Here is a 57,671-nt window from a genome sequence, read left to right as displayed (position 1 = left end):
CTGCGGACGGTCCCCCTCCCCGTACCGGGGAGGAACTGTTGTGATCAAATCCCTCCTCATCGCCAATCGTGGCGAGATCGCCTGTCGCATCATCCGCACTGCCCGGGCGATGGGCATCCGCACCGTCGCGGTCTATTCCGATGCCGACGCCAAGGCGCTGCACGTCCGCCAGGCCGATGAGGCCGTGCATATCGGCCCGTCACCCGCGCGTGAATCCTATCTCGTCGGCGAGAAGATCATCGCTGCCGCGAAAGCCACGGGCGCCGAGGCGATCCATCCCGGCTATGGCTTCCTCTCGGAAAATGCCGGCTTCGCGCAGGCCGTCATCGACGCCGGCCTCATCTGGGTCGGCCCCAGACCCGCGAGCATCACCGCAATGGGCCTGAAGGACGCCGCCAAGAAACTGATGTCCGACGCGGGCGTGCCCGTCACACCCGGCTATCTGGGCGAGAATCAGGAGCCCGATCTCCTCAAATTCGAAGCCGACGCGATCGGCTATCCCGTGCTCATCAAGGCGGTCGCGGGCGGCGGCGGCAAAGGCATGCGCCGCGTCGACGCCAGTGCGGATTTCGCCGACGCGCTCCTCTCGTGCAAGCGCGAGGCAGCTTCCTCCTTCGGCGACGACCGCGTGCTGATCGAGAAATACATCCTGTCGCCCCGCCATATCGAGGTGCAGGTCTTCGGCGACACCCACGGCAACATCGTCCACCTCTTCGAGCGGGACTGCTCGCTCCAGCGCCGCCACCAGAAGGTGATCGAGGAAGCCCCCGCGCCCGGCATGGATGAAGCCACGCGCGAGGCGATCTGTGCCGCCGCCGTCCGCGCCGCCAAGGCGGTTGACTATGTCGGCGCGGGCACGATCGAGTTCATCGCCGACGCTTCGGAAGGGCTCCGCGCCGACCGCATCTGGTTCATGGAAATGAACACCCGCCTCCAGGTCGAGCATCCCGTGACCGAGGAGATCACGGGGCAGGACCTCGTCGAATGGCAGCTCCGCGTGGCGTCGGGCGAGCCGCTGCCCAGGACGCAGGAAGAACTCAGCATCAACGGCTGGGCGATGGAAGCGCGGCTTTATGCCGAGGATCCGGTCAGGGGCTTCCTGCCCAGCATCGGCCGGCTCGATCTCTTCCAGCTCGGCGAAGGGCTCGGCGGCCGCATCGACACGGGTGTGTACGAAGGCGCGGAGGTCTCGCCCTTCTACGACCCGATGATTGCCAAGCTCATCGCGCGTGGCGACACCCGCGACGAGGCGCTCGAACTGCTGTCTGAAATGCTCAACGACAGCGCGATCTGGCCCGTTCGTACCAATGCCGCCTTCCTGATCAACGCGCTCGCCCATGCCGATTTCGTCGCGGGCACGGTCGATACCGGCCTGATCGCGCGCGATGGCGATGCGATGACCGCGGCGACCGCGCCCTCCGGCAAGGCGCTCACGCAGGCGGCTATGGCAATGGTGCCACGCTCGCTGTTCGCGGGCTTTCGTCTCAATGCGCCCGGCCGGAAAGACGCGCCCTTCCTGCTTGATGGCCAGACGATCGAGGTCACGTTGCATGGTCCTGGCGCCGAAGCGCCCGCGCCATCGATGCTTCTCGCCGAAGGCGGCATGGTGTGGAAGTTGGAGCCATTTCGCGTCGATGGCGGTCATTCTGGCGGCGCAGCCGACGGCGCGATCCTTTCCCCCATGCCTGGCCGCATCATCGCGGTCGATGTCGCCGCGGGCGCCAGCGTTGCCAAGGGCCAGAAGCTCGTGACGCTCGAGGCGATGAAGATGGAGCACAGCCTCGTCGCGCCCTTTGACGGCACCGTCGCCGAGCTCAATGCCGAGGCGGGCGGGCAGGTGTCCGAGGGCACGTTGCTGGTCAGGATCGAAAAAGCCGGCGAATAGAACGCAGCCTCTGTCCTACAGGCGCCTACCCATGTCATGCTGGTCGCAGGCGCGCTCCCTGCCGCCGCGCGGGGAGAGGCCGAATCAACATGCGCGTTTGTGAGAAGTTTGCGAAGCTAAGTGAAGTTACGGCGTCGAATTTAGCTCAAAGCCGCTCATCCTGAGGAGCCGTTGAGCTTGTCGAAACGGTGTCTCGAAGGACGGTTCGGTGCAGGCCCTTCGAGATAGGCCTTCGCCAAGCTCAGTCCTTCCTCAGGATGAGCGGTTATAAGGTCCCATTTTCGGGTCTGGCTCTAGGGTTTTGCCGTGGCGCGTTTAAAGACAGGAGAGGGCAGTCATGACGATGCCGATATTCGATTTCTCGGGGAAGAAAGTGTTCGTCTTCGGCGGCACCAGCGGGATCAATCTTGGCATTGCGCACGCCTTTGCGCGCGCGGGCGCCAGGCTCACGGTCGCGAGCCGCAACCCCGAAAAGGTAGAGGCCGCCCGCGCCGCGCTGTCGCACACGCACGACGCGCTCGGCTATGCGCTCGACGTCCGCGATTTCGATGCGGTGAAGGCCGCGGTCGACGATCATAAGGCGAAGCGTGGCCAGATCGACGTGCTGATCTCGGGCGCCGCGGGCAATTTTCCTGCGCTCGCTTCCTCGCTCAGCCCCAACGGCTTCAAGTCGGTGATCGATATCGACTGCATCGGCACCTTCCACGTCATGCGCGCGGCCTATGACGCGCTCGCAAAGCCGGGCGCGGCCGTGATCAACATTTCCGCCCCGCAGGCTTTCATCCCGATGGCACTGCAGGCGCATGTCTGCGCGGCCAAGGCGGGGGTGGACATGATCACCAAAACGCTCGCGATCGAGTGGGGGCCGGAAGGCGTGCGCGTCAATTCGGTCTCGCCCGGCCCGATCGAGGGCACCGAGGGAATGGAACGTCTCGCGCCCACGCCCGAGGCCAAGAAGCGCTCGGCCGAGAGCGTGCCGTTGAAGCGGATGGGCACGGTCGACGATGTCGCCGATGTCTGCCTGTTTCTTGCGTCGGATGCGGCGCGTTATGTATCGGGCGTGGTGCTTCCGGCCGATGGCGGCTGGACCGCGGGGCGGGGTTTTGGAGGACTTGGTTGAGCATCGTTGTGCTGAACGGGCGCAGGACAGGCTCGTTTGGTGGCTGCTCCGTTCGGACAGGCGGCCCCTTCCGTCATGCTGAACTTGTTTCAGCATCCCGGCTTGAGCCGCGCGCATTCAGCAAGCGGCACCATGGACCCTGAAACAAGTTCAGGGTGACGCCGGAGGGAGCGATATGCTCCAAACACGTTCAGCATGACGAATTGGATAGGAAACAATGGCAGGAAAATTTTTCGATGAATGGTGCGTCGGCGACGCAATCGTGCACGAACTGCGGCGGACGGTCACTGAGACCGACAACCTCCTCTTCACGACGATGACGCACAATCCGCAGCCGCTCCACCTTGATGTCGAGGCCGCGAAAGCGAGCGAATTTGGCCAGATCCTCTTCAACGGCACCTTCACCTTCGCGCTGTTGATCGGTCTCTCGGTGGGAGACACCACGCTCGGGACGCTCGTCGCCAATCTCGGTTATGACAAGGTGGTGATGCCCAAACCCGTCTTCATCGGCGATACGCTGCGCGCCGAGACCGAGGTGATGGACCTGCGCGAAAGCCGATCGCGGCCCGATGCGGGTGTCGTCACCTTTCGTCACGCCATGCTCAACCAGCGGAACGAAGAGGTCTGCTCGTGCCTCCGCATGGCGCTTCTGAAGAAGAAGCCTGCATGAGGCTGCGCTCGCTGCTCTTCGTGCCTGGCGACAGGCCCGACCGCATGGAAAAGGCGGCCGTGGCGAGCGGCGCCGATGCGCTGATCCTCGACCTCGAGGATGCCGTGGCGCTGACGCAGAAGGATGTGGCGCGCACCGAAATAGGTAAATTCCTGCAACGTGATAGGCAATTGCCTGTCTTCGTTCGCGTCAATCCACTCGACAGCGGCATGACCGATGAAGACCTCGCCGCCGTACTGCCGGGCAAACCCGACGGGATCGTGTTGCCAAAGGCCGAAGGGCGTACATCGCTCAAGGATCTCGATTCGAAACTCGACTGGGCCGGCGCGCAGGATGTCGTGATCCTGCCGATCGCCACCGAGACGGCGGCCGCGATGTTCCAGCTCGGCAGCTATGGCGGCGTCACCAACCGGCTGATCGGCCTGACCTGGGGCGCCGAGGATCTGCCAGCCGCGATCGGCGCGGTCACCTCGCGCGAGGATGATGGCAGCTATACCGCGCCCTATCAGGTCGCGCGGTCGCTGACGCTCTTCGGCGCGCATGCAGCGGGGGTGCAGGCGATCGAGACGGTCTACCCGGCCTTCAAGGATCTGGACGGGCTTGCAGTCTATGCCGCGCGCGGACGACGCGACGGCTTTACCGGCATGATGGCGATCCATCCGACGCAGGTGCCCGTGATCAACGCGGCCTTCACCCCGAGCGAGGCCGAGATCGAACATGCGCGCTCTGTGATTGCTGCCTTTGCGGCCAATCCGCAAGCGGGCGCGCTTTCGCTCGACGGCAGGATGATCGACCGGCCGCATGTGAAACAGGCCGAACGCATTCTGGCGGCCGCCGGTGAATGAAGCGCTGTTGCCGCTTGCCGGAGCGGTGGCGGGCGCGATCTTCGGAAGCTTCATCGCCAATCTCGTGATCCGCTGGCCGCGCGGTGAACAGGTCATGGTAGGGCGCTCGCGCTGCGAGGCATGCGGCAAGCCGCTCGTCGCTGCCGAACTCGTGCCGATTGTCAGCCACCTGATCCAGCGCGGCCGGTGTCGCGGCTGCGGCGCGGCGATCGACCGGAAACATCTCGCCATCGAGATCGGCGCCGCGCTGATCGGCGCGAGCGCGTTGTTCGCGTCGCCCGATTTGAACGGCGTGGCGGGGGCGATCTTCGGCTGGTTCCTGCTCGCGCTCGCCGCGCTTGATGCGGAGCATTTCTGGCTGCCAGACCGACTGACATTGCCATTGGGCGTGCTGGGACTTGCAGTGGGAGCGACGGGATTGGGTGTGCCCCTGATTGACCGCGTGATCGGCGCGGCAGCGGGCTTCGGCGCGCTCGCGGCGATTGCGCTTGCCTATCGCGCGCTGCGTGGTCGCGAGGGGCTGGGGTGGGGCGACCCCAAGCTGCTTGGCGCGATCGGCGCCTGGCTGGGCTGGCAGATGCTGCCCCTGGTGCTGCTGTTCGCCAGCATTCTGGGGCTATTGGCGGTTCTGGCGCAACGCGCGAGAGGGGAGGCCGTGTCCGCCACCACGCGCGTGCCGCTTGGTGCGCTGATGGCGGTGGCGGCCTGGCCGCTCTGGCTGCTGCTTGCGTCGGGTATCGCGGGTTTCGTTTTGCTTTGAGTCGACAAAGTCCCGCACACGCGGAATAAGTCGCAATATGAAACGATAATTGGAGAGGCGGTGATGGCGGACGTACAGGACATGCGATCGGTTCTGGAGACACAGCGCACGGCGTTCACTGCCGAACTGCCCGTCAGCCTTTCAATCCGCAAGGATCGGCTGAAGCGCGCGATCGCGATGATGGTTGCGCATGGCGAGGATTTCGCGACCGCATTGTCCGAGGACTTTGGTCATCGCAGCCGCGAGCAATCGTTGATGACCGATATTGTCGCGTCGATCCGTACGTTGAAGCACGCGATCAAGAATCTCGATCGTTGGGCGCGTCCTGAACGGCGCAAGCTCGATTTTCCTCTGGGACTGCTCGGCGCGAAGGCCTGGGTGGAATATCAGCCCAAGGGCGTCGTGGGGGTGATCGCGCCCTGGAACTTTCCGGTCCAATTGACGATGGGGCCGATCGCGGGCGCGTTCGCCGCGGGCAATCGCGTGATGGTCAAATCCTCCGAATACACGCCCGGCGTATCGGCCTTGTTCGAACAAGTCGCACCGAAATATTTCGACCGCACCGAACTGGCCTGCTTCAGCGGCGGTCCCGATGTCGGCAAGGCGTTTTCCGAATTGCCCTTCGATCATCTGATCTTCACCGGCGCGACGCCGATCGGCCGGCACATCCTGCACGCCGCAGCGGACAGCCTGACTCCGGTGACGCTCGAACTGGGCGGCAAATCGCCCACCATAATCGGGCGCAGCGCGGATATTGAACAGGCTTCCGAACGGATCGCGCTGGGGAAGATGCTCAATGCAGGGCAGATCTGCCTGGCGCCCGACTATCTGCTCGTGCCCGAGGAGAAGGAGAGCGCGGTGGTCGACGGGATCAGCCGCGCAGCCTCCGCGCTCTATCCGTCGCTGATCGCCAATCCTGACTATAGTTCGGTCGTGAACGACCGTCATGTCGACCGCCTCGATCACTATGTCGAGGATGCGCGCGCCAAGGGCGCCGAGGTGATCGAGGTCAATCCCGCGGGCGAGGATTTCGGCGCCTATAACGGGCGCAAGATGCCGCTGCGAATCCTGACCAACGTCAATGACGACATGAAGGTGATGCAGGAGGAGATCTTCGGGCCCATCCTGCCCGTCATGCGCTATAAGGCGATCGACGAGGCGATCGACTATGTGAACCGCCACGATCGACCGCTTGGGCTCTATTATTTCGGGCAGGACGCAGCCGAGCAGCGCACCGTGCTCGACCGGACCATTTCGGGCGGCGTCACCGTCAACGACGTCGTCTTCCATGTTTCGATGGAGGATCTGCCCTTTGGCGGGATCGGGCCGTCGGGGATGGGGAGCTATCACGGCCAGGACGGCTTCAGGACCTTCAGCCACGCCAAGGCGGTCTATCGCCAGCCTCGGATCGACGTCGCGAAGCTTGCGGGCTTCAAGCCGCCCTATGGCGCGGGCACGCGGAAGGCGATCGCGCGCGACCTGAAGGGTTGAGCGCGATCGGGCATGGTCGTGCGTCGTCGCGGCTCAGATCGCGTGACACTGGCGCAAAGCCCCGGTAGTCAGGAGCTATGGCGACGAGGCGTACCGATCAGGAGGAAGTTTCGCGGGCAGGGCCCGTGGCGACGAACGATCGTCTGACCGTCACGCCCGAGCTTCATCCGCACCGCGAGCATCATCACCGTGTCGACTGGCACCGCGATCGGCTGCTCGCCGCGCTGACGTTGATTGCGGGCGTGGGGCTCCTGCTCGGGCTGCCCTTTGCCCTGCGCGCGGGTGCAGAATTCTTCCTGCCCGTCACCGCCGCCATCGTGATCGCGATCGCGATGGTGCCCTGGCTCGAATGGCTCCAGCGTCGCCGCGTGCCTGCGGCAATGGCAGCGTTCCTGTGCGTGCTGCTGTTCCTCGTCGTGATGAACATCGTGCTCGTCTCGATCGTCGTGCCCGCTGCCGAATGGTTCCGCGTGCTGCCCGAGCGCATCGGACTCATTCAGGCCAATCTCGCGCCCGTCATCGATTTTTATTCGAACCTCCAGCGCTTTATCGACCAGAGTATCGCGATGCTGGCGACAGGCCCCGTGGCCGCTGCGCGCGCTGAAGCGGTGTCGGCGCCGAGCTCGCTCATCGATCTCGTCGCGACCTCGGCGCCTTATGCGCTGATCCAGATGTTCTTCGCGCTGCTGCTGATCTTCTTCTTTCTCGCGGGGTGGACGCGGCTGAGGGAGCGGACGATCACCAGTCGCGGCAGTTTCGATGGCGCGATGGCGACCGCGCGCGTCATTCAGAACGTGGTCGACGCGACCTCGGCCTATCTCGGCACAATCACGTTGATCAACCTGGGCCTCGGGCTTGCAATGGCGCTGGCGCTGTACGTCATCGGCATGCCTTCGCCGCTGATGTGGGGGGGGATCGTCGCGATCCTCAATTATATCCCCTATCTGGGGCCGATCCTCGCGGCGCTGCTGCTCGCGATGGGCGGGTTGATGACCTTTTCCGATATCTGGTGGGCGCTGTTGCCCGCTGCGATCCAGATCCTCTTTCACACGCTCGAAGCGAATTTCGTCACGCCGCTGGTGGTCGGCCGCAAGCTCACGGTCAATCCGCTGCTGATTCTCATCTCGCTGAGCTTCTGGGGGTGGGTCTGGGGCACACCCGGCGCATTGCTTGCGGTACCTCTGCTCATCATCATCCGTACCGTAATCGGAGCCGCGGGAACCCCGGATATCGCAGGTTTCCTGTTCGAGGAGGGGACGCTCACGCACCCCGATGACGAGGATTTCGACGAAGATGAAAAATCATCCTCAGCCACCGCTTGACAGTCTCCCGGCCCTCGCCTAGTTGGCCCCCCTCACCGCAGTACGCGGGTGTAGCTCAGTTGGTTAGAGCGCCGGCCTGTCACGCCGGAGGTCGCGGGTTCGAGCCCCGTCACTCGCGCCACTTTCCTGTTTCCATGCGGAGCAGAGGTGGCTTTCAGCGGGGAAATCCAGATCGTCGGATCGAACGTCATCTGCGCCGCTGTCGCAGAGGCTCTATCCGTGTCGAACGCGGGTGTAGCTCAGTTGGTTAGAGCGCCGGCCTGTCACGCCGGAGGTCGCGGGTTCGAGCCCCGTCACTCGCGCCATTTCATACGCGCCATTTTCCTGTCTCCATCCAGAGCAGCAGCGGCTTCAGCGGCACGATCCAGATAACGCCAGCCACCAGATAGATGACGGCCTGTACCAGCGTCGGCAGCGCTCCGATCCACGGCGACAGGCTGGCGATCAGCACCGCCCAGACGGTGATCAGCGTCAGGATCAGGAACATTCCTGCGGGTTTGCGCCAGCTTGGCGTCATCGGGGCATTTCCTCGTTCACTAGACCTTGATCGTTCCAGGCCGAATCAGCCTGAAACGTGAATCAAGGTCTCAACCATTAAAATAGAGCCTGATTCACGCTTTCGGCGGAAGCGCAAAGCGCTTCCTCCTCAAACGATCAGGCTCTATCCATTCGCGTTCGGTCCAGATCGCGTGGAGCGGCACATCCCACGAATCGGCAGGCACCGCATCCACTTCCTGTACCGACCAGGCAAGCCCCACGCGGCGTGCGGTCGGAAGCCCTGCAAAGGCGCGGTCGTAGAATCCCGCGCCATAGCCGAGGCGGTGGCAGCGCCGGTCGAAGCCGAGCAATGGCGTGATTATAAGATCGGGCGCGGCGCCGGGCGCGCCGGCGTCGGGCTGCAGCAACCCCATCGGACCGGGATGAAGCGGATCGCCCGGGCGCCACAGCAGGAAGCGCATCGGCGCGTCCGGGCGCGTGACATGCGGCAGCGCGGTCATGTGCCCCATTTCGCGCGCGTGCAGCAGCAACGGCAGTGGATCGGCTTCGGATCCGATCGGAACATAGGCCGAGACGCAGCTTGCCCGCTCGATCCAGTCACGGAGCGTGTCGGGAAGATCGGTGAAATGCGGTGCGCCGCGCCGCGTAGCGGCAAAGCCGTCGCGGCGCTCCTTCAACCTCTGTCGCAAAAGCGCCTTGGGCATTGCCACCATTTCAAATCAGGCGGCGGTGACGGGACCGCCATGGCCGTTTGCCGGAATATCCTCTGACGCCGATACGTCAGGTGGGGACCATGTGTGCCGGACCAGAGCCCGACCAGGGACAGCCCCCTAGGATGATGAAAGCCTCAGGGATGTTCTCAAAAGCTCGTACCGGGCAGTACCCGTCGCCGCCAATCTAGGCGTTCGATGCGTCAGCCTCAAGCCTTTGGGCAAGGCTTTCGACACGTTCGGCCAGTTTTTCCAGAATCGGCGCGAAATCGGGCTGAAGTGCGGCGGGCGGAGCGGGTGCAGCCGGCGGCGCTGGATCAGGCTTGGTGAGTGTACCACCGTTGCGGCGGGCTTCGTGCACCTCGTCCGCAAGGAGCAGCGCGGCGAGCAACAGGTGGCGCGTCTCGTTGATGCCCCCGACCGCGCGCTGCGCGTCGCGCGCCTTTGCGTCGAGCAACCCCGCGATCTCACGCAGATGCGCTTCCTCACCATCGCGGCAATTGACCTGATAGTCACGCCCGCCGATTTCGATCGAGACTTCTGCCATGCGCGTCAGCCCTTCGCGATCAACTGGTCGAGCGCGCCGATCGCGGATTCGACCTGTCGCTTCAACTTGTCATGGCGTTCGGAGAGCGATTGCAGCGCGGCTTCGCTTTCATCACCACGGCTCTGCTCCGCCGGTCTGGCCGCCGCAGCCTCGACCCGCGAAAGCGCCCGTTCCAGTCGCCCGATGGCGAGGATAAGCCGGTCTTCTGACATTCTGTGTGAAATAGCATGGCTGGCGCTGGGGGCAAGTGTGAAGCAGGCGTGACGGTCCCCAAGGTTGACGGTTTGTCCCCCAGACGACAAAGGAACGCGCGCGACGGCGACTCGCCGAGCACTCGCCCATACGTGCCGCTCTTTCGGGGACCTACATGACCGTTTCGCCCAATGATCTCGCCAACGCCATCCGGGCGCTGTCGATGGATGCCGTGCAGGCGGCGAATTCGGGGCACCCCGGCATGCCGATGGGCATGGCCGATGTCGCGACGGTGCTCTTCACGCAATATCTGAAGTACGATGCCGCGGCGCCCAAATGGCATGACCGCGATCGCTTCGTGCTGTCGGCGGGGCACGGCTCGATGCTGATCTACGCCGCGCTCAACCTCACCGGCTATGCGCGTCCGACGATCGAGGACATCCGCAACTTCCGCCAGCTCGGCAGCCCTTGCGCCGGCCACCCCGAGAATTTCGAACTGGCGGGCGTCGAAACGACCACCGGGCCGCTGGGGCAGGGCTTCGCCGCCGCAGTCGGCATGGCGATCGCCGAGCGGCACCTGAACGCGGTGTTCGGCGACGACCTCGTCGATCACAAGACCTGGGTGATCGCGGGCGACGGCTGCCTGATGGAAGGCATCAACCATGAGGCGGTGGGCCTCGCGGGACATCTTGGCCTTGGCCGCCTGATCGTGCTGTGGGACGACAACAAGATCACCATCGACGGTTCGACCGACCTGTCGACCAGCGAGGACATCCCCGCGCGCTACCGCGCATCCAACTGGCATGTCGTTGCGTGCGACGGCCATGACCCCGTCGACATCGCGCGCGCCTTCGACGAGGCGCTTACCGATCCGCGGCCCTCGCTCGTCCAGTGCCGCACGATCATCGGCAAGGGCGCGCCCAACAAGCAGGGCACCTCTGCCACGCACGGCAGCCCGCTTGGCGCCGACGAGGTCGCCGCTGCGCGCACGACGCTCGGCTGGAATCATGCGCCGTTCGAGATTCCCGCGGACATCCGTGCGGAATGGGAAAAGGCCGGCAGCCGTGGCGCCGAAGCGCATGCCGCGTGGAACAAGCGCGTTACGACGAGCGATCTGGGCGCCGAACTCGTCCGTCGCATGGACGGCGAACTGCCCGGCGATTTCTCGCTTGCCGCGTACAAGACCGATCTGATCGCCAACCCGCAAAAGGTCGCGACGCGCAAGGCGTCCGAAATGGTGCTGGGTCCGATCAACGAGCAACTGCCCGAGACGATCGGCGGCTCCGCCGATCTTACCGGCTCGAACAACACCAAGACCAAGGCGACCGGCCCGCTGACGCGCGACGACTATTCGGGACGCTATGTCTATTATGGCATCCGCGAGTTCGGCATGGCCGCGGCGATGAACGGCATGGCGCTGCACGGCGGCGTCATTCCCTATGGCGGCACCTTCCTCGTCTTCTCCGATTATTGCCGTCCGGCGATCCGTCTTTCGGCGCTTCAGCAAACGCGCGCCATCTATGTGATGACGCACGATTCGATCGGCCTGGGCGAAGATGGTCCGACGCACCAGCCGGTCGAGCATATCATGTCGCTCCGCGCCATGCCCAATCTCGACGTGCTGCGCCCCGCCGACGTCATTGAGACCGCCGAGTGCTGGGAACTCGCGCTGGAACGCAAGGACGGGCCGTCGCTGCTCGCGCTGACCCGCCAGAACCTGCCGCAGCTTCGCACGGACGCGTCCGAGAATCTCTCTGCCAAGGGCGCCTATCGCCTGCGCGCAGCCAAGGGCGATCGCAAGGTCGTGCTGATCGCGACGGGTTCGGAGGTCGAGATCGCTGTCGGCGTTGCCGATATGCTGGAGGCTGAGGGCGTTGGCGCCGATGTCGTCTCAATGCCGAGCTGGGAACGCTTCGCCGAGCAGGACGCCAGCTATCGCGCTGCGCTGATCCCGGAAGATGCACTGCGCGTCTCGATCGAGGCAGGCACGACCTTTGGCTGGGAGCGCCATACGGGTAGCCGCGGCCTGCGCTTCGGTATCGACAGCTTCGGCGCGTCGGCTCCCGCCGGCGACCTTTATGAGCATTTCGGACTTACCCCCGCGAAGATCGCGCCCCAGGTTCTGGCGGCGCTCAACTCCATCTGAAGGAGACAGGAATATGGCAGTCAAAGTCGCGATCAACGGTTTCGGGCGCATCGGCCGCCTGGTGGCGCGCGCGATCCTCGAGCGTGCTGACAGCGGTCTCGAACTGGTCGCGATCAACGATCTCGCGGATGCCAAGTTCAATGCGATGCTCTTCAAGCGCGATTCGGTCCACGGTGCCTATCCCGGCACCGTCGAAGTCGACGGCAACGACATCCTTGTGGACGGCAAGCGGATCCGCGTGACCGCCGAGCGTGATCCGGCGAACCTGCCGCACAAGGATCTGGGCGTCGATATCGCGCTCGAATGCACCGGCTTCTTCACCGACCGCGAGAGCGCGCAAAAGCATCTCGACGCGGGCGCCAAGCGCGTGCTGATCTCGGCGCCGGCCAAGGGCGTCGACCTCACCGTCGTCTACGGCGTCAACCACGACAAGCTGACCGCCGAGCACGTGATCGTCTCCAACGCGTCGTGCACCACCAACTGCCTCGCACCCGTCGCCAAGGTCATGAACGACACGATCGGGATCGAACGCGGTCTGATGACCACGGTGCACGCCTATACCAACGACCAGAAGATCCTTGACCAGATCCACAGCGATCCGCGCCGCGCGCGCGCCGCAGCGATGTCGATCATCCCGACGACCACGGGCGCTGCCCGCGCGGTGGGCGAGGTGCTGCCCGAGCTGAAGGGCAAGCTCGACGGTTCGGCGATCCGCGTGCCGACGCCGAACGTCTCGCTCGTCGACCTGACCTTCACGCCCAAGCGCGACACGACGAAGGACGAGGTCAATTCGATCCTCAAGGCCGCCTCGGAAGGCGCGCTCAAGGGCGTGCTCGCCTACACCGACGAGCCGCTGGTCTCGATCGACCTCAACCACAACCCCGCTTCGTCGACGGTCGACAGCCTCGAGACCTCGGTGCTCGAAGGCAAGCTCGTCCGTGTCGTATCGTGGTACGACAATGAATGGGGTTTCTCGAACCGCATGGTCGACACGGCTGGCGCGATCGGCAAGCTGATCTGATCATGCGCAACGGCCGCCTGATCGGGATGGCCCGCCGCTCCGGCCCGAGGGCCCCGATGGAAACGCTCGAAAGCGGGCGGATCGGGGTCGATTTCGGGCTGGAGGGCGATCATCGCGGTCGGGTGAGGCCGGGCAAGATGCCGAAGCGCCAAGTGACGATCCTGGCGCGTGAGGACTGGGATGCGGCATGCGCGGACCTTGGCAAACACGTGCCCTGGACCGCGCGCCGCGCCAATCTCTTCATCGAGGGGCTGACGTTGCCCCGCCGCGCGGGCGACATCGTCGCGATCGGCGACGTGCGGCTCGAAATCATGCTGGAAACCGACCCATGCCAGCGCATGGATGAAGCCGAGCCGGGGCTTCAGGAAGCGCTGCGGCCCGACTGGCGCGGCGGCGTCTGTTGCCGCGTGCTCGAGGGTGGCGATATCGCGCTGGGCGACACGATCAGGATTGAGGAAAAGCCGTGAGGAAATTCAAGACGCTCGACGACACGGGCAATATCGCCGGCAAGCGCGTGCTTGTCCGTGAAGACCTGAATGTGCCGATGGCCGATGGCAAAGTGAGCGACGACACGCGGCTGCGCGCCACGCTCGCCACCGTCACCGAACTGGCCGACAAGGGCGCCATCGTGCTGATCCTTGCGCATTTCGGGCGTCCCAAGGGCAAGATCGATCCGCAGATGTCGCTTGCGCTCATCACACGCCCCTATCAGGCGGTGCTGGGTCGTGAAGTGCAGTTCATCCCGGATTGCCAGGGTGAAACGGCGGAGGCCGCGGTAACCGCGCTCAATCCGGGCGATGTCGCGATCCTCGAGAACACGCGTTTCCACGCGGGCGAGGAAAAGAACGATCCGGCGCTCGCTGACGCGATGGCCAAACTCGGCGATCTCTATGTCAACGATGCCTTTTCGGCCGCGCATCGCGCGCATGTCTCGACCGAAGGGCTCGCGCACCGGCTGCCCTCCTTCGCCGGCCGTGCGATGGAGGCCGAACTCGACGCGCTCGACAAGGCGCTGGGCAATCCGGAGCACCCCGTCGCGGCCGTTGTCGGCGGCGCCAAGGTCTCGACCAAGCTCGATGTGCTCAAGCAGATGGTGACCAAGGTCGATCACCTGATCATCGGCGGCGGCATGGCCAACACTTTTCTCGCGGCGCGCGGTGTCGACGTCGGAAAGTCGCTGTGTGAGCATGATCTGACCGATACCGCCGAGGCCATTCTCGACGCCGCCGAAAAGGCCGATTGCACCGTGCATCTTCCCTATGACGTGGTGGTGGCGAAGGAATTCGCGGCCAATCCGCCTACGCGCACGGTCAACGTCCACGAGGTTGCGGCCGACGAGATGATCCTCGATGTCGGCCCCGCAGCGACCGAGGCGCTGGGCGATGTGCTGAAGACCTGCCGCACGCTGGTGTGGAACGGTCCGATGGGCGCGTTCGAGATTGCGCCGTTCGACGCCGCCACCGTGGCGCTCGCGCAGACCGCGGCGGCGCTGACCAAGGAGGGCTCGCTCGTTTCGGTTGCGGGCGGCGGCGATACCGTTGCCGCGCTCAACCATGCCGGCGTCGCCGCCGATTTCACTTTCGTTTCCACCGCCGGGGGCGCATTCCTCGAATGGATGGAGGGCAAGGAATTACCCGGTGTGAAGGCGCTGGAGGCCTGAAATGATCACGATCCGGGACATCGATCACGTCGTGTTCCGGGTCCATGATCTGGAGACGATGGCGCGCTTCTACACAGACGTGCTCGGCGCGCGTTTCGAGAAATATCAGGAGCATGTCGATCTCTATCAGCTCCGCGTCGGCAATGCGCTGATCGACCTGATTCCCGCGGACGGCAAGCTTGGAAAGCTGGGTGGCCCGCCGCCGGGACGCGACGGGCACAATGTCGATCATGTCTGCTTTCGGGTTGATCCATGGGACGAGGCCGCGATCCGGGCGCATCTCGCGCATCATGGCATAACCGATGTCGAGGTCGTGTCACGCTATGGCGCGGACGGGGAGGGGCCGAGCATCTACCTGACCGATCCCGAGGGCAATCATCTGGAGCTGAAAGGGCCGCCCTGGCCGCCAACCAAGGGTGATTGATATAAGATTGCCGCTATTTTTACGTTTCTGAGTTGTTAAATTATTCTGTTTATTGAATTTTGTTCATGGGCCGCACAGCTTGTGCACTGCAGTCTGTGCCGTACTCCAGCTGTGAACGAGGAACGGCATGATCGGAAGGCTTCACCTGTTTACGGCCACGGTAATGTCGATGGCACTACCGGCCACATTGGCTGCAGCCACATTGGACACACGTTGGACCGAGAAGGCGCTGATACGTCATGACGCGTTGGTGAAGGCGAAAAAGGAGCAGTACGAGCTTCCTGAAGTGCGCGTCTATGATGCGCGCGGACGTTTGCTCCTGCGCAAAAAGGGTGGCGGAAAGTCGGGGGCGATGGTCCCGCTCGTAGAGAATGCAATCCGCGCCGGCAAGGTTGTCTCGGGGCCATCGCTGGCCCAGAGTATGGCTGAACTGGAGACGCGAGATGGAAAGCCTGCCACCGGGCCCGCGGTCGGAAAGGCTCGCTATGTCGTGGTCGACTATTGGGCCGACTGGTGCTTGCCCTGCAAGGTGGTCAGCAAGGAACTGACCGCCTGGGCCGCCCGTCAGCCGGCGGGCAAGGTTTTGCTCGTGCGCGCCGAAACCGATCTGACCATCGTCGCCCGCAGATCCGGACAAGCCGTCAAGCATCGCTATATCGGGCTCGATGGCAAGGAAATCACCCCGCCAAAGCAGTGATGACGACTGAGCCATTCGCGCGGCACTCGAAATGTTGTTGACGGTAGAGGCGTTGCGTGGGTTCATCCCGGCTTTCCCGTCGTCAGTCGTTTCACGCCTTCTGTCCAACGCTGCCATAGTTGCCGATGCGGGAGGCCTCGCCTAACAGCGCACGGGAACACGATCATCCGGTTGGAGGAAAAATGGCGGACGGCAAGATGGCGGAACAGATGGGCAAGGGCGCGGGCTTTATCGCCGCGCTCGACCAGAGCGGCGGCTCGACGCCCAAGGCGCTCAAGGGTTATGGCATCGAAGAAGGCGCCTGGTCGAACGACGAGGAGATGTTCGGCCTCATCCACCAGATGCGCAGCCGCATCATCACTTCGCCGGCGTTCACCGGTGAGAAGGTGATCGGCGCGATCCTGTTCGAGCGCACGATGGACGGCCAGGTCGATGGCAAGCCCACCCCGCAGGCGCTGATCGACAAGGGTGTCGTGCCCTTCATCAAGATCGACAAGGGGCTTGAGGACGAGGCCAATGGCGTCCAACTGATGAAGCCGATGCCCGAGCTTGATGCGTTGCTGGCGCGTGCCAAGGGACTTGGCGTGTTCGGCACCAAGGAGCGCTCGGTGATCAACCTCGCCAATCGCGAGGGCATTGCCGCCATCGTGAAGCAGCAGTTCGAAGTGGCGCAGCAGGTTATTGCCGGCGGCCTCATTCCGATGATCGAGCCCGAGATCAACATCAAGAGCCCCGAGCGCGCGGAAGCTGATCAGATCCTGCTCGAAGAGACACTCAAGGCGCTCGATGCGATGCCGGGTAATGACAAGGTCATGCTCAAGCTTTCGATCCCCGCAAAGCCCGACCTGTTCAAGCCGTTGGTCGATCACCCGCGCGTGCTGCGCGTCGTCGCGCTGTCAGGCGGCTTCTCGCGCGCCGAGGCGTGCACCGAGCTTGCCAAGAACCAGGGCATGATCGCGAGCTTCTCGCGCGCGCTGCTGTCGGATCTTCGCCATGGCATGAGTGAAGCGGAGTTCGACGGTGTGCTGGGTGGCGCGATCGACGAAATCCATCAGGCTTCGACCGTCAAGGGCTGAACGAATGCGTACTACGCCAAAGTGTCTTATCCGCTTTCGCGGACGCGACACTTTGGCTAGTGCGGCGAAATGACCGACGAAGACGACGACCTCCAGCTCGACCCCAATTTCGCCGACCGCTTCGAGCGCGATCCGCGTCGGCCGAAGTGCCAGCTTTACCTGATTTCGCCGCCGACGATCGGTGACGATTTCGCGGGCACTCTCGCGGCAGCGCTTGAGGCGGGGCCGGTGGCGGCGTTCCAGCTTCGGCTGAAGGGGCTGGACGATCACGCCATCGCGCGGCTTGCCGAACCGCTGCAGAAGATCTGCGCGGACCGCGACGTCGCCTTCATCATCAATGACAGCATTGCGCTGGCCAAGCGCCTTGGCGCCGACGGCGTCCATCTTGGCCAGGAGGATGGCGACGCGCGCGAGGCGCGCCAGATCCTCGGACCCTCGGTGCAGATCGGCGTCACCTGCCATGACAGCCGCCATCTTGCGATGGAAGCGGGCGAGGCCGGGGCTGACTATGTCGCCTTTGGTGCTTTCTACCCGACCCAGACCAAGGAAACGCACCATCAGCCTGATCCGTCGATCCTGAGCTGGTGGACGACCGTCTTTGAACTGCCCTGTGTGGCGATTGGCGGCATAACCCCCCAAAATGCGAAGCCGCTGATCAATGCCGGTGCGGACTTCCTCGCGGTGAGCGGCGCGGTCTGGAACGATCCCGATGGCGCCGCTGCGGCGGTCAGGAAGTTCGCGGCGCTGCTTTGACGGGCTGTCCGTCGCCATAATCCACCACGCAGAAGCGGGCGGCATAGCGCTCCCAGTCGGAAGGCTCGCCCTCCGGATGTTGGCGCGAGGCGCCGTCATAACTTTCGGGCGCGCGCGCCAGGCCGAAGCAACCTGCCGCGGGCGCCTGACTCCGATGCTGTTCGCGTTCGACTATCATCATCCCGTCCATCGTTGCCCACCCGCACCCGCCGACCGATTTTGATTCGAAATTACGCTCCTTGAGCATCGGCGTCTTGCACGGATTCGACGTCGCTTCTGTCACCCGGCTTGCCTCGCGCGCGGCATCGCTATAGAGGCCGCGTGCAAATTTCTTTGACATGCGAGAGCACCCATGAAGATCAGCGGCGTGGACATCCGTCCCGGCAATATCATCGAATATGAAGGCGGCATCTGGCGCGCCGTGAAGATTCAGCACACCCAGCCGGGCAAGGGCGGGGCGTTCATGCAGGTCGAGATGAAGAATCTCATCGACGGCCGCAAGAACAATGTCCGCTTCCGCTCGGCCGAGACGGTGGAGCGCGTGCGCCTCGACACCAAGGACTTCCAGTTCCTTTTCGCCGACGGCGAAACGCTGACTTTCATGGACAAGGACACCTACGACCAGATCACGCTCCCGCGCGACCTGCTCGGCGATGCCGCCGCGTTCCTGCAGGACGGCATGGACGTGGTGATGGAACTCTATGACGAGAAGCCGATCTCGGTGCAGTTGCCCGATCAGATCGAGGCGACGATCGTCGAGGCCGATGCGGTGGTGAAGGGGCAGACGGCGTCATCGTCGTACAAGCCCGCGATCCTCGACAACGGCGTCCGCATCATGGTTCCGCCGCATATTGCTTCGGGCACGCGCATCATCGTCGATGTCTATGCCCAGGAATATGTGAAGCGCGCGGATTGATGCTTTTGAACCCCTCCCTTTCAAGGGAGGGGCAGGGGTGGGTGGCGAGCGAAGCGAGCCTTCTATCTTGTCACTCCCCCACCCCAACCCAGTTCGGGGGCAGTTCTGTCCCCCGGACAGAACCATGAGCCCGAACTCCTGAAGGGGAGGGGCTTAAGGAGCTTAACATGGTTTCCCATTCCGGCCTTCTGACGGTCATGGAGCGCGCGGCGCGCAAGGCGGCGCCGCGGCTTCGGCGCGACTTCAACGAGGTTCAGCACCTTCAGGTCTCCAGAAAGGGCCCGGCTGACTTTGTCTCGATGGCCGATCAGCGCGCTGAACGCACGCTATACGACGAGCTGCTAAAGGCCCGGCCGGACTGGGGCTTCCTAATGGAGGAAGCCGGCGAAATTCCGGGCAATCCGGAAAAGCCGCGCTGGATCATCGATCCGCTCGATGGCACGTCGAACTTCCTCCACGGCATCCCGCATTTCGCGATCTCGATCGCGGTCGAGGAGCCGCGGCCCAATGGCAGTCGCGAGATCACGAGCGCGCTCGTCTATCAGCCGCTGACCGACGAGAGCTTCTGGGCCGAAAAGGGCAGGGGCGCCTGGCTTCAGGACCAGCGACTGCGCGTGTCTTCGCGTCGCCACCTCGACGAGGCGCTGGTTGCGACGGGTATTCCGTATATGGGCCACGGCGATTTCGCGCAGTGGACGCGGATCTTCGGTGCGATCGCGCCCGAAGTCGCCGGCATCCGCCGCCTCGGGTCGGCCGCGCTAGACCTCGCCTGGGTTGCGGCGGGCCGCTATGACGGCTTTTGGGAAAGCGATCTTCAGCCCTGGGACGTTGCGGCGGGCATGCTGCTAGTGCGCGAAGCGGGTGGCTTCGTCACCGACTTCCGCGGCGGCGACCGTGCGATGGAGCGCAAAGAGTTCCTGGCTGCCAATGATGCGTTGCATTCAAGGCTGCACAAGCTGCTGGCGGGCGCGCTGCGATAAGCGCGCCGCGACCGCTCATTGACCGAGAAAGGCGCGAAATTTGGGGATCGAGGCGATGAAGATCTCGAGATTGGCGTAAAAATTCTCGCGCGGAATTCCGTCGAAATCCATGTCGACGTCCATCTCGATCACCGGATCGCCATCCTTGTCGACATAGGCGCGCGCAAAACGGCGTGAACTGTTCCATTCATTGATCCGCTCGAGCGGAACGGCGCCGACGCCCTTGAAGCCAGTATAGAACTGGATCGTGGTGCAGCCCGACTTGCCCCCGCTCTCGCAGTTGAGGAAGAAGATCGTGATGGGCACGCCGGAATCGGCGCTGCGGATATAGTTGCCGTCAGATCCCTCGATCATTTCAGCCTTATAGCCCTTGTCGCGCAACAGGGTCAGGAACTTGCCCTGATCCTTGGGCGAGATCATTTCGGCTTGTGCCGGCGCGGTCGCCGAGATGACGAGCAGCAGCGGCAATGCGATGTGCCTGAGCGCCATAATTCCCCCTTTGCCGTGACGTGCCCGAGAGTCGGCTGTCCGACGATCGCTGTCAACGGCACGCGATAGTGCGTAAAGCCGCACAAATCCGTCAAATTGCGAATCATTCTCAGGGGCGCCGAGCCTTGCTTCGCGGGTGCAGCAGTCCTAAAGCCGCCCCAGAAAACTCTGAGCGTAACGAGAGTCCCTTGGTCGACCTGTCGCAATATCTGCCGATCCTGCTCTTCCTGGGCGTGGCGTTGGTGCTTTCGAGCGTATTCGTCTTTGCGCCGATGGCGGTCTCCCGCCTGACCGGTGCGCACAAGCCCGATCCCGAGAAGCTGTCTGAATATGAATGCGGCTTTCCTGCGTTCGAGGATTCGCGCAGCCAGTTCGATGTGCGGTTCTACCTCGTCGCGATCCTCTTCATCATCTTCGACCTCGAGGCCGCGTTCCTGTTTCCGTGGGCGGTTTCGCTCGATGAGATCGGTTGGACCGGCTGGGCGGCTATGATGATCTTTCTGGGCGAGCTGGTGCTCGGCCTTGTCTATGCGTGGAAGAAGGGAGCGCTGGAATGGGAGTAGAACTCAGCCCGACGGTTCCCGGCATGCCGGCGCCCGGCACCCAGCCCGATCAGGCGTTCTTCACCGACCTGAATGGCGAGCTGACCGACAAGGGTTTTCTGGTCACGTCGACCGAAGAGCTGTTCCAGTGGGCACGCACGGGCTCGCTCTGGTGGATGACCTTCGGCCTCGCCTGCTGCGCGGTCGAGATGATCCATGTGAACATGCCGCGTTACGACATGGAGCGTTTTGGCGCTGCGCCGCGCGCTAGCCCGCGCCAGTCGGACGTGATGATCGTCGCTGGCACGCTCTGCAACAAGATGGCGCCCGCGCTGCGCAAGGTCTACGACCAGATGTCGGAGCCCAAATACGTCATCTCGATGGGTAGCTGCGCCAATGGCGGCGGCTATTATCACTACAGCTATTCGGTGGTGCGTGGTTGCGACCGCATCGTGCCCGTGGACATCTATGTCCCCGGCTGTCCGCCGACTGCTGAGGCGCTGCTGTACGGAATCATGCAGCTTCAGCGGAAGATTCGCCGTTCAGGCACGATAGAGCGCTGATATGGGAAGTCCTGCACCCAAATACGCCACCAACGAGGGCGTGATCGACGCCGTCCGCGCGGCTATCGGCGGGGCGTTCGTCGATGGCGTCGAAGCCGTTGGTGAAGTCGCGGTCACGGTGAAGCGCGAGGCGCTGGTCGCGGTCATGACCGCGCTGCGCGACAAGCTCGCCTATCAGCAGCTCATGGAGATCGCGGGCGTCGACTGGCCCGAGAATCCCGAACGCTTTGAGGTCGTCTATTGCCTCCTCTCGGTCACGAAGAACCACCGTATCCGCGTCCATGTCTGGACCGACGAGGAAAAGCCGGTGCCGAGCGTCACGGGCATATGGCCGGTCGCTGGCTGGCTCGAACGCGAAGTGTACGACATGTACGGCGTGCTGTTTTCGGGCAATCCTGACCTGCGCCGCATCCTCACCGATTATGGCTTTCGCGGCCATCCGCAGCGCAAGGACTTCCCGCTGACCGGCTTTGTCGAGCTGCGTTATTCGGAAGAGGCGAAGCGCGTCGTCTATGAGCCCGTTCAGCTCGCGCAGGATTTCCGCAGCTTCGATTTCATGAGCCCCTGGGAAGGCGCGGAATATGTGCTTCCCGGCGACGAAAAGGCGAAGCTGCCCGAAGCCAAGGGGGCGCCGACGCCGCTCAAGGCCGATGAGATCAAGAAGGCTGACGCGCCCAAAACCGAAGCCAAGGCCCCGCCGCCGACGCCCAAGGTGACCGAAAAGAAGGAAGATACCGGCGCGGGCGAACCTGCCAACAAGGAAGCCGCGAAGAAATCGGCTGGCGCGAAAAAGGCGCCGCCCAAGGCAAAGACGGCGTCGACGGCCAGCAAGCCTGCGACGAAGAAGCCCGGCGCGACGCCGCGAGGTAAGAAATAATGGTCGATCATCTGCAGGAACTCGAAGCGCGCGTCGATGCGCAGAACCCCACGCCGGGCGATGTCGAGATCCAGAACTACACGATCAACTTCGGACCGCAGCATCCCGCGGCGCACGGCGTGCTACGCATGGTCATGGAATTGGACGGTGAGATCGTCGAGCGCGTCGATCCGCACGTCGGCCTGCTCCACCGCGGCACCGAGAAGCTGATCGAGTACAAGACCTATCTGCAGGCGCTGCCCTATTTCGATCGGCTCGATTACTGCTCACCGCTCGGCATGGAGTACAGCTACGTCCTCGCGATCGAGAAGCTTCTTGACCTCGAGGTGCCGCTGCGCGCGCAATATCTGCGCGTGTTCTTCGCCGAGTTGACGCGCATCTGCAATCACATGCTGAACCTTGGTTCGCACGTGATGGACGTCGGTGCAATGACGCCCAACCTCTGGCTGTTCGAGGTTCGCGAGGACTGCCTCAACTTCTTCGAGCGCGCATCGGGCGCGCGCATGCACATGGCCTGGTATCGACCCGGCGGCGTGCATCAGGACGTGCCGCTGAAGCTGCTCACCGATATCGGCGAGTGGCTCGACACGCGGCTGCCGCGCCTGTTCGAGGATGCGATCAGCCTTGTCGCCGACAACCGCATCTTCAAGCAGCGCAATGTCGATATCGGCGTCGTCAGCAAGCAGGATGCGCTGGCATGGGGTTTCTCGGGGCCGATGATCCGCGCCGCGGGGATTCCCTGGGATATCCGCCGCGCGCAGCCCTATGACGTCTATGACCGGATGCAGTTCGACATCCCCGTCGGCACCAAGGGCGATTGCTATGATCGCTTCATGGTCCGCGTCGAGGAGGTTCGCCAGTCGGCGCGCATCATGAAGCAGTGCCTTGCCGATATGCCCGAAGGGCCGATCGCGAGCCTCGATCGCAAGGTGGTCCCGCCCAAGCGCGGCGAGATGAAGCGCTCGATGGAGGCGCTCATCCATCACTTCAAGCTTTATACCGAGGGCTTCCACGTCCCCGAAGGCTCGGTCTATGTGGCGACCGAGAGCCCCAAGGGCGAGTTCGGCGTCTATCTGGTGTCGGACGGCTCCAACAAGCCCTATCGCTGCAAGATCCGTCCGACCGCTTTCAGCCACCTTCAGGCGATGGACTTCATGATGAAGGGCCATATGCTTGCCGATACGACTGCGGTGCTTTCGGCGATCGACGTGGTGTTCGGGGAGTGCGATCGTTGAGTGCGCCCGCGATCGTCAACCTCGCCGAGAAGCTCGCCAGCTTCTCCGATCATTGGAATCCCCGGATCATTGGCCGCTACAACGGCAACGAGATCCGCGTGGCGAAGATCGAGGGTGAGTTCACCTGGCACAGCCATGCCGAGACCGATGAGCTCTTCATGGTTGTCTCGGGCGAACTCGGCATCGAATTTCGCGACGGCATCCGTCGCTTCGGCCCCGGTGAGTTCGTGGTCGTGCCCAGGGGCACCGAGCACAAGCCCTTTGCCGAGACCGAATGCCACATCCTGATGCTGGATCGCGAAGGCGAACCCAATACCGGCGTCAATCCGTCCGACTACACCCGTGAAAAGCTTGAGACTATCTGATCAATGAACGCACTTCCGACCCTTACCCGGCTCGTCCAGCTCGCAGTGCTGGTCGTGGGCGGCTATATCGCGATCCGGTTCCTTTCGGCCGCCTTCGCCGGCACCGAGCTGTCATTTGATCGCGAGGATCTGATGCCCTTTGGCGCGATGATGATCGGCGTTGCGGTCTTCGGCCTCATCCGTTCGGGCAAGCGGTTGTATGATGACCGGTAATACGCTCGCCCTCGAAAAGACCGATCGTCTGGCGATCGTCGAGCGGCTGATGGAACGCTACAACGCCCATGACGCCGACGGCTATGCCGACATGTTCGCAGAGCATGGCAGCGAGGCCATGTACCGTGGTGATGTTCTGCGCGAAGGGCGCGAGGGCGTTCGCGAAGGGCTGCGCGCCATGTTCGCGGAATTTCCGCGGAACCATGCCGAGGTTCGCGCGCAATATGTGGTTGGGAACAATGTGGTGCTGCACGAGGTGGTGCGAAGGGCGCCCGAGGTTGAACCGTTTGAAGTCGTCTCGATCTACAGCTTTTCGGGCGGCGACATCGAACGGGTGGAGTTTGTTCGATAATGGCTGAAAAACCCCAAATCCCCGATGAGGCCGAGGTCCGCGCGCGCTGGGGCGATTTCAACTGGATTCCCGCCAACGCCATCAAGGTGAAGGAAATCATCGCGCGCTATCCCGAGGGGCGGCAGCAATCGGCGGTGATGCCGCTGCTCGATCTCGCGCAGCGTCAGGTCGGCTTCGAGACCAATACGCAGGGGTGGCTGCCTGTGCCCGTGATGGAGTTCATCGCGAACCAGCTCGGCATGGCCTATATCCGCGTCTACGAAGTCGCGACCTTCTACACCATGTACAATCTCGCGCCCGTCGGCCGCTATCATGTGCAGCTCTGCGGGACGACGCCCTGCATGCTGCGCGGCTCGGATGACGTGATGGCGGCGTGCAAGGCGAAGGGGCTCTCCAAAGGCCACACCACCGCCGACGGCCTGTTCACGCTGACCGAGGTCGAGTGCCTTGGCGCCTGCGCCAACGCGCCGATGGTGCAGATCAACGACGACAATTTCGAAGACCTGACTTTCGAGAGCATGACCGCTGTGCTTGAGGCGCTGGTGAAGGGCGAGAGCCCCAAGGCAGGCCCGCAGATCGATCGCCAGACGAGCTGCCCCGAGGGCGGCCCGACATCGCTCAAGGAAATGGTCTCGGCGAACCACGATTACCGGGGGGAGTGGAAATGATCCTCCCCGTCATTCCCGCGAAGGCGGGAATCCATGAACTCGGAGCAGATCGAGTGAACATAGTGTTCCTGGATCCCCGCCTTCGCGGGGATGACGTTGAGGGAGTCAGCGCATGAGCGCCATCATCCCCCTTGCGGACAAGGACCGCATCTTCACCAATGTCTACGGCTTCCAGCCGTGGAACCTGGCGGCAGCGCAGAAGCGCGGCGACTGGGACAATACCAAGAAGCTGATGGAAGTCGGCCAGGACGCGATCATCGAGGCGATCAAGGCCTCGGCGCTGCGCGGCCGTGGTGGTGCTGGCTTCCCCACCGGCATGAAGTGGAGCTTCATGCCCAAGGAAAGCCGCGACGGACGCCCCAATTTCCTCGTCATCAACGCCGACGAATCCGAGCCCGGTTCGTGCAAGGACCGCGAGATCATCCGCCACGATCCGCACAAGCTGATCGAGGGCGCGCTGATCGCGGGCTATGCGATGCGCGCGCGCGCCGCATATATCTATATCCGCGGCGAATTCATCCGCGAGGCGGAGACGCTCTTCGCCGCGGTCCAGGAAGCCTATGACAAGAAGCTGCTCGGCAAGAACGCCGCGGGCTCGGGCTATGATTTCGACGTCTTCGTCCACCGCGGCGCGGGCGCCTATATCTGCGGCGAGGAAACCGCGCAGATCGAAAGCCTTGAGGGCAAGAAGGGCCAGCCGCGCCTGAAGCCGCCTTTCCCCGCGGGTGCGGGCCTTTATGGCTGTCCGACCACGGTCAACAATGTCGAATCGATCGCGGTCGTCCCGACGATCCTGCGGCGCGGCCCCACTTGGTTTGCGTCCTTCGGGCGCGAGAACAACAAGGGCACCAAGCTCTTCCAGATCAGCGGCCATGTGAACAAGCCCTGCGTCGTCGAAGAGACGATGGGCATCTCGTTCCGCGAACTGATCGACCGTCACGCCGGCGGCATCAAGGGCGGCTGGGACAATCTGCTCGCGGTCATTCCCGGCGGTTCCTCGGTTCCGCTCGTCCCCGCGGCGCAGATCATGGACGCGCCGATGGATTTCGACGGGCTCAAGGATTTGGGCTCGGGCCTCGGCACTGCTGCCGTCATCGTGATGGACAGGTCCACCGACATTGTCCGCGCGATCAGCCGGATCAGCTATTTCTACAAGCATGAAAGCTGCGGCCAGTGCACGCCGTGCCGTGAGGGCACCGGCTGGATGTGGCGCGTGATGGAGCGGCTGCGCGAAGGCAAGGCCGACATCTCGGAGATCGATACGCTCTTCGAGGTGACCAAGCAGGTCGAAGGCCACACCATCTGCGCGCTCGGCGACGCGGCCGCCTGGCCGATCCAGGGCCTCATCCGCCACTTCCGCCCCGAGATCGAGCGGCGGATCAACGAGAAGAACGGCAGCGCCCCGATCATGGAGGCCGCGGAGTAACCATGCCCAAGGTAACCGTAGACGGCATCGAACTCGAAGTTCCGCAGGGCGCGACGGTCCTGCAGGCGTGCGAGCTTGCGGGGAAGGAAATTCCGCGCTTCTGCTATCATGAGCGGCTGTCGATCGCCGGCAATTGCCGCATGTGCCTTGTCGAGGTGAAGCCCGGGCCGCCCAAGCCGCAGGCGTCGTGTGCGCTTCCCGCGGCCGAGGGGCAGGAGATCCGCACCGACAGCCCGATGGTCAAGAAGGCGCGCGAAGGGGTGATGGAGTTCCTGCTCATAAACCACCCGCTCGATTGCCCGATCTGCGACCAGGGCGGCGAGTGCGACCTGCAGGACCAGTCGATCGCCTATGGCAAGGGCCATAGCCGCTACGACGAGAACAAGCGCGCGGTGACCGAAAAATATATGGGTCCGATCGTGAAGACGGTGATGACGCGCTGCATCCAGTGCACGCGCTGCGTCCGCTTCGCCGAGGAAGTCGCGGGCGTCGAGGAGATCGGCGCGATCTATCGCGGCGAGGACATGCAGATCACGAGCTATCTCGAAAAGGCGGTGACGTCGGAGCTTTCGGGCAATGTCGTCGACCTCTGCCCCGTCGGCGCGCTGACCTCCAAGCCCTATGCCTTTGAGGCGCGGCCCTGGGAGTTGAAGAAGACGCTCGCCATCGACGTGATGGACGCGGTAGGCACCAATATCCGGCTCGATAGTCGCGGCCGTCAGGTGCTGCGCGCGCTGCCGCGGATCAACGAAGACGTCAACGAGGAATGGGCGTCGGACAAGACGCGTCACGCGGTTGACGGCCTCGTCCGCCGCCGCCTCGATCAGCCGTTCGTCCGCAAGGATGGTGTGCTGGTCAACGCGACTTGGGAAGAAGCGTTCGCCGCCATCGCCGAAGTCGCGAAGACCGCCAAGGGCAGCGTCGCCGCGATTGCGGGCGATATCGTCGATTGCGAGACGATGTATGCGGCGAAGGCGCTGGTGCGTTCGCTCGGCTCGGACATGCTCGAAGGCCGCCAGACAGGCATGGCCTATGACGCGTCGAACCTCGCTGCGGTCAATTTCAACACCACGATCGCGGGGATCGAGGAAGCAGACACGATCCTCATCATTGGCTCGAACGTTCGCTGGGAAGCGCCGCTGGTCAACACGCGCATCCGCAAGGCCGTCCGCAAGCGGGGCGCCAAGGTGTTCGTCGTCGGCCCTGAGATCGATCTCACCTACAAGGTCGAATGGCTTGGCGAAGACCTCGCTGTGCTGGGCAAACTGCCCAAGGCCGTTGTCGACGCGTTCAAGGGCGCGCAGAGGCCAGCGGTCATCGTCGGTGGAGCAGGGCTCAAGGACGCGCACGGCGCGGCGCTGGGTCTCGTGTCCAAGCTCGGTTTGCTCAAGGACGCCGCTTCGACAGGCTCAGGACAGGGCTGGAACGGCTTCAACGTGCTGCACATGGCCGCCGCGCGCATGGGCGGGCTGATGCTCGGCTATGCGCAGCCGGGCGGCATCGCGGATATCGTTGCGAAGAAGCCCAAGCTGGCGTTCTTCCTTGGCGCGGACGAGGTTGATTTCGCGAAGTTCGACAAGAGCTTCAAGGTCTATGTCGGCCATCATGGTGACGCCGGCGCGCACGCGGCGGACGTGATCCTGCCGGGTGCGGCCTATAGCGAGAAGCCGGGCACTTATGTGAACCTCGAAGGCCGCGTCCAGCGTGGCGACCGTGCGGTCTTCCCGCCCGGCGATGCACGTGAGGACTGGACGATCTTCCGCGCGCTTTCCGCGGTGATCGGCAAGCCGCTGCTGTTCGATACGCTGGGGCAGCTCCGCGCCGAGATGGCCGCCGAAGTGCCCGCACTGGGTGTTGAAGGCCTCGCGACCTATGACTGGGCGCCGCCCAAGCTCGACGCCAAGGCGGAAGGCGCGATCTCGGCCTATCCGATCAAGGATTTCTACCTGACCAACGCGATCTGCCGCGCGTCTCCGACGATGGAGCGCTGTTCGGAAGAACTGCTCCATGGCGAGCGTTTCCTGGAGGCCGCGGAATGATGCGCCTCACCTCACACATCGCACAAACACCGCTCATCCTGAGTAGAGACCGAGCTTGGCGAGGGCTCGTATCGAAGGACCGGCACCGTGCGTCCTTCGATACGCCGTTTCGACTTCGCTCAACGGCTACTCAGGATGAGCGGGTTATGGGTTGGGCCTGCCAAGGGAGCGTGACCCAATGACCGAATTCTTCCAGTCCACTCTGGGGTTCGGCTTTGGCTGGTTCCTTGCCACGCTGCTGCTGATCCTGTTCATCGCGCTGCCGCTGCTGCTTGCGGTCGCGATGATCATCTATGCCGACCGCAAGATCTGGGCAGCGATGGCGCTGCGCCGCGGCCCGAACGTCGTGGGCCCGCTCGGGCTGCTCCAGTCCTTTGCAGACGGTCTCAAGGTCTTCCTGCAGGAAACCATCATCCCCTCGGCCGCGAACCGGGGCCTGTTCCTGCTCGCGCCGATCATCACCTTCACGGTGGCGCTCATCGTTTGGGCGGTGATCCCCTTTGGCGAGGGCATGGTGCTCGCCGACATCAATGTCGGGTTGCTCTACATTCTCGCGGCGTCGTCGCTCGGCGTCTATGGCGTGATCCTCGCGGGTTGGGCATCCAACTCGAAATATCCCTTTTACTCCGCGATCCGCGCTGCATCGCAGATGGTGTCGTACGAGGTCTCGATCGGCTTCGTGCTGATCTCGGTCGTGCTCTTCGCGGGCACGTTCAACATGACGGGCATTGTAGAGGACCAGCGGGGCCACATCTTCGGCGTCATCAACGCCTATGGCTTCAACCCGCTGCTCTTCCCGATGGCGGTGGTGTTTCTGATCTCGGCACTCGCCGAAACCGCGCGCGCGCCGTTCGACCTCACGGAGGCGGAGTCGGAGCTCGTCGCGGGCTATCAGACCGAATATTCGTCGATGAGCTTCGCGCTGTTCTGGCTCGGCGAGTACGCCAACGTCATCCTGATGTGCGCATTGAACGCGATCCTGTTCTGGGGCGGCTATCTGCCCCCGATCGACTGGGCGCCGCTCTATGTCGTTCCCGGCATTTTCTGGCTCTTTGCCAAGATCCTCGTCTTCTTCTTCATCTTCTCGTGGATCAAGGCGACGGTGCCGCGCTACCGCTACGACCAGCTCATGCGGCTGGGCTGGAAGATCTTCCTCCCGCTGTCGCTCTTCTGGGTCTTCCTCGTGTCCGGATATCTGATGCTTACGCGCTATGGAGGCGTATCATGAGCCTCGCTCACATCATCAAAACCTTCACGCTCTGGGAGTTCGTCAAGGCGCACTGGCTGACCTTGAAGTATTTCTTCAAGCCCAAGGCGACGATCAACTTCCCCTACGAGAAGAACCCGCTCAGCCCGCGTTTCCGCGGCGAGCACGCGCTGCGCCGCTATCCCAATGGTGAGGAACGCTGCATCGCGTGCAAGCTGTGCGAGGCGGTGTGCCCGGCGCAGGCGATCACGATCGAGGCCGAGCCGCGCGAGGACGGCAGCCGCCGCACGACGCGCTACGACATCGACATGACCAAGTGCATCTATTGCGGCTTCTGTCAGGAAGCATGCCCGGTCGACGCGGTCGTCGAGGGTCCGAACTTCGAATTCGCGACCGAAACGCGTGAGGAGTTGCTCTATGACAAGGCCAAGCTCCTCGCCAACGGCGACAAATGGGAGCGCGCAATTGCCGCGAACCTTGCCGCCGATGCACCCTATCGCTAAGCGCCCACGGAACAGGGGAGCCCGTTCGATCATGAGTTTCAAGTCAGCCAACATTGTCATTCCCGCGAAAGCGGGAATCCAGACGATGGCGGTGTCCTGCATTGAGTCCGCATGGATTCCCGCTTTCGCGGGAATGACACCGGAAGGGATGGACGCATGATCCAGATCCTGGCCTTTTACCTGTTCGCCATCATGGTGATCGCCAGCGGTGTGCTGACGATCATCGCGCGCAACCCCGTGCACTCCGTGCTGTGGCTGATCCTGGCCTTTTTCAACGCGGCGGGGCTGATGCTGCTCGCGGGCGCCGAGTTCATCGCGATGCTGCTTGTCATCGTCTATGTGGGTGCGGTCGCGGTGCTGTTCCTGTTCGTCGTGATGATGCTCGACATCGATTTCGCCGAACTGCGTGCGGGCTTCGCCAATTACGCGATGTTCGGGCTGTTGCTCGCGCTCGTGCTGGTGGGCGAGGTGATCTTCGCGGTCGGCGCGTGGAATGCGGGCGGCATCGAACTCGCCCAGCGCGTCTCGCCGATTCCCAATGATCAGCCCAATATCGAAGCGTTGGGCGCGCTGCTCTACACGCGCTATCTCTACATCTTCGAAGCGGCAGGGCTTGTCCTGCTGGTAGCGATGATCGGCGCGATTGTGCTGACCCACCGCAGGCGTGGCGGAACCCGGCCGCAGAACATCTCCGAGCAGGTCAAGCGGCGTCCGCAGGATGCGGTGCGCAACGTCAATCCGCCCGTGGGCGAGGGGGTGCAGCTATGATGGCACTCGAAAACGCGCTCACCCTGAGGCTGTCGAAGGGTGTTGGCACAAGGCTTCGACAAGCTCAGCCTGAGCGCAAATTTGGGGGAGCCGCAGCATGATCGGCATCCAGCATTATCTGGTGGTGAGCGCGCTGCTCTTCGTGACGGGCGTGCTCGGCATCTTCATCAACCGCAAGAACGTCATCATCATCCTGATGGCGATCGAGCTGATCCTGCTCGCGGTGAACATCAACCTCGTCGCCTTCTCGTCCTATCTGGGCGACATGGTGGGGCAGGTGTTCGCGATGTTCGTGCTGACCGTCGCCGCCGGCGAGGCAGCGATCGGGCTTGCGATCCTGGTGATCTATTTCCGTGGCCGCGGCACAATCGCGGTTGATGACATCAACCGGATGAAGGGGTGAATTTCCGGTGACCTCCATCCACGCAATCGTCTTCCTGCCGCTCCTGGCAGCCATCGTCGCAGGGCTCGGCAACCGCGCGCTCGGCAACACCGTCGCCAAGTCGATCACTACGGCGGGGCTGTTCATCTCGTGCCTTCTGAGCTGGCCGATCTTCCTCGCCCATGTCGGTGGCGAAGTGCCGGCACAGGTCATCCCCGTGCTCGATTTCATCAAGTCGGGTGACCTCGATGTCGCATGGTCGCTGCGCGTTGACACGCTGACTGCGGTGATGCTCGTCGTCATCACGACGGTCTCGGCGCTCGTCCATCTTTATAGCTGGGGCTATATGGAGGACGACCCGGATCAGCCGCGCTTCTTCGCCTATCTCTCGCTCTTTACCTTCGCGATGCTGATGCTGGTGACCGCCGACAACCTCGTCCAGATGTTCTTCGGCTGGGAAGGCGTAGGTCTGGCATCGTATCTGCTGATCGGTTTCTGGTTCAGGAAGCCGAGCGCAAACGCAGCCGCGATCAAGGCGTTCGTCGTCAACCGTGTCGGCGATCTTGGCTTCATGATGGGCATTTTCGGCACCTTCCTCGTGTTCGGCACCGTCTCGATCCCCGCGATCCTCGAGGCCGCACCCGGCATGGCGGGCTCGACGATCGGCTTCCTCGGCTACCGTCTCGACACCATGACCGTGCTCTGCCTGCTGCTGTTCGTCGGCGCGATGGGCAAGTCGGCGCAGCTTGGCCTGCACACCTGGCTTCCCGACGCGATGGAGGGCCCGACCCCCGTCTCGGCGCTGATCCACGCCGCGACGATGGTCACCGCGGGTGTCTTCATGGTCTGCCGGCTCTCGCCGATGTTCGAGCAGAGCGAGACCGCGCTCGGTTTCGTCACCTTCATCGGCGCCGCGACCTGCCTCTTCGCCGCGACCGTCGGCACGTGTCAGAACGACATCAAGCGCGTCATCGCCTATTCGACCTGTTCGCAGCTTGGCTACATGTTCTTCGCAGCGGGCGTCGGCGCCTATGGCGCGGCGATGTTCCACCTGTTCACGCACGCCTTCTTCAAGGCGCTGCTGTTCCTCGGCGCTGGCTCGGTGATCCACGCGATGCACCACGAGCAGGACATGCGCTACTACGGCGCGCTGCGTAAGGAGATTCCATTCACCTTCGCGGTGATGCTGATCGGCACGCTCGCGATCACGGGCGTCGGCATTCCGGGGCTGCTGGGCTTTGCGGGCTTCTATTCGAAGGATGCGATCCTCGAATCCGCCTTCGCCTCGGGCACCAACGGCCAGCTCGCCTTCTTCGTGGGATCGTTCGCGGCGCTGCTCACCAGCTTCTATTCGTGGCGGCTGATGTTCCTCACCTTCTGGGGCAAGCCGCGCTGGGTCGAATCCGAGCATATCCAGCACGCCGTGCATCATGTCGTCGAGCACCGCGACGAGCCGGCCGAGGAGCATCATGCCGATGCGCATGATCCGCTGCCGCACACCGGCACCGGCGGCTATCACCCGCACGAAAGCCCGCTCAGCATGCTGATCCCGATCGGCCTGCTGGCATTGGGTGCGATCTTCGCGGGCTTCCTGTTCCACAACCAGTTCGTCGAAGCCGAACATGGCGCGCATTTCTGGAACGGCAGCCTCGCTTTTGACGAGCATCTGATGCACGCGATGCATGAGGTGCCGACATGGGTGAAATGGACGCCCTTTGCGGTGATGGCGATCGGCCTGTTCATCGCTTGGCGCGCTTATATCGTGAACACCGACATTCCGGGGAAGTTCGTGGCCCAGTTCCGCATTCTGTACGATTTCCTGCTCAACAAATGGTATTTTGACGAGCTCTACAACCTGATCTTCGTGAAGCCCGCCTTCTGGTTCGGTCGCCTCTTCTGGAAGGGCGGCGACGAAGGGACGATCGATCGTTTCGGCCCCGATGGCATCTCCGCGCTCGTCGTTCGCGGCAACGGGCTCACTGCGAAGCTCCAGTCGGGCTTCCTTGCAAGCTATGCCTTTGTCATGCTGATCGGCCTTGCCGCGGCGGCGACCTGGGCGGTGTGGGCGATCGCACAATGAACAGTCTCGGTTTCCCTATCCTCTCGCTGATGCTCGCCATTCCGATGGCGGCAGCGGTCGCGTGCCTTTACGTGAACGCACAGAATGCGCGCATGCTGGCGCTCGTCGCGACGCTGGTCGACCTCGCGCTCGGCGTCGTGCTCTGGATCAATTTCGATGCGAGCCCGCTGGGGCCGCAGTGGCAGTTCACCGAATATCAACCGATCTTCGGTCGCTTCGCCTGGGCGCTCGGCATCGACGGCATCGCGCTGATGCTGATCATGCTGACGCTGTTCCTGATGCCGATCTGCATTCTCGCTTCCTGGGAAGCGATCGAAAAGCGCGTGCCCGAATACATGGCAGCCTTCCTGTTCATGGAAGTGCTAATGATCGGCGTGTTCACCGCGCAGGATCTGTTCCTGTTCTACATCTTCTTCGAGGCCGGCCTGATCCCGATGTACCTGATCATCGGCATCTGGGGCGGCAAGGACCGGATCTACGCGTCGTACAAATTCTTCCTCTACACGCTGCTCGGATCGGTGCTGATGCTGATCGCGATGCTGTGGATGGCGCGCGAGGCGGACACGACCTTCATCCCCGCACTGATGAACTACGACTTCCCCGTGGAAGCGCAGACCTTGCTCTGGCTCGCCTTCTTCGCGTCGTTCGCTGTGAAGATGCCGATGTGGCCCGTCCACACCTGGCTTCCCGACGCACACGTGCAGGCGCCGACCGCGGGTTCGGTGATCCTTGCGGGCGTCCTGCTGAAGATGGGCGGCTATGGCTTTATCCGCTTCTCGCTCCCCATGTTCCCGGAGGCTTCGGCTGAGTTGATCTGGGTGATCTTCGGCCTGTCGATGATCGCGGTGGTCTACACCTCGCTCGTCGCGCTCGTGCAGCAGGACATGAAGAAGCTCATCGCCTATTCCTCGGTCGCGCACATGGCGATCGTGACGATCGGCCTGTTCGCCTTCAACCGGCAGGGGCTCGAGGGCGCGATGATCGTCATGCTCAGCCACGGCCTCGTCTCGGGCGCGCTCTTCCTGTGCGTGGGTGTGATCTATGATCGCCTGCACACGCGTGAAATCGGCCGTTACGGCGGGCTTTCGATCAACATGCCCAAATATGCGCTTTTCTTCATGCTTTTCACGATGGCGTCGGTCGGCCTGCCGGGCACCAGCGGCTTCGTTGGCGAATTTTTGTCGCTTGCGGGCACCTATCAGGTGTCGAGCTGGGTGACGCTCGTCTGCACCACGGGCATCATCCTAGGTGCGGCGTACATGCTCTACCTTTACCGGCGTGTCGCCTTTGGCGAGCTCGACAAGGACGATGTCCGCGCCATGCCCGACCTGTCTCACAGGGAAATGTGGCTGATGGCACCGATCGCCGCGGTCGTGCTGTGGATGGGCGTCTATCCCGAGAGCTTCATGGCGCCGATGCGCCGCGATATCGGCACGCTGCTCGCGCGCATCGAACGCGCAAAGCCCGTGGGCGACGCGCAGTTCGCCATGGGCAAACCGCAAGTCAAAGCTGAAGCGCACGGGGAGGCGCACTGATGGATTACGCCGCTTCCCTTCAGATGGCGCTGCCCGAGGTTATTCTCAGCCTCGGCTCGCTCGTCCTGCTGATGATCGCCGCCTATGTCGGCGACAAGTCGACGCGCGCAATCGGCTGGCTTGCAGTCGGGCTGTTCGCCGCTGCCAGCCTCTCGCTGCTCGGCCCCGCGGGCCATGGCGGCGAGGCGTTCTACGGCCTCTACCGCGCCGATGCCTTCGCCGCCTTCGCCAAGCTGCTGATCTATATTGCCGCGGCTGTCTCAATCATCATCGCTCCCGGCTTCTTCAAGGACGGTGCGCTCAGGGCCGAATATCCGGTGCTGATCGTGCTCGCCGCGGTCGGCATGGGAATGATGGTCTCGGCCGCCGACCTGCTGACGCTCTATGTCGGGCTCGAGCTAAACAGCCTTGCTGCTTACGTGCTCGCAAGCTTCATGCGCCGAGACACGCGCTCGGCCGAAGCGGGGCTCAAATATTTCGTCCTCGGAGCGCTCGCGAGCGGGATCCTGCTCTACGGCATCACGCTGCTCTACGGCTTCTCGGGAACGACAATGTTCGAGGGCATTGCGGTTGCAATGAAGGATGGTCTCTCGAACGGCGAGCTGTTCGGGCTTGTCTTCGTGCTCGCGGGCCTCGCCTTCAAGATCAGTGCGGTGCCCTTCCACATGTGGACACCCGATGTCTATGAAGGCGCGCCCACGCCCGTCACCACCTTCTTCGCCAGCGCCCCCAAGGTTGCCGCGATCGCGCTCACCGTTCGCGTGGCGGTCGAGGCGATGGGTCCGGGTTCGGACGCCTGGCGCCAGATCGTGATTTTCGCCGCACTCGCCTCGATCGTGCTCGGCGCGGTCGCCGCGATCGGACAGACCAACATCAAGCGTCTGCTCGCCTATTCGTCGATCAACAATGTCGGTTTCGCGCTGATTGGGCTTGCTGCGGGCACGGAAGAGGGTGTCGCCTCGGTCATGACCTATATGGCGATTTACGTCGCGATGACGCTGGGCAGCTTCCTCTGCGTCCTCCAGATGCGCGACCGCGACGGCAACCATGTCGAGACGATCTCGAGCCTCGCTGGCCTGTCGAGCACGCGTCCCGCGCTCGCCGCGGCGCTCGCGACCTTCATGTTCAGCCTTGCGGGCATCCCGCCGCTGCTCGGTTTCTGGGCCAAGTTTCTCGTGTTCGATGCCGCGGTCGCCGCGGGCATGTGGCCGCTCGCCGCCATCGGCATCGCGGCCTCGGTGATCGGCGCGTTCTATTATCTGAAGATCATCAAGACGATGTATTTCGACGAGCCGGCACCGGCCTATGCGCCGTCCGAAAGCATCGTCGAGAACGGGCTGATCGCGATCTCCGCGCTTTTCGTCTCGCCGCTGGGTTATTTTCTGATCCCCGCGCTCGGCGTGGCAACGATGAACGCTGCACGGGCGCTGTTCTGACGATCATCCGCACCGTAGAGGCGACTGCCTCAACCAATGCCGACATGCTCGGGCTTGCCGCCGCCGGCGAGCCCGAAGGGCTCTGGCTCCGTGCCGAGACGCAAACCTCAGGGCGCGGGCGACAGGGGCGCAATTGGGCGTCGCCGCGCGGCAATCTCTTTGCAAGCACGATCGTAAGGTTGCACCCGACCGATCCGTCGGCGGCAACCCTCGCCTTTGTCGCCGCGGTGGCTCTCGCAGAGGTAACCGCGGCGTGGACGGGGCGCGAACGGCTGTCGCTCAAATGGCCCAATGATCTGTTGCTGGATGGCGCGAAGATGTCGGGCATTTTGCTCGAACGGACGGGTGATGCGGTGGTGGTGGGACTTGGCGTCAACCTTGCGCATCATCCCGATGTGCCTGGTCGCGTGACAACCAGCCTCGCGCTTTATGGCGCACCTGATCCGGCACTGTTCCTCGAGGAGCTCGCCTCGGCCTTCGCGCGCTGGCTCGCGCGCTGGCGCGGAGAGGGGCTCGCTCCATTGCGCGAGAAATGGCTGGAACTGGCGCACCCGCGCGGATCAGCGCTCGTTGCAAATCTTCCCGACGGCACATCGGTCGAAGGCCTGTTCGATGGCCTTGACGCCGATGGCGCGCTCATCCTGCGCTTGGCGGACGGGACGTCGCGTGTCATTCACGCGGGCGACGTCTTTTTGATCTGAAGGTTCGCCATGCTGCTCGCTATCGATGCCGGTAACACCAATGTCGTTTTCGCGCTGGTCAAGGACCTCGAGATCCGCGCGCGCTGGCGGATCGCGACGGATCCGCGGCGTACCGCCGACGAATATGCGGTGTGGCTGCGTCAGCTCCTCGATCTGGAAGGCTATGGCCTCGACGACATCAGCGGCGTGATTATCGGCACGGTTGTTCCGCGCGCGCTCCACAATCTCTCCGTGCTCTCGGAGAAATACTTCAAAACCGCTCCGCTCGTGGCGGGACAAGGGGCCGCCGAATGGGGCGTGGCGCTCGACGTTGTAGAACCCAAGACCGTAGGTGCCGACCGCGTGCTGAACGCGATTGCGGCGCATGCAGGGCACAAGGGCGATCTGATCGTCATAGATTTCGGCACCGCCACCACCTTCGACGTGATCGACTATACCGGCGCGTACAAGGGCGGGATCATTGCGCCGGGCATCAATCTGTCGCTCGACTCGCTCGTCGCCGCTGCGGCCAAACTGCCGCGCATAGCGATTGAGGCCCCCGAAGACACCCGGAGCGTCATCGGCCGCACCACGGAGGATCAGATGCATATCGGCATCTTCTGGGGCTATGTCGCGATGATGGAAGGGCTTGTAGCGCGGATGAAAGCCGAGATTGGACGTCCGGTGAAGGTTCTTGCTACAGGCGGTCTCGCGACGCTGTTCGAGAAACACAGCAGCGTGTTCGACGCGATCGAGCCCGATCTCACAATCCGCGGGCTCGCAATGCTCCATGAGCGCACCAAGACAAAGACTGGATAGAAACCCAAGTGACCAAACCCGGCAACGAACTCCTCTTCCTCGCGCTTGGCGGGTCGGGGGAGATCGGCATGAACGTCAATCTCTACGGCACCCAGGGCAAATGGGTGATGGTCGACTGCGGCATCACCTTCGCCGATCCTGCCTATCCCGGCGTCGATATCATCCTGCCCGATCTGGCGTTCATCGAGGAGCGCGCGGAGGATCTGCTGGGCATCGTCCTCACGCACGGCCATGAGGATCATATCGGCGCGCTCCCCTATCTTGCCGCAGATCTCGGCGTACCGCTCTACGCGACGCCCTTCACCGCGGGCCTCATTCAGGGCAAGCTCGACGAGGAGGGAATTGCCGATCAGGTCGAGCTCAACATCGTCGACAATGAGGGCAGCTTCTCGCTCGGCCCCTTCGGCTTCCGCTATGTGCCGCTCGCGCATTCGATCCCCGAGGGCAACGCCGTCCTGATCGACACGCCCTATGGCCGTATTTTCCACACGGGCGACTGGAAGCTCGACGACGCCCCCCAGCTCGGCGCGCCCTCGACGCCCGAAGAGCTGACCGAGATAGGCGACGAGGGAATTCTCGCGCTCGTCTGCGACTCCACCAATGTCTTCAATCCCGAGGCCTCGGGCTCCGAAGGCGCAGTGCGCGCAGGGCTCGACGAGGTCATCGGCGGCGCGAAGGGCAGGGTGCTCGTCACCACCTTCGCCTCCAACGCCGCGCGGCTCCGCACGCTCGGGCAGGTGGCCAAGGATACGGGCCGGACGCTCTGCGTCGCGGGCCGCTCGCTCGATCGCATCCTGCGCGTCGCCAAGGCAACGGGCTATCTCAAGGACTTCCCCGAGGTTGTCGATTTCGACACAGCGATGGGCTTGCCGCGGCGCGACGTGATGATCGTCGCAACCGGCGGGCAGGGCGAGCCGCGCGCCGCGCTAGCGCGCGTCGCAGAGGGCACGCACCAGATCAAGCTCGACGCCGGCGATCTCGTCGTATTTTCCTCCAAGCAGATTCCCGGCAATGAGATCGCGATCGGCCGCATCCAGAATACGCTTGCTGCGGCGGGTGTCGAGATGATCACTGACCGTCAGGCGCACGTCCATGTCTCGGGCCATCCCGGCCGTCCCGAACTCGCCTCGATGTACCACTGGATCCGCCCGCAGATCCTTATCCCCGTCCACGGCGAGATGCGCCACATGGTCGAGCAGGCGCGTTTCGGGCTTGAGCAGGGCGTGCAAAAGGCGATCGTCCAGCAGAATGGCGAACTGATCCGCCTCGCACCCAATGGGCCCGTGAAACTGGGACACGAACGCGTCGGCCGGCTGGTGCTCGACGGCGACGTTATCCTGCCGGCTGACGGCACGACGATGAATGACCGTCGCAAGCTCTCTCTCCATGGACAGATCTCGGTCGCTGTCGCGCTCGACAATCAGAACCGACTGCGGGGCGATCCTGCCATCCGCCTCAACGGCGTTCCCGTCGAGGAGGATCGCGATGCGTTTCTCGAAGACGCGTGCAAGGCGGCCGAACAGGCCGTCGCCAAGGGTGCGCGCGACGAGGACTCGCTACGTGAGGCGTTGCGACTGGCGGTGCGGCGCCGTGCCACGCACTGGACGGGCAAGAAGCCTGTCGTCGACGTGCTGATCGTAAGGTGCTGACGCCATGAAGTGGACCTCGGCGCTTGCCATCTATCTGCTGTTCTGGGTGATGACCGCCTTCCTCGTGCTGCCCTTCGGCGTGAAGACGCATGATGAGGCAGGCATTCCCAAGACACCCGGTCAGGCCGACAGTGCGCCTGCCAATTTTCGTCCGGCGCGAGTCGCGCTGTGGACCACCGCGCTCTCGGCGGTGCTGTTCGGACTATTCTATCTGAACTATGTCAACGGGTGGGTTGGCGCGGAGGCTTTCGACCTGTTCCGTCACCCGGGCTGATCAACCGCTTCCCGTGGCAGACGCTTCCGGAGCCCGGCGAATGCGGCCGCGGCAAGCACATGGAAGGGGCTCTGACGTGCAGTGAGCTCGTCGGACCCGGACGTAGCCGTTCTGCGGTTTGGATGATAAAAATGCCGCGTTCGCGCAGGACTACCTCGTAAACTGCAGATTTCTGAGGACAAGCGAGATGCGCCAAACAAGCAAGTTGCTTGTCGTCATCGTAGCGGCTTCGTTCCTGCTTGGCTGGCGGACTCAAGCCTCCAGTGAAGAACCCGTCACATCGCCCCAACACGCCGCTCAAGCGATAGCATTGAAAGCGTGCTCGCTGCCGGATATCGCCCGTGCGGCGCAGTGCGGATCGATTTCGCTCCCGGAACATCCGGGGAAACCGCACGCACGGCAAATCGCGGTGGCCGTGGCCATATTGCCGGCCCGCAATGGCCGAGCCCTGCCGGATCCCATTGTCGTGTTGATGGGCGGACCAGGCGAAAGCGCGATCGATGCGGCGGCGGTTCACGATCGCAGGTTGGGTCGGCTTCTCGACGATCGCGACTTGCTGCTGATCGATCAGCGCGGCACAGGCCGCTCCGCGGCGCTGCCTTGCGAACTGGTGCCAAACGGCGATGTTCTGCCGCTACTTGCCGACATCTTTCCAACGACGGCCGTGGCGCAATGCGTCAAGAATCTGCGCTCCCAGGCGGACTTGACGCAATATGGGTATCCGAACTTCGCTAGGGACGTGGAACAGGTGCGCCGCGCACTGGGCTATGGGAAGCTCAACCTGTTCGGCGGATCCTACGGGACGAGAGCGTTGCAGGTCTACCTGCGGGAGTATCCCGAAAATGTCCGCACGGCCTATCTCGGATCGGTCATACCTATCGACATCGCGACGCCGGCCACAATGGCGGCTACGGCGGACGGCGAACTGGAGCGGCTGTTCGCGGTCTGTGCCGAAAATGCGGCGTGCGCAAGGGCCTATCCGGCACTGCGGGGGGAGTTCGCCTCGCTGCTTGGTCGGCTGGATCGGGGCGAAGTGCGTGTTTCGCTTCCGGGGCGACCCGGCCGCCACGTCCTTCATCGCGGACCCGTCGCGGCGTGGGTCCGGTCGAGGCTATATCGTCCGTCGAGCGCGGCCGAACTGCCATGGGCAATCCACCGCGCGTACGGCGGCGATTGGCAGCCAATCGTGGATGGCGTTCTCGCGAGCGCGCATCCCGACCTCAGTTTCGGTTCGTTCTTCGCCATCACCTGCAACGAAGACGTGCGATTTCTACCGCAAAAGCGAGATCAATCCGGCGCGGCCGGTTTCCTTGGCGACTATCGGGTCCGGCAGCAACAGGCCGCATGTCGTTCCTGGCCTTCGTCGCCTCTGCCGTCCGGCTACCGCCAGCCCGTTCGGTCGAATGTGCCATCGTTGTTCGTCACGGGCGAAAACGATGGCGGCTCGCCCGTCTGGTTCACAGATCATGCGGCCCTAGGGTTCTCCAACGGTGCCGTGCTCCTTGCACCCGGCCAGGGCCATACCGAATGGAGCGACTGCATCTCTCGCCGCTACGAAGCCTTGGTCGAGAGCGGTGAAATGGCGGGCCTTCGACGGCAAGCTTGTCCCGCCGTCCCCCGACCGCCATTCAAGATCGGCTGACATTCGCCAGTCGTGGGAATTTCCAGGGTTGCACCATGCGCGCCATTCTTTGCTCCGCTGCACCAGCAAGCAGGTAAAGAATGGCTGAAAGGAGGAACTCTGCGCCGAAATCGGCGGAGATGGTGACCCCTACGGGAATCGCGAATATCTATCAACATATTGATATATATGTTGTATATTGGACACAGAATGTTTTGGTGCCATCGTAAATACCAACGCTAGATGCGGATTTTTTGAGCCGATTTGAAATTTCTAAACTGATCCATTGTGACTCTGCAGGCCCCGGGCCGGCGGACGCAGTGTGTTATAGCTCATTGAGGATGGCAATCTGAGTCGCCAAGCAATGCGGCCTGATCAGTTTCGTAGCGGCACGCGCAGACCCCGATCGCGCAGGCGCCGAGCCGGGATGAAGCTAAAAGCCTGTCCTTCTGGCCGGCGCCATGTCTACTCAGGCTTGCCGGGACAGGCGCGGACGCGGGTTCGACGACAGACTGCCGTTTACTTCTCCGCAGTCGGGCAAATCCAGCGGCCCTGCTTGCTCACTCCTTGCGAGTTCGGCACATAGGGGTGGTCAAGGGTGGTGTTGATCGCGCGGATGATCTGCAGCTTTGCGGTCCCTTCAGGGACTTCTACAAGCGGGATGTTTGCCTTTTCGAGCGCCAGCCGTTTCACCGCCATCCGCCCTTCCGCCTTGGGATCCAGATTGTGGCCCGAGCCATGATATTCGATAGCAAGGCGCGGCCAGCCTTGGTCGTCGATCAGCAGGAAATCGACGCGCTTGCTGTTGACCGCACTGAAAGCGGCATCGCTGAGGTGTCCGTCGACGTTGTCAGCGGTCTTGAGAAAGGCCCCCATCGCCACTTCAAAGGCGACGCGCCAGGTCGGGGCGCAATACCTCAAACAACGACCTTCCCTTCGGAAAGGTCAACGAAAAATTGAAACAACGCAGTAGTAGTCAAGACTTTGTCTACGCCTGGGCCAACGGCGCAAATTCTAGTTTTGGGAGAGACTGATGTGTCGAGATAAAAATAAACTCCGCCGCCGTCGTCGCAAATTGGAACAAAGTCTACACGATCAGAACCAGCTTGCCCCCATTTGCGCAGTTGCTTAGTTACAGAAACGACATTCTGCCAAAGGGGCGGGTCATTGATCTCCGCGCGTGGAAGTCCATAGACTTCGACACCTCCCGCTAGTACGGCACCGTAATTTTCTAAAAGATCACGATATTCTGAAGGGAACTGGACATCTAGTTCTGCTTCGGCCTGTGCAATAACCCCGTCATCAACAGGACCAGAAACTGCTCCTGAACGACATAGCCGTTCAAAATATTCACGCGCGGTTGACATTACTGCTCTCCTAAGGGGGCTATATGTCCAGCGTTCACGAAATCTTGATACCGCTGTTGCCAGTATGACTGCGAATAGCCAGACTGGCGTACAGGTCCACCTAGCCCTGGAATATGCAACGGTCCACCGGTCGATGAATTGTACCGGTTTTGCGACCGCGTCACCTCGATCATTTGGCCCGTCTCCCGTCCGACATGGTGCAGCTGAACAGGCTCCCATGCGCCGTTCGCGCCTCGAACAAATGGCGCTTGCCCATTTTTCATACGAGTGATGTTTTGCGGACTTAATTCTATGTCCGAACGCTGAATGACCAGTTCACCGCGATGCCGCGTAGCCCCAGTCCAAGTCGCGCTATTGCCGAACGTTACCTCGGCGTTGGCAAGGAATTGAGATTCGTTGATGTCGCGCGGCTGCACACGGCCAAAGCGGACCGCTCCTGTATTTGGCGTATCGAGCTTTGCCAGCTTGCCCTTGCCGAGCCCGGGAACATCGACGCCGAGGATGGTTGTGGCAGCCTCGAACACCGCGCCGATCTCTGTGATCTGCGCCTTGCCGTTCGCGACGTCCTGCTTGTGCATGGCGCTGTCCTGGCGCACGGCCTGCTCATCCTCGACCGAGAGCGTGTCGATCACGTGAACGCCTGCCTCATCGATCAGCGCGCTCATTTCCCTGGCGAGTTCGGGATTAGCTTCGAGCGTCTTCTGCAACCCGTATTCAATCGTCCAGCCCGCAACTGCCTTGACGGGCCCCCCGAACACGACATCGAGCGACTTCTCGACCGCCTCGCGCGTGTCGGGATCGATCGACCCGATCCAGCGCCCTGCCTCGCCAGTGGCTTTCAGGATCTGATCGCCGGTGGACAGCGTTCCCGCGTCGACCAGCAATTCTCCATTCGGCCCGATCGCTCCTTGCCCTGAGCCCGGTATCCCGTCTTTTGACAGTGCTGCAACATCGTCCATGCCGGTGCGTTCAATTCCGGCGAGTGCACCACCAACATAGCCCGCGATCTGCTTCAAATAGGCTTGTTCGTCGGGCGTGGCGGGGCGCCCCATTTCCTTTTCGAACGTCTTGAGCCCCGCGTCATAACGCTGCTCCGCCAACTCACGCGCGCGCAGCTTCACGTCGGTTGCCGAATATGCCGGCTTCCCCCCGATCAGCTGCCCGAGCCCGCTGATCAGCGTCTCGATTGCTCCACTCTGGCTGGCGCCGTCTCCCAGCGAGCGGATCTCGGCGGCGACGCCCCTCACCGCCTTGAGTGGATCCTTGATTAGCTGATCGGCCGTTGAGACGATCACGCTGTCCTTCCTGGCGGACAGCAGCGCACCCACTTCGCTGACAGCGGCCTCGCTCGCATAGACGGTGAAGCCGCTCTGACTGTCCCTGGTCACCACCTGCGACTGCGCGATGTCCCGGTTTATGGTGTCGAGCGAGGTGCTGCTGGCAGGATTGCCGATCGTGACCTCGCCCTGGCCGATCGTGCCGCGGGTCTCCTGTTTGAAAATGGAGCTGGCATAGCTGCCATCGATCACGGGTGTGTTCGCGCCCTTCCATCCACCCTTGAAGGGATCATTGACGCTCGCCGACACGCCGATCGATGCATCGCGCGAGGTGGCTCGATCAGCGATGTTACCGACGTCAAGTCTGCCTGTCTCAAGACTCAGCTGCCCGCTGTCCCTGCCGGCCTCGTCGATCGCAGCGATCAAGCTACCCTTGAGCGTGGTCGTGCCAGCGACATCAATATCGGCCGAGCCTTCGCGTGCGATCAGCGCCGACTGTTCGGCGACCACCGCCGAATTGCCCTTCCCGTCGCCCAGCGAGAGACCGGCGTTGGCGCCGAACGCCGATTGGCCGGGTTTGGGCGAGAAACTGATGCCGGCGCTGATGCCCAAGCTCGAATTGTTGCGCGAAGCCACATCCTGCACGCTCTCGATGGTGAAGTTGCCGCCGACATCGGCGATGACATCGCGGCCCTCGGCAACCGCGCCCTTGAGCGTGGTATCGCCATCGGAGCGGATGGCGAGCGTCTTGCCCGCACTCACCTGCGTGTTGATCTGGCTAGACTCGCTCGATTGGCTCCGACCCTGGCTTGCCGAGAAGCCTGCCGAAGCCGAGGCAGTGGGCGTTCCAGCCAGGCTGACGCCGATCGTCACACCGAGAGATGCGCCCGAACTCTGGCTCTTCGAGCTGCTCTCGAAGCTGTTCTGAGCGGATTGCAGCACGATCTCGTTCGCATCGAGCAGCATGTCGTCGGTCGCGGTGATATCCGAGCCGGTGACCGTCAGGGTCCCCGCGGACGCGCCCGACCCCGCGGGCGCTCCAGCGGCGGACCCGTTGGCAACAACGTTCACCTCGCGCGCCGCGACCGTCGAGCCCGAGACAAGCTCTGCATGGCTCTCACTCGTCGATTTGCTCTTCGAGAAGCCGAGATTGGCAGAGATGCCCGCGGCGTTGGTGACCGCGCCCAGCACGCTGTCGACCGTGCGCAGCGTCTCGGAGACCGCGGTCACGCCGGTCTGCGCCGCACCGCCCGCGGCGCCATCGCCAATCCGCCCGGGCAGCCCCGTCACGCTCTTCACCGCACCCGAGACATTCTCATAGAGCTTGACCGACAGTCCGAACGAGGAGGACTGGCTCAGGGACGTGGTATCCACGGTATCGGTGGCATGCTCGATCGTGACCGATTGCGCGTCGATGGTGACGCCGCCCTCGGGCGCGACCACGTCGCTGCCGGTCACCCGCACCGTCCCCCGGGGCGCCGCGAGCGTGACGTCGCCGGTGGCCGAGCCGATCAGCGAGCCGACATGGGTTGTGCTGTCGACGGTCTCGTCCTGGCGGCTCCTGGCGACCCCCGCGAACAGTCCGCCGCCGCTAATGCTGACCCCCGACTGCTTGACCTTCACGCTCGAGGCCTGGTGATCATGCTCGGCGAGCGCGCCGATCGTGACATCGCCCTGGTCGCTCGCGACCCGCACATCGCTCGTGCCCACCACATTGCCGCTGAGCACGCGCACGCCGTCGCGGCCGTGCAGATCGACGGTGTCTCCCGACAGGGTGGATGCGACCACCGCCTCGTCGCTTGCCTCGTAATGCGTCGTGGTCTTCTTCGAGGAGAGCAGTCCCGAAGTCTTCCTGAGCGTGTCGACGGTGACGCTCGCGCGGTCGGTCACGCCCTCGAGCGCGATGCTGCCCGCGTCGACGTTGAGCGCGCCCCGGGCATCGATCTCGGCGCCCTTGACCGAGAATGCCCCCGGCGTTGTAAAGCTGGCATCGCCGCCGACGGTGATGGTGGACAGGCGGTTGGTTGTGCTCGACGCGCTCTCGCTGAAGCGCGTCTTGCCGTCGCGCCCTTCGCGTGTGCTGCTCACGCTGTCGATGGCGGAGGTTATGCTGATGCCGTCCTCACCCCGGGCGGCCAGATTGCCGCCGACAGTGATATCGGTGCCGGTGACGGCAAGCCTGCGGCCAGAGGACATCGACAAATCGCCGGTCGTCGTCACATGCCCCGCGATGCTGGTGACACTGGTCTCGGTCGCGCTGCCGTAATGCCTGCGGTCGTCGCGCCAGGCGGTCGCGGTGCGTGTCGTCTGGGTCGCATTCTCGAGCCTCAGGTCGCGGTCTGCTGACAGCGTGAGATTGCCGCCGGTGATCGTGCCGCCGCGATTGATGAGATCGTTCGTCGCATGGACGCTGCCAACGCCGCCCAGCTCGAGGCGCCCGGCATTGAAGATGTCGCCGCCGGTGATGTCGCTTGCTTGCGTAGCGCGGATGAGCCCTGAATTGACGAGCGCGTCGGGCGCGCGCAGCGCGACATTGGTGCCAGTGATCACCGCGCCGCCGCTGGTCAGGTCGCGCGTTCCGACGCTCGCCAGATAGAGCCTGGGCGCCAGCACCTTTTGTGGACCCGATGGCGTCTGGACGGTCACCTCGACCAGCAGCACGATGTCGCTGGTCAAGGTCGCCATCTGCTCCGCGCTCAGGCCGATACCGGGCGCGAGGTTGAACCTCCTGGCGTAGAGCACGCCATTGTCCATCAGCGCGCGGTACTGCTCTTCATTATTGGCATAGCCTGCGAGCCGCCCGATGCCGGCCTGGGCGACGAGTTGGTCGGTGATGAGCTTCTGCTCGTAGAGCGCGTCGCCCAGCCGCTTCTGCGTGCGCCTGGGATCATAGCCGAGCGCGTTGAGGAAATAGTCGCTCGACAGGAAGCTGCCATAATTGGTGAAGCGGGGATCGGTCTCGACCAGATAATGCGCCGACGGATCGGCGAAACGGAACAGACCCGACAGATCGAGGAACAGCACGGGTGCGCCGCCGATGATCTCGGCCTTGAGCCCGGCGAGCGTGCCCGGGCCCGTGACGACGCCTGCCAGCGCGAACTGGCCGCCGGTGACGGTGAGCGCGGCGCCCGAAAGATCGACGCCCGCGACCCCGGTCACCGTATCGGTCGCCAGACCGCCCGAGACGGCGCCTGCATCTCCACCCGCAACCGCTTGCGCGCCGGCGCCTGTCCCGACCGCGCCCGTCGCCGCGCCCGAGACGCTGCGCGCATAGCCATTGGCATCGCCGCCGCTGCCCGTCACGACATTGGCGATGGTGGGGGCGGTGATCGCGACCGTGCCGCCCGCCGAGACCACGCCCGGGGCGACCACGATGGTCTCGGTGGTGGTGACGGGGCCGTCTTCGAACGAGCTCGTGTCGCACGCCCCGGCACCGCAGGACTTGACCTCGCCCTTGATCGTGGTCACCGAGGTGCGCGTACCCGTGAGTGCCTCGTTGATGAAGCCACCGGCCGCGCCGCTCGCCTGCGTGCTCGCAATCGAACCGCCGTTGAACACGAAATTGCCGCCCGCGGCGATCGTCGAGTAGCGGTTGGCAAGGCTGTTGCCGACAGCCACGATATCGCCGCCTGCAATGATCCGCGCCTCGCCGCTATCCTCGATGAGCGCGGTCTCGGTGATGTCGGCGACGCCACGCACGCCCATCAAGGTCGAGCCCGGCGCGACATCGATCTTGCTCCTGTCGACGGGCACGCGCACGTCTTCCTGGGTGACCGTGCCGAATGCAAAGCGGGTGCGCTCGTTGACGATGGTGTCGGCGGCGAGACTGATCGAACCCTGTGCTTCGATCGTCGAAGAGCCGTTGGTGAGCGAGGCGGCGCGCGCGCCGGTGGCGCCGCCGATGCTGATATGCCCAAGGCTGTAGAGGAGCGCGCGGTCGAGATTGGCGATCGTGCCATCGGATCTGAGATCGAGCAGGTCGCCGCGCGCCGCGATCACCGCCTGCGCGCCGCTGTTGAGGATGCCGCTCCTGCCCGTGACCGAGACCGTGTCGCCGAAGATCGCCGCGCGGTTCTCGATACGATCGGCGGCGAGCGTCACCTCGCCGCCGTTGATCAGCCCGAGATTGACGATGGCATTGCCCGCGGCGAGATCGACGACACCGCCTTCGATCGCGCCGGTGGCGGCGTTGGTGAGATCGCCGCCCGCGCTGATGCTGACCCCGAGCCCGCCCTCGAGCCGGCCCTGATTGAGGGCGTTTCCGCCGATGTCGAGGCTGAGCGTGCCCGCAGCCGACAGGCTCTCGCCTTCGCCAAGGCTCCAGTCTCCGCCAAGCGCAAAACCGAGATCGCCGCCCGAGACCAGCTTGCCCAGCCGCGCGGTGCCGACATCGAGGTGCAGGCTGGTTCCCGCCGCGATCGTGCCGGCATCTGCTCCAGCACCGTTGTCGAGGTCGGTGGCGACGATCGACAGCGCATGGGCAGCACCAAGGCTGCCGCGATTGGTCAGCGTCTCGCCAAGCGTGAGCCTGCCGTCGCGCGCGGCCCAGAGCGTGCCTGAGGCGGCGTTGGTGAGGGTTTGCGCGTCGATGGTCAGGTCGCTGCCGGACGCGATCGTGCCGCTGTTGGCGATGCCGAAGGCGGTGAGCGCAACCGTGCCCGCAGCCCCCAGCTCGCCTTGATTGGCGAGCGTCTCGGTCACGAGTGCAAGTCCATCGACGCCCGCTGCGATCTTGCCGTTATTGGCGATCGTCTGGCCGGCCTCGATCGAAAGCGCGTCGCCTTCGATCGCGCCGTTATTGTCGATGCGCACCGCGGCCAGCAGATCGAGCGTGCGGCCCGAGAGGCTGCCGCCATTGGAGATCTGGCCGGCGTCGATGCTCAGCGCGTCGGCAAACAGCGCGCCCTGATTGTCGAGGATCTGCGTGGCGAGGGTGAAGGCGCCCGAAGACGCGATCGTCCCGCCTGCCGCATTGGTCAGCCCGTTCGTCGCGCGGAGGTCAAGCCCGGAACCAGCGGGCGCACTGGCGCCCGCGCGCGACACTATCGTGCCCGCGCCATTGTCGAGAATGCCCGAGACGGTGACGTCAAGGCCCGCGAGACTGTCGATCGTCCCTGCATCATTGAACAGCCTGGCGGCGGTGATCGCGAGAGCGCCATTGGACAGCAGCGCGCCGCTGCGATTGTCGAAATCCTCGACCAGGCCGAGCCTGCCACCGCCCAGCGTCTCGATGCGACCCCCCGCATTGACCAGGGACCCCGCCGCAAGATCGAGCGCGCCATTGCTCGCAAGCACGCCGGCGCTGTTGTCGAGAGTACCCGCAGGCACACCCATACCCATGGGTGCACCTGCGGGCACTTCAGCAAGGTTGAGAGCAAACACCCCAGTGCCAGCCGAGCCGATTGTCCCCCGTGCATTGACGAGGCTGGCCGCGGCGATGGTGAGGCTGTCAGCGCGGATGTCGCCGCCGCTATTGTCGATCGTGCCGGTGAAGGCGAATGTCGCTGTGCCCGGGGTTTGGATGCGGCCGCCTGTATTGATCAGCGAACCGCCCCCAAGATCGAGGCTCGCGCCCTGGAGCACGCCCCCCGACAGATCGATCGCCTGCGCCTTGAGGCTGATCGCGCCGGGGGACGCGATCAGCCCGCCGCTTCCGGTACGGAGCGAACCGGAAGCAGCATTCAGGGACATCGAGGATGCATCGAGGACGCCGCCCGCCAGCACGATATCGCCCGCGGTCGCGTTCGCGGCCAGATGTCCGCCCGCGGTCAGCCGACCGCCGGGCGCGAGGCTGATAGAGGCGGCGGACAGGGTTGCGGTGCCGGAAGAGCCCAATACGTCCACCGCCTCTATCGCCCCTTGCGCGGTGAGGCTGAGGCTGATCCCCTCATGCGCCACCGCCAAAAGACTGCCGCCCATAAGGCTCGCGACATCGAGCGTCATGTCGCCCGCGCTTTCGATCCGGCCCGAAGCGTTCGAGACGGCGCCGGCGCGCAATGTCAGCGCGTCGCCGCTCGCCAGAAGGCCGGTGTCGTTGCTCAGGGCATTTGCGATGGCGACGTGCGCGGCGCCCGCCGCGGTGATTTCGCCACCGGCATTGACAAGCCGCTCGGCGGCCAGCGCCAGCGATCCGTTGGTGCCGATGACGCCAGCGCTGTTGTCGAGGAGCCCCGCGGCCGCGATATCGAGGCGCCCGGTCCCGCCGTGGAGGATCGCGCCGCCCAGATTGAGGATCTCGGCGGCATGGAGCGTGAAACTGGCGCCCGCGGCGTAGATCTCGCCCCCCGAATAATCGACGCTGCCGCTGCTGGTCAGCACAAAATCCTGGCTGCCCGTCTGCCTCAACCTGGCGCGCTTGAGCGACAATGTGCCGGCATCCAGCGCAAAGGCGTCGGCCTGGAGCAGCCCGCCGTCGAGCACGAAGCGGTCGGCGGCGATCGCAGCAAGGGCATCGGTCTGGAGGCTTGCTTCGGTCGCATCGATCGTGCCCGTCGCCGCCAGCGACAGGTTGCCCGACGAAGCCGCCAGCGTGTCGGGACCCGCCAGGCGGAGGTCGCCTGCGGTCGCTACAATCTCGAGCGTGCCGAGCGCGGTGGTCGTCGCATTGGACAGATCGACGCTCGCGCCCGTGATCTTGACCGCGCCATTGCCGCCAATGATGCCACCAGCGAGAGACAACACGCCCGCACCCACGGGCGCGCTGCTGCTCGCTCCATCGAGCGATGCGTCAGCGGCGAGCGTCAGCGTGTCGCCAGCCGTCGCCAGGATCGATCCGCGATTGACGACGCTCGCAGCGCGCAGGTCGAGCGCTGCGCCCGCCTCGATCGACCCGGCATTGGTGAGTTGCGCCGCCGTCAGCGACAGCCCGTTGCCGCTCGCGATGAGGCCCGTGCTGGACACCGAGCCCGACACCGCAAAACGCGCGTCGCCCGCCGCGCTGATGTCACCGGCATTGGCAAGCCCGCTTACGCTGACAGCGAGCGCGCCATTGCCCGCGAGCGTGGCGCCTTCGGTGTTGGCGAGGCTGTCCGCGTCGACCGTCAGCGCGCCGCTGCCGGCATGCGCGATGGTGCCCGCGTTGCTCAGCGTCGATGCCGACAGGTCGAACGCGGCGTTGTTGACGACGATCTCGCCGCGATTGTCGATCGTTCGCGTTACCGCGAGCGCTGATGCGCCATCGGCGCCAAACGCGGCCAGCAGTCCGTCATTGACGAGCTCGCCCGTCGCCACCGCGAACGTGGCGCCCTTGATGCTGCCCGCAGCGCCGATGACCAGCGTGTCCGCATCGAGCGCGAGTGCCCCCGCGGTCTCGACGACACCGCCCTCCACCGAGACCGATGCGCCGCTCAAACTTAGTCCCGAACTGCCCGCGATCCGCGCGCCGCCTGCAACGCTCAGCGTATCCACCGCAGCGACGCCGAGCGGTCCGGCCGCGGTCAATTGGCCATCGGCGCCGCTCAGCAGCAAGGATCCCGCGCGCAGGCCGAGCGCTCCGTTGGATCCTATAACCGTATCGGCGGCGCTGACCGCGCCGCTTGTGTCGATCTCAAAGCCATCAGAACCAAGGGCGAGGATCGCGCCGCCGATGCTTGCCACTCCGGCAGCCGCGATCCTCGCCGCACCGTGCGACTGGATCACGCTGTCCCGAAGGCTGATCCAGTCACCCGACAGGTCGAGCGTCGCGCGCGCATCGACCGTGCCTCCAATGTTCTCAAAACGCCCGAAACGCAGCCCCACATTGCCACCCGACAGGATTCCGCGGTTGACGAGCGTCGCAGCGTCCGCCTCGAGCGCGCCTGCCGCGACCACCCGGCCCGCCGCGGCGATATCGAGCGCATCGACCGCAGCCAGACGTACATCGCTGCCCTGGACCAGCCCGGCAAGCGCGATCTCGCGACCCGAGATCCCGACCGCGCCGGTGGCGAGCGCCTGGCCCGACAGCATCATGCTGTCGGTCGCGCGGATCGCCAGATTGCCCGTGCGCGTCAGCGTGCCGTCGCGCGCGAGCCCGGCCGCAAGCGCGCCAGCATGGTCGATCGTGCCCGCGCTCACCGCAAGATTGCTCCCGCTCGCGATGATGCCGTCGCCGGTGAGAGCACCGCGCACTGCAAGCCCCAGCGGTCCGTCGGCATAGGCGGCCCCCGTGACCTCGGCCTCTTGCGCCTTGATGTCGATCGTGCCCCCGCTCGTGATCCGGCCCGACAGCGTCAGCTTGCCGTTCACATCGAGGCTGAAGCCGCGCTCGAGCGACGCCAGATCGCCCGCGACATTGACCCCGAGCCCCGCCTCGGTGCCGATCAACTGGATCGCACCCGCGTACATGCCGCCGAGCGCCGCCACATCGAGCGCGAAGCACGGCGCTGGCTGGGCTGGCGTTCCAGGCGCGGTCACGATGATGCTACCATCCGCCGTCGCCAGCTCGGCGGCGCCCGCGGCGACATGGATCGCATCCGCCCAGACGCCCGCATTGACCGCAATCGCGCGCGCGAACAGGTCGAGCCGCGCGCCCGAGGCATCAAGGCCCTGGCCGCCAATGTCGATCGCGCCGTCCGCGATGCTGAAGCCGCCCAGGCCGCCCGCGCTGTCCATTTTGGGACGCCCCGCCGCCAGGGTGACGGCAGGCGCATTGACAAAGCCGCATCCAGAGCACGAGATCCCGTATGGATTGGCGATCACCAGTTGCGCTGGCGCACCCGCAATCTCGATAGTGCCGGCAAGGCTGGACGGATTGGCGCCGACAACCTCGTTCAGGATCAGCGTGGCGGGGCCGGTGGCCTTGAGGCTCTTGTTGCCGTCGATCCAGCCACCCAGCCGGGTCTGTGTGATCTTGTCGCTATTGTTGAGGATGAGGTTGCGATCGTCGACGTTGAAGTCCGTATAGCGATTGTGGCTCACCCCCCTGGCCGAGGGCGTCGCGATCCTCACGATCGGCGTGCCATTGCCCGCGACATCCATCCGCGGCGCATTGGGACCAGCCTCGGGTACAATGCGCACAGCGGCCCCGTGGGGCGGGGCCGATTGAGCGGATTGCTGTGCACTGACGGGCACCGCAACGAGCGCCAGCGCCAAAGCGCTGCGGCTTACCGGCGACAGGGCGAGCGTCGCTCCACGCCGTGCCTCAGCCGCCCGATCCACTCTGCCTGCAAGCACACGCCACCTCGATCCGCCCATCGGTGCGACCGGGATGGCCGAATGCCACCAAACCGCCGCAATGCGCCAAAAGTCGCTATCACAGGGTGCGGCGAACCCAGCGTAAACAATGGTAATTTCGAGCTGCACGCGCTTGCGCCGGCAGTCGTCGACCACCAGAAAGACCCGCAGTCCTCTCCGAAACCGGAGTGCTTTTCAACGCAATACAGGGGAACGGGGCCGCCGTCCCAGACGGACCCGGTCTTCTTGTGTTGCTTCAATTGTATCGAGGTGCGCCCGTCCGCTCAGCTCTTGCCATGGGGTGGGGGGCGGCCGCTTGGCGACCCAATGCGCCATCATGACAGCGTCGGAACCGGGCCGGACCATGCATCGGGCGGTGGCTGCTTCAGTATTTTGACGACCATCGCGTAGCTGATCCCATGCGCCGCGGCCATGGCGGCATAGGTCTCACCCGCCCGGCGTCGGGCGTGGACGTCGGCGAGCACCGCATCGGGAACATGTTGCGCTTGCCGCCCCGGCGGACGACGCGGCGCCACCGCCTCGCCGCGCGCAGCCGCACGGTGATGGCGTACCACCGCGCTCACCGTCGCCTCGCTCACCCCCAGCGCGCGCGCGATCTCACGATAGCTCTCGCCGGTGTTGGCGCGCGCCACCATCTCACCTTCGAGTGGGCCGATGCGTTTACGGCGCGGGCGCGCCTCGGCCGCGCGACGCTTGCCGCGACCGTACAGCCTGGCCGGATAGCTCCGCACCGCGTCCGCGTCTTCGGGTATCAGCACGAACGCCTGACAGCCCGTGCAACGCAACTGGCGCCGGTCATGATCATCGGCTCTGCGCCTGCGTCCAAAGCCATGATGGACCAGCGTGCCCACCTCCCCGCAGGCCGGACAGCCAAGCGCGTCAAGCGGTGGTGCGATGCCAAGGCGGACCCTGGCCTCCCACTGCCCCGAAGGGTCGAGTTCAAGCAGCCACGCCCTGAAGCGCATGGTCCAGCGTCTGACAAGCTGGATATCCGCACCCAGCTCATCGGCGGCCTGGGCATAGGGCTTTTGCTGCGACAGCAGCCCGATAAAACCGGCGAGCAGATCCTTGCGCGCGAGCCCGGCCAACGGCGTGCCCGTGCCGCGCTTGAAATATCTACGGCACGCAGAGCAGCGAAAGCCCGGCATTCCGTCAGCCATGACGCGCGCCCGATGGATGACGCGCGTACGCGCATGGCCGCAATGCGGGCAGGCCGGCGGCGTCTCGTCATCCGACAATATCGCCTCGACCAAAGGCAGAAGGAAGCCAGTCAGGCCCAGGTCCTCGGTGTCAGGAATCGGCCGCCCGCAGCGCACGCGCGGGATCATCGGATCGAAGGTGCGGCGGGGGGACAATGGATCTGTCATCGCGTCATCATGGTGCGTGGTGATCGGCGCGATGCATAGTCGTGATCAGGAGCACATCGAGATCAAAATCAATAGGCCCATTTTTCTGTCGCGATGCTCCAAGGGGCCGGTCCGCGGGCGCACCTCAACCTATTCCGGCTTGTGGCGCGACCCCAGGAGCCGGACGAGGTTGCACTAGCACGGTCCGGGCGAACTCGATGTAAACAATAGCCAACCAGGCATGTAGGCGCCTGGCGAGACACGGTCAGGCCCAGGCAGGTCCGGTATTCCACCTGAGCACTGTCATCATACAGGATAACGCGCTGTCCTTTCAGCTGGCCCCGTTCTTTGGGGGCGCCAGGCATTTTGATATCCGAGATAGCGCAAAGGTGGCTGCGATGCTGCGCATCGAGCCCGCAAATTTGAGACACACCCTACGCACGCGTGCATGTCCGTTATCCGCCACTTTCCGAGGGTGCGATCCGCGTGCGCATCTGCCGTCGCGTTCAAAAATGACGCAATTGCGCGACGCCTCAAGGCTGCGCTGCGCTGTCGCGGGACAGCGTCACCCTGACATCGCGGCTCCTCACATTCCGATGCCCGGCCCCCGGCTCCTGCCCCACCCGATCATATCGGCAAGGCTTTGGCCGAGGCTGCGCTCAGGGATGTTGGAGAGCCCGAGCTGGTGTCGGCGCCCGCGCAGCAGCGATTCGAGTTGCGGATCGCGCTCGAGGCTTTTGGCCATTTCCGCCATGGTCTGGGTGACCCTGCTCGCGGCGCGCTCCTCATAACGCCCAAGCAGCCGCTGGCGCTTCTGGTCGAGCACCTGCCAGCGATTGATGAACATATCGGCGCGCAGCCTGGGATCGGTGCGCAGCTCGGCTTCGAGCTGCATCGCGCGGATCGCCCTTTGGGTTTGTCCCCCCGCAGCGTCGCGGATCAGCCCCCGGTCCGCGGCAAAGGCCGCCTCCAGGTCGTGCGCACCGTGGGGAGCGAGCCTGTCGATCTCAGCGCGGCTCGCCTGAAGCTCAGCGCGCTGCTCGGGCGATGCCGGATCGCCGACGCTCTGTGCGAACAGGATCGCCGAGACGATCCGGCCATGCCGCGCGACCGTGCGGTGGGGGTCGGGCCCTGGCGCGAGCGCACCGCGCTTCGGCTGCGGCGCGGGCGCGCGCTGTCGTGCCCGAAGATTGTCCACCATCTGACGCGCCCTATGAGGCGCCGTGCGGACAAGTTCAGCGATCCGCGCGGCGATGCCACGGCGTTCGGCAAAGGCGCGCACAGGATCGGTGCGATCATAGTCGCCCGCCATGTCCTTGGAGCGCTCGCGCGACAGCGTGCGCAAGAGCGCTCGCTCATCGGTAAAATCGTCACGGCCATAGTGAAGTTCAACGCCGTCGCGGTGCCGCGACAGTGCGACATAGCTCGCATGGCGATCGAGCCCAGGGGTGGCGAGCACATGCACCCGGTCCACCGTCAACCCTTGAGCCTTGTGGATGGTCGCGGCATAGCCATGGTCGAGATCGGCATAATCCTTGATGTCGAAGGCGACACTGCGCCCATCGTCGAGCAGCACGCTCATCCGCAGCGCATCGACGCGCGCGATCCGGCCGAGCGACCCGTTTTTGACCCCCAGGCTGCGTTCGTTCCTCAGGAACATGATCCGGTCGCCGCGCGCGAACGAACGCTCGCCGCGTGCCGTCTCGATTTCGACCTCATCGCGCAGCTGACGTGCCGCGCGCAGCCGCGCGCGCGCCGCCTCGTTGAGCAGGCGCACCTCGTCATTGGTGTGGGTGAGGATGATCCGGCTCGCCTGCGGCCGGGCGCTGCGCTCCCTGTCCCAGCACTCGATCAGCCTGGCGCGCGCTGTCTCGCGCGTGGCTGCGGCATGAACGGCCCCGTGCTCGCGATAGGCATCAAGGGCTTCGCCGACACGCCCGGTCGCCAATGCACGCGTCGCGTCGCGCTGCCAGCCCTGGTGCTGGCGGCGAATCTCGGTGATCTCGACCCCGCCTTGGGCGGAATGGATCGCGCGAAACGCCGCCCCCGCCTCGATCGCCTGGAGCTGCTGCGGGTCGCCCACCAGCACCAGTTTCGCGCCGCGCTTTTCGACCTCACTGATCACCCGTTCCATCTGGCGTGCGCCGATCATTCCCGCCTCGTCGATCACGAGCACGTCGCGCGGAGTGAGCAGATCGCGATCCTGCCGCCATTGATGTTCCAGGCTCGCGATCGTGCGCGCGGGGATAGCCGAGCCGCTTTCGAGATTCTCGGCGGCGATCCCCGACAATGCTGCCCCGCGGACGCGGTAGCCCGCGAACTCCCATGCTTCGCGCGCGACGCCCAGCATCGTCGACTTGCCGGTGCCCGCATAGCCGATCACCAGCGACAGATCGGCGCCTTCTGTGATATGGATGAGGGCGCGACGCTGCTCGGCACCGAGCGACACGCCGCGCGTCCCGGCTGACGCTTCGCCCCTTTCGACGTCCGATGCCGGGACGCGATGGCGCATGCGTGCGGCGAGGGTCTGCGCGGCCTGCTCGAGGCTGTGTTCGGTTGCGATCATCGCGCGCGAGTGAACCGGTCCTCGCCGCGGCCGTCCTTGCCCAGGGCGACGAGATCGGGCGGCGCCGCGCACCGCGTGCATGCACTGGTCGAACTGGTCCTTGCCGTCGCTATGTCGGTGGATGAACACCGCAGGTCGCGTTTGGTGAAGGTCGCTTGTGTGTGCGTGATCGCATCGAGCGCGATGCCCGGATCGGCGATGATACGCATCCCGTTGCGGCGCGCGATCGCGCAATGCTCTTCGAGCCGCTCGCTTGTCCGCCCTTGCGCGACCATGCGCAAGGCCGCCGGCCCGATCTTGTGCTGGGGCTCAAGGTCGATCCCCTGGGCTTCGAGCGAGCGATGATCTACCGCCGCATCGATATCGAGTTCGGCTAGGCGACGATTGACATGGCTCGCCCAGGGCTTCGCGCCAGTGCTGCAGCAGCTCTGCCCGGTTCCAGTCGCGCACCTTGGCGCCGAAGCCGTTCTCGTCTACCGAACGCATGGTCAGCATCACATGCGCGTGC

General features: G+C 64.2%; 50 protein-coding genes, 2 tRNA genes and 1 pseudogene (1 of these 53 running past the window's edge). 42 read left to right on the top strand and 11 right to left on the bottom strand.

Annotated elements, in window-relative coordinates:
* The 10 genes from D3876_RS15540 to D3876_RS15495 all read left to right on the top strand — a co-directional run.
* On the top strand, positions 1–44 hold the 3' portion of the coding sequence (locus D3876_RS15540) for an endonuclease domain-containing protein (RefSeq protein WP_119764034.1). It extends 367 nt beyond the left edge of the window; the window shows 44 of its 411 coding nt (coding positions 368–411); its start codon lies off the left edge, out of view; its stop codon occupies positions 42–44.
* Positions 41–1,885, top strand: coding sequence for an acetyl/propionyl/methylcrotonyl-CoA carboxylase subunit alpha (locus tag D3876_RS15535; RefSeq protein WP_119764032.1), 1,845 nt, complete (start codon positions 41–43; stop codon positions 1,883–1,885). Before D3876_RS15540 ends, D3876_RS15535 begins: the two co-directional genes overlap by 4 nt.
* 337 nt (positions 1,886–2,222) lie before the next feature.
* Positions 2,223–3,005 carry an SDR family oxidoreductase gene (locus D3876_RS15530; RefSeq protein WP_119764031.1) on the top strand — a complete coding sequence of 261 codons (783 nt, stop codon included), beginning with the start codon at positions 2,223–2,225 and terminating at the stop codon, positions 3,003–3,005.
* A 217-nt stretch (positions 3,006–3,222) separates the two neighbouring features.
* On the top strand, positions 3,223–3,675 hold the full coding sequence (locus D3876_RS15525) for a MaoC family dehydratase (RefSeq protein WP_119764029.1): 453 nt from the start codon (positions 3,223–3,225) through the stop codon (positions 3,673–3,675).
* Entirely contained in the window at positions 3,672–4,520 is an 849-nt protein-coding gene (locus D3876_RS15520; protein ID WP_119764027.1) for an HpcH/HpaI aldolase/citrate lyase family protein, read from the top strand. The genes D3876_RS15525 and D3876_RS15520 overlap by 4 nt, the downstream gene beginning before the upstream one ends.
* On the top strand, positions 4,513–5,280 hold the full coding sequence (locus D3876_RS15515) for a prepilin peptidase (protein ID WP_119764025.1): 768 nt from the start codon (positions 4,513–4,515) through the stop codon (positions 5,278–5,280). The genes D3876_RS15520 and D3876_RS15515 overlap by 8 nt, the downstream gene beginning before the upstream one ends.
* Positions 5,281–5,328: 48 nt before the next feature.
* Positions 5,329–6,771: a coniferyl aldehyde dehydrogenase gene (locus tag D3876_RS15510; RefSeq protein ID WP_274378997.1), complete on the top strand. Its 1,443-nt coding sequence runs from the start codon at positions 5,329–5,331 to the stop codon at positions 6,769–6,771.
* Between the two features lie 143 nt (positions 6,772–6,914).
* Complete coding sequence (locus tag D3876_RS15505; RefSeq protein ID WP_420801983.1) at positions 6,915–8,093, top strand: AI-2E family transporter; 1,179 nt, start codon at positions 6,915–6,917, stop codon at positions 8,091–8,093.
* A gap of 44 nt (positions 8,094–8,137) precedes the next feature.
* Positions 8,138–8,214, top strand: a tRNA-Asp gene (locus D3876_RS15500).
* Between the two features lie 107 nt (positions 8,215–8,321).
* A tRNA-Asp gene (locus tag D3876_RS15495) sits at positions 8,322–8,398 on the top strand.
* A gap of 2 nt (positions 8,399–8,400) precedes the next feature.
* Here D3876_RS15495 and D3876_RS15490 read toward each other — a convergent pair.
* The 4 genes from D3876_RS15490 to D3876_RS15475 form a co-directional block, all read right to left on the bottom strand.
* The gene (locus D3876_RS15490; protein ID WP_119764019.1) at positions 8,401–8,610 is read right to left on the bottom strand and encodes a DUF2842 domain-containing protein; all 210 of its coding nucleotides are present in this window, start codon (positions 8,608–8,610) and stop codon (positions 8,401–8,403) included.
* Positions 8,611–8,704: 94 nt separating this feature from the next.
* Positions 8,705–9,295, bottom strand: coding sequence for a 5-formyltetrahydrofolate cyclo-ligase (locus tag D3876_RS15485; RefSeq protein ID WP_119765533.1), 591 nt, complete (start codon positions 9,293–9,295; stop codon positions 8,705–8,707).
* Between the two features lie 193 nt (positions 9,296–9,488).
* Positions 9,489–9,848 carry a cell division protein ZapA gene (locus tag D3876_RS15480; RefSeq protein ID WP_119764017.1) on the bottom strand — a complete coding sequence of 120 codons (360 nt, stop codon included), beginning with the start codon at positions 9,846–9,848 and terminating at the stop codon, positions 9,489–9,491.
* A 5-nt stretch (positions 9,849–9,853) separates the two neighbouring features.
* Positions 9,854–10,060 (bottom strand): hypothetical protein, encoded by a 207-nt coding sequence (locus tag D3876_RS15475; RefSeq protein WP_119764015.1) that lies wholly within the window; start codon positions 10,058–10,060, stop codon positions 9,854–9,856.
* Positions 10,061–10,215: 155 nt separating this feature from the next.
* Between D3876_RS15475 and tkt the strand changes: the two genes are divergently transcribed.
* From tkt to thiE, 8 genes are all read left to right on the top strand, one after another.
* Positions 10,216–12,186 carry a transketolase gene (gene tkt / locus D3876_RS15470; RefSeq protein WP_119764013.1) on the top strand — a complete coding sequence of 657 codons (1,971 nt, stop codon included), beginning with the start codon at positions 10,216–10,218 and terminating at the stop codon, positions 12,184–12,186.
* A 13-nt stretch (positions 12,187–12,199) separates the two neighbouring features.
* A complete protein-coding gene (gene gap, locus D3876_RS15465; RefSeq protein ID WP_119764011.1) occupies positions 12,200–13,207 on the top strand; it encodes a type I glyceraldehyde-3-phosphate dehydrogenase in 1,008 nt (335 codons plus the stop codon).
* 56 nt (positions 13,208–13,263) lie between these two features.
* Positions 13,264–13,674, top strand: coding sequence for an MOSC domain-containing protein (locus tag D3876_RS15460; RefSeq protein WP_220475476.1), 411 nt, complete (start codon positions 13,264–13,266; stop codon positions 13,672–13,674).
* Positions 13,671–14,867: a phosphoglycerate kinase gene (locus D3876_RS15455; protein ID WP_119764007.1), complete on the top strand. Its 1,197-nt coding sequence runs from the start codon at positions 13,671–13,673 to the stop codon at positions 14,865–14,867. Before D3876_RS15460 ends, D3876_RS15455 begins: the two co-directional genes overlap by 4 nt.
* A 1-nt stretch (position 14,868) precedes the next feature.
* Entirely contained in the window at positions 14,869–15,291 is a 423-nt protein-coding gene (locus D3876_RS15450; protein WP_119764005.1) for a VOC family protein, read from the top strand.
* Positions 15,292–15,418: 127 nt separating this feature from the next.
* Positions 15,419–15,988, top strand: coding sequence for a thioredoxin domain-containing protein (locus D3876_RS15445; protein WP_119764003.1), 570 nt, complete (start codon positions 15,419–15,421; stop codon positions 15,986–15,988).
* A 182-nt stretch (positions 15,989–16,170) separates the two neighbouring features.
* Complete coding sequence (locus D3876_RS15440; RefSeq protein WP_119764001.1) at positions 16,171–17,064, top strand: fructose bisphosphate aldolase; 894 nt, start codon at positions 16,171–16,173, stop codon at positions 17,062–17,064.
* 69 nt (positions 17,065–17,133) lie between these two features.
* Complete coding sequence (gene thiE, locus D3876_RS15435) at positions 17,134–17,817, top strand: thiamine phosphate synthase (protein WP_119763999.1); 684 nt, start codon at positions 17,134–17,136, stop codon at positions 17,815–17,817.
* On the opposite strand, the gene D3876_RS15430 is transcribed toward thiE, so the two are convergent.
* Entirely contained in the window at positions 17,792–18,157 is a 366-nt protein-coding gene (locus D3876_RS15430) for a hypothetical protein (RefSeq protein WP_119763997.1), read from the bottom strand. The two genes, thiE and D3876_RS15430, sit on opposite strands and share 26 nt — an antisense overlap.
* 12 nt (positions 18,158–18,169) lie before the next feature.
* On the opposite strand from D3876_RS15430, the gene efp reads away from it, so the two are divergent.
* On the top strand, positions 18,170–18,733 hold the full coding sequence (gene efp, locus D3876_RS15425) for an elongation factor P (RefSeq protein ID WP_119763995.1): 564 nt from the start codon (positions 18,170–18,172) through the stop codon (positions 18,731–18,733).
* A gap of 167 nt (positions 18,734–18,900) precedes the next feature.
* Positions 18,901–19,713, top strand: coding sequence for an inositol monophosphatase family protein (locus D3876_RS15420; protein ID WP_119763993.1), 813 nt, complete (start codon positions 18,901–18,903; stop codon positions 19,711–19,713).
* Positions 19,714–19,728: 15 nt separating this feature from the next.
* Here the strand turns inward: D3876_RS15420 and D3876_RS15415 are convergent, their stop codons facing one another.
* Positions 19,729–20,202 (bottom strand): YbjN domain-containing protein, encoded by a 474-nt coding sequence (locus tag D3876_RS15415; RefSeq protein WP_119763991.1) that lies wholly within the window; start codon positions 20,200–20,202, stop codon positions 19,729–19,731.
* 188 nt (positions 20,203–20,390) lie between these two features.
* Here D3876_RS15415 and D3876_RS15410 point away from each other — a divergent pair, with 188 nt between their 5' ends.
* The 22 genes from D3876_RS15410 to D3876_RS15305 all read left to right on the top strand — a co-directional run bounded on the left by D3876_RS15410 (position 20,391) and on the right by D3876_RS15305 (position 41,457).
* The gene (locus D3876_RS15410) at positions 20,391–20,765 is read left to right on the top strand and encodes an NADH-quinone oxidoreductase subunit A (protein ID WP_119763989.1); all 375 of its coding nucleotides are present in this window, start codon (positions 20,391–20,393) and stop codon (positions 20,763–20,765) included.
* Positions 20,756–21,307: a NuoB/complex I 20 kDa subunit family protein gene (locus D3876_RS15405; protein ID WP_119763987.1), complete on the top strand. Its 552-nt coding sequence runs from the start codon at positions 20,756–20,758 to the stop codon at positions 21,305–21,307. Before D3876_RS15410 ends, D3876_RS15405 begins: the two co-directional genes overlap by 10 nt.
* A 1-nt stretch (position 21,308) precedes the next feature.
* The gene (locus tag D3876_RS15400; RefSeq protein ID WP_119763985.1) at positions 21,309–22,184 is read left to right on the top strand and encodes an NADH-quinone oxidoreductase subunit C; all 876 of its coding nucleotides are present in this window, start codon (positions 21,309–21,311) and stop codon (positions 22,182–22,184) included.
* Positions 22,184–23,419, top strand: coding sequence for an NADH-quinone oxidoreductase subunit D (locus D3876_RS15395; RefSeq protein ID WP_119763983.1), 1,236 nt, complete (start codon positions 22,184–22,186; stop codon positions 23,417–23,419). Before D3876_RS15400 ends, D3876_RS15395 begins: the two co-directional genes overlap by 1 nt.
* Positions 23,416–23,784, top strand: coding sequence for a cupin domain-containing protein (locus D3876_RS15390; RefSeq protein ID WP_119763981.1), 369 nt, complete (start codon positions 23,416–23,418; stop codon positions 23,782–23,784). Before D3876_RS15395 ends, D3876_RS15390 begins: the two co-directional genes overlap by 4 nt.
* A gap of 3 nt (positions 23,785–23,787) precedes the next feature.
* Positions 23,788–23,997 (top strand): hypothetical protein, encoded by a 210-nt coding sequence (locus tag D3876_RS15385; RefSeq protein WP_119763979.1) that lies wholly within the window; start codon positions 23,788–23,790, stop codon positions 23,995–23,997.
* Positions 23,987–24,349, top strand: a complete 363-nt coding sequence (locus tag D3876_RS15380) for a nuclear transport factor 2 family protein (RefSeq protein WP_338014335.1) — start codon at positions 23,987–23,989, stop codon at positions 24,347–24,349. The genes D3876_RS15385 and D3876_RS15380 overlap by 11 nt, the downstream gene beginning before the upstream one ends.
* Complete coding sequence (locus D3876_RS15375; RefSeq protein ID WP_119763975.1) at positions 24,349–25,017, top strand: complex I 24 kDa subunit family protein; 669 nt, start codon at positions 24,349–24,351, stop codon at positions 25,015–25,017. Before D3876_RS15380 ends, D3876_RS15375 begins: the two co-directional genes overlap by 1 nt.
* Before the next feature lie 112 nt (positions 25,018–25,129).
* On the top strand, positions 25,130–26,443 hold the full coding sequence (nuoF, locus tag D3876_RS15370) for an NADH-quinone oxidoreductase subunit NuoF (protein WP_119763973.1): 1,314 nt from the start codon (positions 25,130–25,132) through the stop codon (positions 26,441–26,443).
* Positions 26,444–26,445: 2 nt separating this feature from the next.
* A complete protein-coding gene (nuoG, locus tag D3876_RS15365) occupies positions 26,446–28,482 on the top strand; it encodes an NADH-quinone oxidoreductase subunit NuoG (protein ID WP_119763971.1) in 2,037 nt (678 codons plus the stop codon).
* 178 nt (positions 28,483–28,660) lie between these two features.
* Complete coding sequence (gene nuoH, locus D3876_RS15360; RefSeq protein ID WP_119763969.1) at positions 28,661–29,710, top strand: NADH-quinone oxidoreductase subunit NuoH; 1,050 nt, start codon at positions 28,661–28,663, stop codon at positions 29,708–29,710.
* The gene (nuoI, locus tag D3876_RS15355; protein ID WP_119763967.1) at positions 29,707–30,192 is read left to right on the top strand and encodes an NADH-quinone oxidoreductase subunit NuoI; all 486 of its coding nucleotides are present in this window, start codon (positions 29,707–29,709) and stop codon (positions 30,190–30,192) included. The genes nuoH and nuoI overlap by 4 nt, the downstream gene beginning before the upstream one ends.
* 156 nt (positions 30,193–30,348) lie before the next feature.
* Complete coding sequence (locus D3876_RS15350; protein ID WP_119763965.1) at positions 30,349–30,960, top strand: NADH-quinone oxidoreductase subunit J; 612 nt, start codon at positions 30,349–30,351, stop codon at positions 30,958–30,960.
* 97 nt (positions 30,961–31,057) lie between these two features.
* On the top strand, positions 31,058–31,363 hold the full coding sequence (gene nuoK / locus D3876_RS15345) for an NADH-quinone oxidoreductase subunit NuoK (protein ID WP_119763963.1): 306 nt from the start codon (positions 31,058–31,060) through the stop codon (positions 31,361–31,363).
* Between the two features lie 7 nt (positions 31,364–31,370).
* Complete coding sequence (gene nuoL / locus D3876_RS15340; RefSeq protein ID WP_119763961.1) at positions 31,371–33,422, top strand: NADH-quinone oxidoreductase subunit L; 2,052 nt, start codon at positions 31,371–31,373, stop codon at positions 33,420–33,422.
* A complete protein-coding gene (locus tag D3876_RS15335; protein WP_119763959.1) occupies positions 33,419–34,957 on the top strand; it encodes an NADH-quinone oxidoreductase subunit M in 1,539 nt (512 codons plus the stop codon). The genes nuoL and D3876_RS15335 overlap by 4 nt, the downstream gene beginning before the upstream one ends.
* Positions 34,957–36,393: an NADH-quinone oxidoreductase subunit NuoN gene (nuoN, locus tag D3876_RS15330; RefSeq protein ID WP_119763957.1), complete on the top strand. Its 1,437-nt coding sequence runs from the start codon at positions 34,957–34,959 to the stop codon at positions 36,391–36,393. Before D3876_RS15335 ends, nuoN begins: the two co-directional genes overlap by 1 nt.
* Positions 36,394–36,395: 2 nt before the next feature.
* Entirely contained in the window at positions 36,396–37,094 is a 699-nt protein-coding gene (locus D3876_RS15325; protein ID WP_119765531.1) for a biotin--[acetyl-CoA-carboxylase] ligase, read from the top strand.
* Positions 37,095–37,103: 9 nt separating this feature from the next.
* The gene (locus D3876_RS15320) at positions 37,104–37,892 is read left to right on the top strand and encodes a type III pantothenate kinase (protein ID WP_119763955.1); all 789 of its coding nucleotides are present in this window, start codon (positions 37,104–37,106) and stop codon (positions 37,890–37,892) included.
* A 68-nt stretch (positions 37,893–37,960) separates the two neighbouring features.
* Entirely contained in the window at positions 37,961–39,541 is a 1,581-nt protein-coding gene (locus D3876_RS15315) for a ribonuclease J (RefSeq protein WP_119765529.1), read from the top strand.
* 4 nt (positions 39,542–39,545) lie between these two features.
* Positions 39,546–39,815, top strand: coding sequence for a DUF1467 family protein (locus D3876_RS15310; RefSeq protein WP_119763953.1), 270 nt, complete (start codon positions 39,546–39,548; stop codon positions 39,813–39,815).
* A 118-nt stretch (positions 39,816–39,933) separates the two neighbouring features.
* Complete coding sequence (locus D3876_RS15305) at positions 39,934–41,457, top strand: alpha/beta fold hydrolase (RefSeq protein ID WP_147417670.1); 1,524 nt, start codon at positions 39,934–39,936, stop codon at positions 41,455–41,457.
* Positions 41,458–41,955: 498 nt separating this feature from the next.
* Here D3876_RS15305 and D3876_RS15300 read toward each other — a convergent pair whose 3' ends face one another.
* The 5 genes and pseudogenes from D3876_RS15300 to traA form a co-directional block, all read right to left on the bottom strand.
* The gene (locus tag D3876_RS15300; protein ID WP_147417669.1) at positions 41,956–42,357 is read right to left on the bottom strand and encodes a DUF2726 domain-containing protein; all 402 of its coding nucleotides are present in this window, start codon (positions 42,355–42,357) and stop codon (positions 41,956–41,958) included.
* Positions 42,354–42,803 carry an SMI1/KNR4 family protein gene (locus D3876_RS15295; RefSeq protein ID WP_119763947.1) on the bottom strand — a complete coding sequence of 150 codons (450 nt, stop codon included), beginning with the start codon at positions 42,801–42,803 and terminating at the stop codon, positions 42,354–42,356. The genes D3876_RS15300 and D3876_RS15295 overlap by 4 nt, the downstream gene beginning before the upstream one ends.
* Positions 42,803–53,215, bottom strand: coding sequence for a two-partner secretion domain-containing protein (locus D3876_RS15290; protein WP_182912034.1), 10,413 nt, complete (start codon positions 53,213–53,215; stop codon positions 42,803–42,805). The genes D3876_RS15295 and D3876_RS15290 overlap by 1 nt, the downstream gene beginning before the upstream one ends.
* A gap of 350 nt (positions 53,216–53,565) precedes the next feature.
* Complete coding sequence (locus D3876_RS15285; protein ID WP_119759473.1) at positions 53,566–54,618, bottom strand: DUF746 domain-containing protein; 1,053 nt, start codon at positions 54,616–54,618, stop codon at positions 53,566–53,568.
* 565 nt (positions 54,619–55,183) lie between these two features.
* A pseudogene (traA, locus tag D3876_RS15280) lies at positions 55,184–57,671 on the bottom strand (Ti-type conjugative transfer relaxase TraA); the annotation flags it as partial.

Source organism: Sphingomonas cavernae, assembly GCF_003590775.1.
GTDB classification, from domain to species: domain Bacteria; phylum Pseudomonadota; class Alphaproteobacteria; order Sphingomonadales; family Sphingomonadaceae; genus Sphingobium_A; species Sphingobium_A cavernae.
This window is presented reverse-complemented; position numbering and strand designations above follow the sequence as displayed.

Excerpts from the sequence above, each read along its gene's own strand:
- nuoK (WP_119763963.1), top strand. The coding sequence starts at position 31,058 with ATGATCGGCATCCAGCATTATCTGGTGGTGAGCGCGCTGCTCTTCGTG.
- nuoF (WP_119763973.1), top strand. The coding sequence starts at position 25,130 with ATGAGCGCCATCATCCCCCTTGCGGACAAGGACCGCATCTTCACCAAT.
- D3876_RS15445 (WP_119764003.1), top strand. The coding sequence starts at position 15,419 with ATGATCGGAAGGCTTCACCTGTTTACGGCCACGGTAATGTCGATGGCA.
- D3876_RS15400 (WP_119763985.1), top strand. The coding sequence starts at position 21,309 with ATGGGAAGTCCTGCACCCAAATACGCCACCAACGAGGGCGTGATCGAC.
- D3876_RS15485 (WP_119765533.1), bottom strand. The coding sequence starts at position 9,295 with ATGCCCAAGGCGCTTTTGCGACAGAGGTTGAAGGAGCGCCGCGACGGC.
- D3876_RS15385 (WP_119763979.1), top strand. The coding sequence starts at position 23,788 with ATGAACGCACTTCCGACCCTTACCCGGCTCGTCCAGCTCGCAGTGCTG.
- D3876_RS15430 (WP_119763997.1), bottom strand. The coding sequence starts at position 18,157 with ATGTCAAAGAAATTTGCACGCGGCCTCTATAGCGATGCCGCGCGCGAG.
- D3876_RS15415 (WP_119763991.1), bottom strand. The coding sequence starts at position 20,202 with ATGGCGCTCAGGCACATCGCATTGCCGCTGCTGCTCGTCATCTCGGCG.
- D3876_RS15395 (WP_119763983.1), top strand. The coding sequence starts at position 22,184 with ATGGTCGATCATCTGCAGGAACTCGAAGCGCGCGTCGATGCGCAGAAC.
- efp (WP_119763995.1), top strand. The coding sequence starts at position 18,170 with ATGAAGATCAGCGGCGTGGACATCCGTCCCGGCAATATCATCGAATAT.
- tkt (WP_119764013.1), top strand. The coding sequence starts at position 10,216 with ATGACCGTTTCGCCCAATGATCTCGCCAACGCCATCCGGGCGCTGTCG.
- nuoN (WP_119763957.1), top strand. The coding sequence starts at position 34,957 with ATGGATTACGCCGCTTCCCTTCAGATGGCGCTGCCCGAGGTTATTCTC.
- D3876_RS15405 (WP_119763987.1), top strand. The coding sequence starts at position 20,756 with ATGGGAGTAGAACTCAGCCCGACGGTTCCCGGCATGCCGGCGCCCGGC.
- nuoI (WP_119763967.1), top strand. The coding sequence starts at position 29,707 with ATGAGCCTCGCTCACATCATCAAAACCTTCACGCTCTGGGAGTTCGTC.
- D3876_RS15375 (WP_119763975.1), top strand. The coding sequence starts at position 24,349 with ATGGCTGAAAAACCCCAAATCCCCGATGAGGCCGAGGTCCGCGCGCGC.
- nuoG (WP_119763971.1), top strand. The coding sequence starts at position 26,446 with ATGCCCAAGGTAACCGTAGACGGCATCGAACTCGAAGTTCCGCAGGGC.
- D3876_RS15530 (WP_119764031.1), top strand. The coding sequence starts at position 2,223 with ATGACGATGCCGATATTCGATTTCTCGGGGAAGAAAGTGTTCGTCTTC.
- D3876_RS15350 (WP_119763965.1), top strand. The coding sequence starts at position 30,349 with ATGATCCAGATCCTGGCCTTTTACCTGTTCGCCATCATGGTGATCGCC.
- D3876_RS15475 (WP_119764015.1), bottom strand. The coding sequence starts at position 10,060 with ATGTCAGAAGACCGGCTTATCCTCGCCATCGGGCGACTGGAACGGGCG.
- D3876_RS15285 (WP_119759473.1), bottom strand. The coding sequence starts at position 54,618 with ATGACAGATCCATTGTCCCCCCGCCGCACCTTCGATCCGATGATCCCG.
- D3876_RS15525 (WP_119764029.1), top strand. The coding sequence starts at position 3,223 with ATGGCAGGAAAATTTTTCGATGAATGGTGCGTCGGCGACGCAATCGTG.
- D3876_RS15450 (WP_119764005.1), top strand. The coding sequence starts at position 14,869 with ATGATCACGATCCGGGACATCGATCACGTCGTGTTCCGGGTCCATGAT.
- gap (WP_119764011.1), top strand. The coding sequence starts at position 12,200 with ATGGCAGTCAAAGTCGCGATCAACGGTTTCGGGCGCATCGGCCGCCTG.
- D3876_RS15420 (WP_119763993.1), top strand. The coding sequence starts at position 18,901 with ATGGTTTCCCATTCCGGCCTTCTGACGGTCATGGAGCGCGCGGCGCGC.
- D3876_RS15480 (WP_119764017.1), bottom strand. The coding sequence starts at position 9,848 with ATGGCAGAAGTCTCGATCGAAATCGGCGGGCGTGACTATCAGGTCAAT.
- D3876_RS15315 (WP_119765529.1), top strand. The coding sequence starts at position 37,961 with ATGAACGTCAATCTCTACGGCACCCAGGGCAAATGGGTGATGGTCGAC.
- D3876_RS15440 (WP_119764001.1), top strand. The coding sequence starts at position 16,171 with ATGGCGGACGGCAAGATGGCGGAACAGATGGGCAAGGGCGCGGGCTTT.
- D3876_RS15335 (WP_119763959.1), top strand. The coding sequence starts at position 33,419 with ATGAACAGTCTCGGTTTCCCTATCCTCTCGCTGATGCTCGCCATTCCG.
- nuoH (WP_119763969.1), top strand. The coding sequence starts at position 28,661 with ATGACCGAATTCTTCCAGTCCACTCTGGGGTTCGGCTTTGGCTGGTTC.
- thiE (WP_119763999.1), top strand. The coding sequence starts at position 17,134 with ATGACCGACGAAGACGACGACCTCCAGCTCGACCCCAATTTCGCCGAC.
- D3876_RS15320 (WP_119763955.1), top strand. The coding sequence starts at position 37,104 with ATGCTGCTCGCTATCGATGCCGGTAACACCAATGTCGTTTTCGCGCTG.
- D3876_RS15490 (WP_119764019.1), bottom strand. The coding sequence starts at position 8,610 with ATGACGCCAAGCTGGCGCAAACCCGCAGGAATGTTCCTGATCCTGACG.
- D3876_RS15295 (WP_119763947.1), bottom strand. The coding sequence starts at position 42,803 with ATGTCAACCGCGCGTGAATATTTTGAACGGCTATGTCGTTCAGGAGCA.
- D3876_RS15460 (WP_220475476.1), top strand. The coding sequence starts at position 13,264 with ATGGAAACGCTCGAAAGCGGGCGGATCGGGGTCGATTTCGGGCTGGAG.
- D3876_RS15310 (WP_119763953.1), top strand. The coding sequence starts at position 39,546 with ATGAAGTGGACCTCGGCGCTTGCCATCTATCTGCTGTTCTGGGTGATG.
- D3876_RS15380 (WP_338014335.1), top strand. The coding sequence starts at position 23,987 with ATGACCGGTAATACGCTCGCCCTCGAAAAGACCGATCGTCTGGCGATC.
- D3876_RS15520 (WP_119764027.1), top strand. The coding sequence starts at position 3,672 with ATGAGGCTGCGCTCGCTGCTCTTCGTGCCTGGCGACAGGCCCGACCGC.